Origin of the sequence: Novosphingobium sp. PP1Y (genome assembly GCF_000253255.1) — a bacterium.
GTDB lineage: Bacteria > Pseudomonadota > Alphaproteobacteria > Sphingomonadales > Sphingomonadaceae > Novosphingobium.
This window is the reverse complement of record NC_015580.1, coordinates 3,852,672-3,904,958: the sequence shown is the minus strand read 5'-3', so window position 1 is coordinate 3,904,958 and position 52,287 is coordinate 3,852,672. Positions and strand designations below refer to the sequence as shown.

Sequence of the window (52,287 nt, the reverse complement as noted above, 5' to 3'; positions counted from 1 at the left end):
TCACTTCCTCAGTTCGACCCAGACCGGTGCATGGTCGCTGGCCTTTTCCCGGCCGCGATGCGCCTTGTCGACGCCGCAGGCGAACAGTCGATCGGCCAGCTCGGGCGAAAGCAGGGCATGGTCGATGCGAAAGCCATGGTCGCGCTGCCAGGCCCCTGCCTGGTAATCCCAGTAGGTCCAGACGCCGCCGCGCGGATTGTGGGTGGCGATCGCATCGGTCCAGCCGTCGCCGAGCAGGCGGAAGTAGGCATCGCGCGATTCCGGCTGCATCAGGGCGTCGGCGGCCATGGCCGATGGCGACCAGACGTCGCGGTCATGCGGGATGACGTTGAAGTCTCCAGTGACGATGGCGGGAACTTCCTCGGCCCTGATCGCGGTCATGCGCTCACGCAGGCGCTTCATCCAGCGCAGCTTGTAATCGAACTTGGGTCCGGGCACCGGATTGCCGTTGGGCAAGTAGATGCACACGACCCTGACGCCGAAGACATCGGCTTCCAGATAGCGTGAGTGATCGTCCTCGGGCTCCCCGTCGAGGCCTCGCTGGACTTCGACCGGCGCTTCGCCATCGGCAAGGATGGCGACGCCGTTGAAGCTCTTCTGGCCATGCCAGATGCCCTTGTAGCCCAGCTTCTCGAACTCGGCGATCGGGAAGCCCTCGTCCTGAGACTTGATTTCCTGCAGGCAGGCGACGGCCGGGCGCGTCTCCTCGAGCCATTCGAGCAGACGGGGCAGGCGCGCCTTGACGCCGTTGATATTGAAGGTTGCGATTTTCATGGCGCCTTCTCGGCAGTCAGGCGCCGGTTCGTCAAGCTCAGATGCTGAAGCTGGACCCGCATCCGCACCCGGCGGCGGCATTGGGATTTTCCACCCGGAAAGCTGCCCCGCCCAGAGATTCCACGTAATCCACGATGCAGCCGCTGACGAGATCGAGGCTGACAGGGTCGACCACCAGTTTCACGCCGTCGGTTTCGGTCACCGAATCCTCGCTTTCGGGGGCGTCGGCAAGGCCGAACTTGTACTGGAACCCGGAGCAGCCTCCTCCCTCTACCGAGAGGCGCAGGATCGCGGCCTTGCCCTGTTTGGCGGCAATGGTGGCCACGCGCGCGGCGGCGGAAGGGCTGAGAGTGAGGTTCTGCTGGTCCATATCCCGGATGTAGGCTTCCCTGCCCCGTGCGGCAAGGCGTCGAGGCAGGAGCGACGTAGTGCCGAAAGACAGGGAACGGTGTCTGACCGGCCGATTTCTTCGGCGATCAGGCCATCTGGATATATTCGCGCATTGCTGCGGCTTCCGACTCGACCTTGTCGATGCGGTATTTCACGAGGTCGCCGATCGATACCATGCCGACCATGCGCGCTCCGTCCATGACCGGGAGGTGGCGGATGCGCCGCCGGGTCATCATGGCCAGCGCGGTCATCACCGAGGTCTCGGATTCCACGGTCACGGCCGGCGCCGTCATGACTTCGCTTACCGGTTTGTCGAGAACGCCGGGGCCGAATTCGCGCAAGCGGTAGATCACGTCGCGTTCGGAGAACATGCCGGCAAGGCCTTCGCCATCCAGAACCGGCAAGGCGCCGATGCGACGTTCGGCCAATATTTCCACGGCCTCGCGAACCGTGGTGCTGACCTTGCAGGTAAGAACAGTATCGCGGCCTTCGATAATGCGCCCGATCGTCATCGTCGTATTCTCCCTGTTTTGCTTTGCAGGCGCAGAATATCACAGGTTTCGGGGACTAGCCACTTCGACTGACAGATGGCGCTGACTGTCACGAGGGCCTTGCGACAGCGGCCCGCAAGGCGCAAATGAGACGCAATGATACCACGCTCCCCCCTCGAAGATCCGGTCAATGCAACCCATGCCTGGAACCGGTTCAGGCGTATCATGCGCTGGATGATGACGATCACGGTCGGCCTCGTCCTGGCCTCGGTGATCCTGCTCTACCGGTCGAACGGCATGGTTTCGGTGCATCTCTACATCGCGACCGCGCTTGGCATCGGCTTCACGATGCTGTTGGCATCGGCGCTGATGGGGCTTGTGTTCCTCTCAAGCGGCACCGGCCACGACGAATCGATTATCGATCCGCTCGATGACGATACCGAGCTCTGACCCGGCCGTTCAGTTAGCCGCAGGGCGCAGGCGATAGTCCTCGACCGGCGCGCCGCCGATCAGGTGCTCCTGGATGATCCGTTCCAGGACGTCCTCGTTGCAGGAATGATACCAGACGCCGTCCGGCCATACGACCGCGATGGGGCCGGATGAGCAGATGCGCAGGCAGTCTGCCTTGGTGCGCGCAACGCCGCCGCCGCTGTCCGTTTTCGGGCCGTCAAGGCCGAGCTGCTTGAGCCGCTTTTTCAGGTACTTCCAGCTGGCTTGCCCCTTTTCAGGACTGCAGCATTCACCTTTCTGCGGCTCGGCACAGATGAAGATGTGGCGTTCGATGGAAGCGCCGCCTGCCTTGGCGAGGGCTTCTTGGGCCTTGTCGAGTTCGTGGCGGTGCTTGCTCATGCCCGCCAAGTAGGAACCGAAAGGGCGCAGGTCCAGTGCGCGCGAAGCCGCAGCGAACCTTTGGCCTCAGCCTTTCTTGCCGACGATCCGCGAGATTTCTGCCGCAACCATGCGCTCCACCAGCGGGGGCAGGTTCTTCTCGAGCCATTCGGCAAGTGCGGGACGCAGCAGCTCGCGGGTAAGCGATTCCAGCGAGGTTTCGCCCGAGCGCACGATCTGCGGGGGCGCGCTGGGCTCGGACAGCATGGCCAGGGCCGCAAGGGACTCGCGCATCGATGCGCGGACATTGTCCTGGATCAGCGAAGGTTCTTCGTCATCCTTGTCCATATCGGGCTCCAGCTCGGCGGTTTCCTGCAGTTCGAGCACGTCTTCGAGGCCCTCGTCCTCTTCTTCCTCAAGCTCGATGACGCCGGCAGTGGCGCGACGCGTGCGCTCGACCTTGGCGCCCGCGCGATTGTCGCGCGCGATTACCTGCTTGATCGACTGCAGGATCTCGTCGACCGAGGGTTCACCGTTCTGACGCATCGTATAGGCCCCTTCGCATACCTTGTGACAAGGCAGACACATGCGCGGCCGAATCACTTTGGCCCCGATTCGCCGCACATGCTTAATTCTGTGGAATTTCACCGTCCTGCAGCGGCGTGTCAACGGTCCGTGTCGATTGAGCGACCGGCGCGGGATCGTCGTCCCAGTCGAAGACCTTGCCCCTTACCCGCTCATAGTTGAGTTCGGGATCGTAGAGAATGCCGCCATCGAGGTTGAGATCGCGCGCTTCGGCACGGCCCATGGCGGCAAGCAGGGAGAAGCCCGCGACATAAGCATTGCGCTTGGCGGTGACGAACTGGACTTCCGCATTGAGCAGTTCCTGCTCGGCATTGAGGATGTCCAGGATCGTGCGATTGCCCACCGTGTTCTCGGCCCGCACGCCTTCAAGGCTGAGCTTGGCGGCATCGACCGCGACCTGGGTCGAACGGATCAGATCGTTGGACGCGACCCATGACGTATAGGCCGAGCGAACCTGCGCGATAACCTGGCGCTCGATGCCGATCTCGTTCTCCAGCGCGGAGGAAGCCGATGCCTGTGCCTGCCGCCGGCGCGCCGCGGGGAGGCCGCCCTGGAACAGGGGAATCGAGATCGAGGCACCGGCCTGTGCCGATGTATCGGTCTGCGGCACGGATTCGGTGCCGATACCGCCGAGGGTGCCAAGGTAATTGTTGTAGCTGCCCGAGGAAAAGAGGCTGACCTGGGGCAGGCGGCCCGCCCCGGCTACGTCGATGTCCTTTTCGGCGGCCCTGGTCCGCTCACGCGCGGCGATCAGGTCGGGATTGTTTTCGAGGGCCTGGTCGACGGCTTCCTGCGCCGTGTTCGGCAGGTTCGGAAGCGGCGGCGGGGCCTCGAGCGCCTCCGGAGCCTTGCCGATGAGCTGGATGTAGGTCTCGCGCGCGGCGGCCAGGTTCGCCTCGGCCGCGCGGGCATCGCTTTGTGCCAGCGCCAGACGCGACTGCGACTGGGCAACGTCGGTGCGAGTGACATCGCCGATTTCGAAACGGTCGCTCGTCGCCTGGAGGTTGACCTTGAGGACATCGACCTGGTTGCGGTTGAGCCCGACGATGGCCTCGTTGCGGATCACGTCCATGTAGGCCGCCACGACCGAGGAAAAGACCGAGCTTTCCGTACCGCGCAAGTCGGCCTGCCCGGCTTCGACGCGTATCTTCGCGGCCTTGATCTGATTCTTGACTGCGCCGCCCGAATAGATCGGGACACTGAGGTCCGCTCCTGCGTTGACCAACCGCTCGGGGGCGGTGAAGGAAGTTGCGCTTTGCTTGACGAATTCGGTGTAGCGCCCGCTCGTGCTTACGCTCGGCAGGCCGGAGGCCTTCGCGATGGGCACGTTTTCGTCCACGCCGCGCTGCTGGGCTCGCGCGGCCTGCAGCGTCGGGTTGGTCTGATAGGCAAGGACGAGGGCCTCGCGCAGCGTGTCGGCGCGCGCGCACGGAGCCTGCATCGCGGCGATGCAGGCCATTCCCGACAGTAGCCCGGCACGCCCCCACACGAACCGGGTCATGGTCAGAAGCTCCAGCGTTTCGGAGCCGCCAGTTCGGGGAGCGCAGGAATGCCGATTTCAGCGAGCGGGAGCAGCGACACGACGCCAGCGGCCTTGCGGCCCGACGCGAGGCGCGAGACGCCGCGCACCATGAGGCCGGTGACGATGCGGCCGTCTTCGGCAAGCTGGGCGGCGATGCCGGCAGGCAGTTCCTCGATCGCACCGTCGATCACGACCAGCGTATAACCGCCCTCACCCGCCATCGCGCCGGCTTCGGCCGGGTCGACGGCGTCGAGCGAACCGACCAGCGGACGCAGCAGCGCGGCAAGGTAGCCGGCACCGTCGCCGATGAGCAGCGCCTTGTCCTGGGCGGTGGGTTCGGCCTCGGCCAGCATCTTCGCTTGCACCAGCGGCGCGGCGAGCGAGCGGCCATTGCCGAGCGGGATCGCACGGTCGATATAGGCGGCATCGCGCATGGTATCGGGAACGAAGTCCTCGCGGGCGATGCCGGCCATTGCCGCAAGCACCCAGGGCTCGTTGACCCCGCTGGTGCGCAGCTGGCTGGTGATCATGGCGCGACGGGCCGCGCTCACGGAATTCTGGGCGGATGGGGCGGACCGATCCTCGGTCAAGGTCATTTCGTGCTGTTCCCTCGATACTTGCAGGGCCGATGCGTGCCATTTGCATGGGTTGCAAATTCGGCATTTGTGGGGCGCCTTCTAGGACAACGCGCCTGCGAGGCCAAGCGCTTTGACAATACGCTCGTCGAGTTGTCGTAGCGCTTTGACGATCACCCCGTCCCGCCGTATGGGGACCGGCAAATCCACGATTTCCGCGAACCGGGAGCGCAATTCCATGGCCGATATGGTGACAATCCGCGAAGACGACCTGATCGACAGTGTCGCCGATGCCCTTCAGTACATCAGCTACTACCACCCGATGGACTACATCCGCGCGTTGGGCGACGCCTACGAGGCCGAGCAGGGCGCAGCGGCGAAGGACGCCATCGCGCAGATCCTGACCAACAGCCGCATGTGCGCCGAAGGCCATCGTCCGATCTGCCAGGACACCGGCATCGTCAACGTCTTCATCGAGTGGGGCCAGAATTGCCGTCTCGAATCCGACCGCAGCCTGCAGGAAGTGGTCGATGAAGGCGTGCGCCGCGCTTACGGCAACAAGGAAAACAAGCTGCGTGCCTCGGTCCTGGCCGACCCGGCCTTCACCCGCCGCAATACCAAGGACAACACCCCGTCGGTCCTGTCCGTCTCGATGGTTCCGGGAAGCAAGGTTTCGGTAGACGTCGCGGCCAAGGGCGGCGGTTCGGAAGCCAAGTCGAAGTTCAAGATGATGAATCCCAGCGATTCGATCGTCGACTGGGTGCTGGAAATGCTGCCGCAGATGGGTGCCGGCTGGTGCCCGCCGGGCATGCTCGGCATCGGCATCGGCGGCACCGCCGAACACTGCGTGAAGCTGGCCAAGCAGAGCCTGATGGAACCGATCGACATGGCCCAGCTCAAGGCTCGCGGCCCGCAGAACGACATCGAGAAGCTGCGCATCGAGATCTTCGATGCAGTCAATGCCATGGGCATCGGCGCGCAGGGCCTTGGCGGCCTCGCCACCGTGCTCGACGTCAAGATCCTCGACTGGCCGTGCCATGCCGCGAACAAGCCGATCGCGATGATCCCCAACTGCGCGGCGACCCGCCATGCGCACTTCACGCTCGACGGTTCGGGCCCGAGCTTCCTCGAGACTCCCAAGCTCGACGAGTGGCCGCAGGTCGAATGGGCACCGAGCAACGAGGCCAAGCGCGTCAATCTCGACACCCTTACCGCCGAGGACGTGCAGAGCTGGAAGCAGGGTGACCGCCTCCTGCTCAACGGCAAGATGCTCACCGGACGCGATGCCGCGCACAAGCGCATCCAGGACATGCTCGCCAAGGGCGAGGAACTGCCCGTCGATTTCAAGGGCCGCGTGATCTACTACGTCGGCCCGGTCGATCCGGTGCGTGACGAAGTTGTCGGTCCGGCCGGCCCGACCACCGCGACGCGCATGGACAAGTTCATGGACATGATGCTCGACCAGGGCCTGCTGGCCTGCGTCGGCAAGGCGGAGCGGGGTCCGGCGGCGACCGATTCCATCGCGCAGCACAAGTCGGCCTACCTCATGGCGGTGGGCGGCGCGGCCTACCTCGTTGCCCGCGCGATCAAGGAAGCCAGGGTCGTCGGTTTCGAAGACCTGGGCATGGAAGCGATCTACGAGTTCACCGTCGAGGACATGCCGGTCACCGTGGCCGTCGATTCCGAAGGCAAGAACGTCCACCAGCTCGCCCCTCTGGTCTGGAAGGAAAAGATCGCCAAGGAGCATCTGCTCGCCGACTGATCCCGGCGGGCAAGGCCGTGGGCATCCGGAGCATCGACGAACGACGCACCGGATTCGATCGGGGAACTGGCGCGGAAGGGAACTTTCGCGCTATTCCAACCGTGCATGACGGATCTTTCCAACGAACCCAGGGTTCCGGCGCGGCTGGTGCTGCTCTCGCTCGCGGCCCTTTGGGCGTGCTATTTCACGGTCGCGACGCTGCGCGGCGTGGTGATCGGCTTCGACTTCGTCTGGCCGATCATCTCGCGCCGGCTGACGATCTGCATCCTGTCCATGCTGGTCATGGTGGCGGTCTGGCCGCTGCTGCAGATGCTCGACCGCAAGTCGGCCGGGGTGCGTCTGGCTGTGGTGCTGATGGGCGCCCTGCCCCTGTCGCTGGTCCTCAGCCTGATCAACAATACGATCTTCTCCGACATCGAATATGACGAGGACCAGGGCGGCAAGCACGAGACCTCGGTGACGACGGACAAGGGTAACGTGCGCATCTCGCGCGACGAGGCCGGAAACATCCTGGTCGACCTGCCCAATTTGCGCGAAACGGGAGGGCCCCTGGACGATGGTACCGGGGCTGCGAGGGAAGAGGCGGTCCCGGATGTTCAGGCACGCCCCACCCGGCGCAAGGACGGCGAATCCGCCATCACCATTCATACCGAAATACCCAAGGATGCCGCGTTCAAGCGCTGGGCGTCCATCGCCGACACCGCATTCGGCCGCTACTTCCTCGTCCTTGCCTGGGCGGCGCTCTACTTCGCACTGGCCAAGGCGGAGGAAGCGCGTGCGGCTGAGCGGCGCGAAGGCGAATATCGCCGTGCGGCCGAAGCGGCGGAGTTGCGCTCGCTGCGCTACCAGGTCAATCCGCACTTCCTGTTCAACACGCTCAACTCGCTATCCGCGCTGGTGATGACCGGAAAGCAGGACGATGCCGAAACGATGATCCAGACGCTTTCCACCTTCTATCGGCGGACCCTGTCGGGCGATCCGACCGGCGATCTGCCGCTCACGGAAGAGATCGAGCTGCAGCAGCTGTACTTCGCCATCGAGGCGGTGCGTTTCCCCAATCGTTTGCTGACGAAGATCGATATTGACGATGCCGTCGTCGATGCGAAGGTGCCGGGCATGATCCTCCAGCCGCTGGTCGAAAACTCGGTCAAGTACGCGGTCGCCGCCACCCAGAGGCCGGTGACGATCGCCATTGCTGCGCATCGCGAAGGGAATGAACTGGTGATTTCGGTAAGCGACGACGGCCCCGGTGTCGAAGCGGGCAAGGCGCAAGGCTGCGGTATCGGTCTGGGCAATGTCCGTGACCGGCTGCGCGCGCGCTATGGCAGTGCGGGCAGCATCGATTTTGGAAAGACCGCCGATGGCGGCTTCGCCACGGTCCTGAGAATGCCGCTGGAGCATGGCCGTGGCTGAACTGGACGCAGGAAGCGGCGCTGCGCAAGGTCCCCTGAAGACGCTGATCGTCGACGACGAGCCGCTCGCGGTCGAGCGCATGCAGGTGATCTGCGCGCGCATGGAAGGGATCACCGTGACCGGTACCGCAAGCGACGGAGAAGCCGCGCTGCGTCTGATCGATGCGCTGAGGCCCGATCTTGTGCTGCTCGACCTGACGATGCCGGAAACCGATGGCCTTACCGTTGCCCGCAGGCTTTCCGGCAAGGCCGAGGCGCCTGCGGTGATCTTCGTGACGGCGCACGACGAATTCGCGGTCGAGGCCTTCGATCTCGATGCGGTCGACTACGTGCTCAAGCCCGTCGCCCCCGATCGGCTGCAGCGCGCTATCGGCCGGGTCATGGCAAGGCGCGGTGAACGCAGTGTCCCGCCTAGCGAGTGGCTGGAGGAATTCTGGGTGCCGCACCGCTCCGAACTGGTCCGGATCCCGGCAAGCGACGTGCAGCGTATCGATGCCGAACGCGACTACGTGCGCCTGCACGTGCCGGGGCAGAGCTACCTGCTGCTCCAGACCATCACCAGCCTTGAGCAGAAGCTCGATCCCGAGCATTTCATCCGCATCCACCGCAGCTGCATCCTGCGCCGCGATTTCGTGGCCGGACTCAAGCACGAAGGGCTGGGCGTTTGGGCCGCCGAGACGGGTGATGGAGAGGCCCTGCGGATCGGCCGGACCTACCTGCCTGCCGTGAAGAAGATGGCCGGCCGCTGAGACTCGCGCCTCCAACTTCCCGCATTGTCCGGAGGTGCAAAGAAAACGGCGGGCCGTGAAGCCCGCCGCAGGTATTTTTCCGGGTCTTATTTTTTTGGGACCTCGTTGGTTCGCAAGGCATCCGCCTCAGCCGCCGAGCTGCGCTTCCTGAGCGGCTGCGATCTTGCTCGCCATCAGCGTCTTCGCGCTCTCCAGGGCCTGGCGATAGCACTGGGTCTTCTCGCGTGAGTGGATGCGCGAACCGGTATCGTAGCGATCGTATTCGCAGGCGCTGCGGGCGGCACGGTCGATGCGGCGCTCAAGGGTCTGCTGGCCTTCGACAGAAGCCAGATCGAGATCGGAATAGCGGACCTCGACATCCTTGGCGTAAGTCGGGGCTGCGGTCATGGCCAGGCCAAGAAGTGCGGCGGCGGCGAGCGGGGCAGTCGTGAACATCGTGTTTCCTCCTCGGGTCTGAGCCGGGGCGGAAGGTGTTCCGGGCGGCTCGATGTGATCGTTCTGCCGCCGATTCCCTGCGCCTTCACGCGCACGTCGACCGCGGGTCGTTCGATCTCGACGAAGGGGGTGCCGTGGGGACGAACGACATATGCACTCGACGAACGGCGAGCATCTGCCCGGACGAAACCGTCCAATCTGCCGGTAAACTGTCGGAAGGCGCGCGATTCGGCCCCGCGATTCGCGCATGTGCTGGCAAGTTGGCTGCGCGCGATGTAGGGTGCGAAGGCAATGGTGGGCCTGATCATCGTCTTCTGTCTGGGCGTTCTCAACTTCGCTGCGCACAAGGCCGTTCTGGAAAGCGGGCACCCGATGCTTGCGCAGGTGCCCTGGTTCTTTCAGCCGTTGGGGGGGCGTCTCAGCCTGATCGTCGAATTCGCGATGTTGCTCGGCGCGATGGTCATGGCTGCGGCGGGATCGTCCGGATGGGCCTGGGTCTACGCTGTCTATACCGTGCTCAACGGCTTTTCCGCATGGCTCATCTACAGCGGCAAGCTGTGACGGGAACCGCAGGGCCGCGGCCCGGTTTTTCGATACATGGGAAACGCGAAGAAAACTTGGCTCGTCTGCAACGCGGCGAGCGGCAGCAACGACGATGAAGCCGTAGCCGAACTGGTCAGCGCGCTGGACAAGGCTGGCATGTCGCCGGCCCGGCGTATTCGTTTTCCGGACGAAAGCGCGCCCAGCCCAGAGCAGCTTGACGCGCAAGGCGTCGAGCTGCTGGTCGTGTTCGGAGGCGACGGGACCACCCATAGCGTCGTGACCGAGGCCTACGGCTGGGGCGGCGCACTGCTGGTCCTGCCGGGCGGAACGATGAACCTGCTCTCCAAGCGCCTGCACGGTGATGTTCCCGCGGCCCAGATCGTCGACAGGCTGGCGAAGGGCAACGCCCGCCGCGTCCGCCCGCGTGTAATCCGCTCGCGTCATGGCGAAGGGCTGACGGGAGTGCTGGCCGGTCCGGGCGCCATCTGGAACGAGGTGCGCGAGGCGATGCGCTCTTCCAACATCCTCGAAGTGGTGACGACGACCCGTGAGGCCATCGCCCATTCCACAAGCGCGCCCAAGGTGGTCTGCGAAGGTGTCGACTGCGGACGCAAGGAGGGCTATGCGGCGATCACCGTGAACCCGCATGACACCGGCCTCGAAGTAAAAGGCTATTATGCCGAGACGCTTGGCGACTTTGCCGGGCAGGGTATCGCGCTGCTCAACCGAAACTATCGCGATGGCCCGCATGACCAGTTGGGCATGCACGAAACCATCCGGCTCGTCTGCCCCGAGGGAGAACCCATGGGCCTGTTGATCGACGGCGAACCTTTCGACGGGGGAGCCGAGGACCAGTTCACTCTGGCAAATTGCGAAGTAGACCTGTTGGCGACTGCCGATGCACGGTAAGGTCTCGAATATGTATTCCGGGCCGATCAAGCTCTTCCATCTCAGCGACATCCATTTCGGGTTGGAAGATCGCGAGGCCCTCGCCTGGGTGGAGCAGTGCATTGCGCGAGAGAAGCCGCATGCGGTCGCAATCACCGGCGACCTGACGATGCGCGCGCGGCATCGTGAATTCGCTGCCGCGACCGACTGGATTTCCGCGCTCGACGTGCCGGTGACGGTCGAAGTGGGCAATCACGACATGCCCTATTTCAACCTGCTTGAGCGTTTCACCACGCCCTACAAGCGGTTTCACAAGATCGAACGCGTGGTTGAGGCGCAGCTGGACCTGCCCGATCTCGCCATCGTGCCGCTCAAGACGGCGACCCGGGCGCAGTGGCGCTTTCCCTGGTCGAACGGCTGGGTGACGCCCAGGGCACTGGAAGAGACTCTGGCCGCGATCGACGCGCATCCTCCTGGGACCCGCATTCTGGTCACGGCGCACCACCCGCTCACCGAGCGCGGACCCGGCGGCAAGCTCCTCACGATTGACGGAACGCGGGCGATGGAAGCGCTGGCCGAGCGCAAGGTCGCTGCGATCCTGACCGGGCACATCCACGATCCGTTCGATCTTCTCGAGCAGACCGCGCGCGGGCCGCTGCGCATGATCGGTGCCGGCACCCTTTCGCGCCGCATCCGTTCGACGCCGCCGAGCTTCAACGAGATCCTGATCGACGGGGACGAGATCCGGGTCACGGCCCGCAATCTCGAGCAGGTCCCCACGCCCGACATGCAGATTCGCGAAGTGCCGGAGAACGCAATGCCGCCGCGCGAAAGCGACGAACCGGTGGCGCCGGTCCGCGCCGTCCCTCCTGTCGATCCGCCGGTGCACTGAAGGTCGGCAGGGCGTTCCTTCCGGGATGGTGCCTGCGATCCGAGATGCAGAAAAGGCCGCACCGTCTCATGACGATGCGGCCTTCTTCATGGATCGACCGCCGCACGGCGGGGGGTGTTCGGTGCGGCGGAAGGCTCCTCCCTCTGCGATTTTCTCAGTAGTCGTGGTCGACCGAGCCAATGCCGTTGATCTGGCTGCGCAGGGTCGCCGGCTTGCGGACCAGGCTGACGTTGCCTGCACCATTGATCACGATATCGACGAGATTGCGGGCGCCGACGGTCACGTCGCCAACGCCGTCGATCCGCACCACGGCATCTTCGGCGTCGACTTGGCCGACGTCGATCGAGCCTGCGCCTGCCGAGGTGATGAACAGCTTGCGAACCCGGCCCTTGGCATCGAGATCGACTGCACCCTCAGAGCGCAGCGTGAACTTCTCCTGGTCGAGACCGGCGAGAGTCACGTCGCCCGGCGCGTCGAGGTCGAGACCGTTGATCTCGGGCGCGGTGATCCGGACCTTGATGCCGCGGCTGGAGCGATACTTGCCCTCGATGCCGAGGCGACCGTTCACCCAGGTCAGGCGGTCGACGATCTTCTGCGGGCCGGTGACGATCATCTCGGACGTATCACCGCGGGTGAAGCTGAGCTGGACCGGGATCTCCATGGCCAATTTCGCACCGGGCTCGACGGTGAACTTGCGGGTCCTGTCGGGCCCCTGGTCCTTGTCGTCCTCGCCGATGGTCCAGCTCCAGCCATGGCCTTCGGCAAAGTCCCGATGCAGCTTTTCGCCGCCGATAACCCATGCCGAGCCGAATGCGACGATCGAAAGGATCACGCCGCTGGCGAATACGATGAGCAGTTTCCTGAGCATCTCAGTCTCTCCTTCCTACGTCTTTTCAGTCTTCTGCGTGGATGGCGGGCTCGATCACCCGGTAGTGCAGGCGGCCGAACCACATCAGCGCGTTGACGATCCAGATGCTGATCAGCGTCAGCAGCGCGCCGGCTGCGACCGAGGCGCTCATCATGCCCAGCCCTGCGAGGATCGCGACCAGCCAGCCACCGGGAAAGCCGTTGAAAGGCCCGACGATCAGCACGAAGCCGCCGGAAACGAAGATCGCCAGGACCGCCACGAACAGGCCGAAGACGACGCCGATGATCGGCAGGACGATCGGCAGCAGTATCAGGATGTCGATCGTGGCAAGGCCCATGAAGGCCAGGATTGCGGACCAGGCCGAAGACGGCGAGCGGGCGCTTTCCCAGTTGCGGAAACCGGCCTCGAAGCGCAGTTCGCGGGCGAGGCGGACGGGATTGCCGAGGGCGGCGGCGACTTCTTCCTCGCTGCGCCCGTCTGCGGCGCCGGCGTCGAAATGCTCTTCGTAGTCGGCGACGATCTCGGCGATGTCGTCCTGAGGCATGCCCTTGAGGCCGGCCTTCAGGCGCTTGATGAACTCGTTACGCTTCATGGCTGGTCTCCCCTTCCTTCATCGGCGCTTCACTGCCGAGGATGAGGCCGTTCACGGCGGTGGTGAAGGTGCGCCAGTCGCCAACCTGTTCGGCCAGGCGTTCGCGACCGGTATCGGTGATGCGGTAGTACTTGCGCGGCGGACCCGAGGGCGATTCCTCGAGGTAGGTGGTCACGAGACCTTCCGACTGCATGCGGCGCATGAGCGGATAGATCGTGCCTTCGCCCATATCGACCGCGTCGGCCATGCGGCTCGCGATCTCGTAGGCGTAGCTGTCACCGCGCGACAGCAGCGCCAGGACGCATAGCCCCAGCACCCCTTTCTTCAACTGGATTTCGATTTCGGACATCGAATCATCTCCTGCGGATGCCCAGTGTATATTGCATGCTACTGTGTGATGCAAGGTACCATGTTAAAGGTAGTACATGTGCATTGATTGGTACCTCTCTATAAGAAGGTATCGGGTAATGTTCTGCGTGGGAAAAATCGCGTGTTCGCTGCAGCTTGGAAGGCCCCGGCATCGCGGGCGGCGCAACTTAAGCGTTAATTTACCATGTTGCGCCAGAAGGGAGGTCAATTCGACTTGCTGGGGATTTCCGCATGGACAGTTTGCGCGGTCAGTTTTCTGGAGAGGACCAGCCCGAGGAGGGCTCCTTCCACGAACAGGACAGCGGCCGGGAGCCGCCCGCCATCATCGGCAAGGATGAGCGGCGCATGCAGGTGCGCGCCTACAATTTCTGGGCGAGTCTGCTGGATAACCGCCAGTTTCCTGACATTGCCGACCTCGATCCGGAAAGCCTCGGCGATTTCGGGCCCTATAGCGTGCTGCTGGACTTCACCCATGGCGCTGACGATCCGGCGATCGTCTATCTGGGAGCGGAACTGGCCGACGAATGCGGTACGACCGGTGCGATTCGCGCACTGAGCCAGGTCCCCACACGCTCGCTGCTGTCGCGTATCACCGATCACTACATGCAGATCATCGCCAACCAGGCGCCGATCGGATTCGAGGCGGAGTTCGTCAACCAGCGCGGCGCAACGATACTCTATCGCGGGATTCTCCTGCCCTTCTCGCGCAACGACGACCAGATCGATCACATCTACGGTGTCATCAACTGGAAGGAGCTGGCCGACCAGACCAGCACCGACGCGCTGATGAAGCAGATCGACGAAGCGGTCGAGACGCGCCCCGCCATGCTGCGCAGCACGATGCCGCTGACCGGCTGGGCCGACGGCCCGCTCGATCTCGGCATGGTCGAACCTGTCGAGGGACCGGCCGGGATGGACCTGTCGCTCGAAGGGTACGAAATCGACGACGACGACTATTTCGAAGATGCGCTGATGCCGGCTGTCCACCGCGAGATGGAACTGGGCGACTGGCTCGCCTCGGCCCGCGAACAGGCGATGCTCGCGCGCAGCAGCGAGGAACGCTCGCGCCATGCGCTCTACGAGGCGATCGGCCTCGCCTACGACTTCGCCCTTGCTGCCGAGAGCGCGCCCGACGATTTCGCCGAACTGGTGGAAGATGCCGGTCTCAAGGTGCAGGACCGCGCGCCGTTGATCCCGCTGGTCAAGCTCGTCTTCGGTACCGACTACGACAAGACCCGCCTCACCGAATTTGCGACCGTCATCGCCCACGGACGCCGTCTCGGCCTCGAATGCGGGGCGCTTGGGGTGTTCCTGTCCGATGCACCGGGCGGCCTCAAGGCTCTCGTCAAGGAAGAGCGCCGCCTGCGCCGTGAGGAAAGCGGAAAGGGCAGCGGGCCGCTTTCGCGTCACGAGACCCTGATCGAGGGACTGCGTGGTCTCGACCCCAAGCCGATCGAGGACGTCGCTCGCAAAAGCGAGTTCACCGTCCTCGTCGCGCGGCGCCTGGATTCGGGCGAAGTGGTGCTGCTGGGCGAGGTCTGCGACGACGAGGCGCTGTTGGACCGCGCGGCCCGGCAGATCCTCGGATAGGAACCGACCGGGGGGCGTTCGACCGGCATTCCTCAGGCGGCGCCCTTGGAAACGGCATCGGCGCCCGCTAGGCTGGCGGGCCAGCGCGCGACAACTGGCCATCCCCGGCGCTTCAGCGGGGGTTAAGGCCGCAAGGGTTCCAAGAGAGACGATGCCGTTTCAGCGAATTGCCGCCCCCCTGATGAGGTTCCTGGCCTTCCTCGCCCTGCTCGGCTGGGCGGCCGCGCCGGCTGCGGCGCAATCGATCCTGCGCGATGCGGAGACCGAGGCCCTGCTCAAGGACATGTCGGCGCCGCTGGTCAAGGCATCGGGTCTCGATCCGGCCAATGTCGACATCGTCCTCGTCAACGACCCTTCCGTGAATGCCTTCGTTGCAGGCGGCCAGGCCGTCTATGTCAACAGCGGCCTGATCAACGAGGCGGATACCGCAGGCGAAGTGCAAGGCGTGATCGCCCACGAACTGGGTCACGTCACCGGCGGGCATGCGGTGCTCAATCTGGGTGCCAGCAGCGCGACCAATATTTCGCTGCTTTCGCTCCTGCTCGGTGCGGCTGCGGCGGCAGCCGGTGGCGGTGAAGCGGCGATGGGCGTGATCATGGCCGGCCAGCAGGCCGCCATGGGCAAGTACCTTGCCTATAACCGTTCGCAGGAGGCTTCGGCCGATGCCGCCGGGGCGCAGTACCTTTCCGCAGCTGGGATCAGCGGCCGTGGCTCGGTCGAATTCTTCAAGAAGCTGCAGAACCTCGAGTTCCGCTATGGCTATCGCCCCAAGGACGGCGACGAGTTCTACAGCACCCACCCGCTCACCGGCGACCGCATCCAGACGCTGCAGGATACCTATGAGAAGGACCCGGCCTGGAACAAGCCAGACGATCCCAAGCTGCAGCAGCGCTTCATGCGGATGAAGGCGAAGCTGTTCGGCTACCTTGCCGAACCCAAGGACGTCCTGCGGCAGTACCCGCTGACCGATAATTCGATTCCCGCCCACTATGCCCGCGCCTACGCCTATCACAAGGACGCGCAGTTCGATCTTGCCACGGCCGAGACCGATGCGCTGATCGAGGCCGATCCCGAGGACCCTTACTTCCTGGAGCTGGAAGGTCAGATCCTGCTGGAATCGGGCCGTCCGCAAGAAGCGCTGGCGCCGCTGCGCAAGGCGACCGAACTGACCGGAAACCAGCCGTTGATCGCGACCCTCTTCGGCCATGCCCTGATCGCGACCGAGGACCCGTCGAACTTCAAGGAGGCCGAACGGGTGCTGCGCAATGCGGTGGCCCGCGACCGCGAGAATCCGTTCACCTGGTACCAGCTCGGCGTGATCTATGCGGCCAAGGGCGACATGCCGCGCGCAAGGCTGGCCAGCGCGGAGCAGCAGGTGCTCTCCGGCAACATGAATGCCGCCCTGATGAGCGCGCAGGCGGCCGAGGCAGGCCTGCCGACGGGCACGCCGGACTGGATCCGCGCGCAGGATATCGAGATGCAGGCACGCGCCGAACTGGAACGCGAGAAGAAGCGTCGCTAGGACAGCGCGCAGAAAGCGGCGGCGCGCTTTGCCGCAACGAGGCAGGATCTACGAATGGCTACAGGCATGAAGTACGCATTTTTCGCTGTGCTGATCGCGGTTCTCGGTGTCGGCGGCTGGTTCGGCGGGCGCATGGCGATCGAAAGCGTGGTGCACGACTATATCCTCGATCATCCCGAAATCCTGCCGCAGGCGATGGAGAATCTCCAGAACCGGCAGAGCAGCAAGCAGCTCGCCGGCGTGCGTCAGGCAGTGGAAACGCCCTTCCCCGGCGCGGTGCTGGGCAACCCCGAGGGCAAGGTCACGCTTGTCGAATTCAGCGACTATGCCTGCGGATACTGCCGCGCGAGCCTGCCTGACGTGATCGAGCTGGTGAAAAAGAACCCCGACCTGCGCATCGTCATCCGCGAACTGCCGATCATCAGCCCGCACAGCCCGGAAGCGGCGAGGATGGCCCTTGCCGCAGCGGAGCAGGGCAAGTTTGCCGAGTTCCACGATGCGATGTTCGCGGCCGGGCAGCTCGACCCGCAGACCATCGAGGCGACCGCCAAGGCCGTCGGCCTTGACATGGAGCGCGCCCGCAAGGTGGCCGAGAGCAAGGATGTGGCGGCGGAAATCCAGCGCAATTACGAAACCGCCGGCAATCTCGGCTTCGGGGGAACGCCAAGCTGGATCGCGGGCGATCGCCTGATTTCGGGCGCGGTGGGCATCGATCAGCTCTCCAGCGCGGTCGCCGACGCTCGGGGGAGTTGATAAAGGGAACATCCTGTCGCAGGGGATTGTTCAGCTTTGCGCGGATCTGGGCTAGGAAGCGGTCATGAGCGTCCTGCCTATCCAGCCCATTCCGTTCTTTGCCGACAAGGACAAGGCCTTCTGGCGCCTCCAGGCGCTCGGCTGGGGCGGGGCCATGCTGCTGCGCACGATGTCGGCGATCGCCAACGACCAGCGCCTCTCGTTCCTTGTCCTGGTCCTGATCGCCACGATCACCGGCTTCTCGATCTCGCTGGTGCTCTCGGTCATCTATCGCACATTGATCACCCGCCGGGCGCTGGTGACCTGGGGCATGACCGCGCTGATCCTGCCTTTCGCGGTGGGCCTCAACGCCTTCATCGATGCCTGGGTCATCTCGCTGTACCGTTCGGACAGCGATGCGACCTTTACCCAGCTGTTCCTTGGCGTGTTCTACCTCGATGCCACCCTGCTCGGGGCCTGGTCAGCGCTCTATTACGCCATCAACTTCTATCTGCAGATCGAGGAGCAGAACGACCAGCTGATCCGGCTGGAGAATCAGGCGACCCAGGCGCAGCTGGCGATGCTGCGCTACCAGCTCAACCCGCATTTCCTGTTCAATACGCTCAATTCGATCTCGACCCTGGTGCTGCTCAAGCAGACCGAGCCGGCCAATGCCATGCTCTCGCGGCTCTCGTCGTTCCTGCGCTATACGCTCGTCAACAAGCCCTCTGCGCGGGTGACGGTTGCGCAGGAAGTGGAGACGCTCAAGCTCTACCTCGATATCGAGCGCATGCGCTTCGAAGAGCGCCTGCGGACCACCTTCCACATCGATCCGGCGACCGAATCCTGCCTGCTGCCTTCATTGCTGCTGCAGCCGCTGGTCGAGAACGCCATCAAGTATGCCGTGACCCCGCAGGAAAGCGGCGCGGAAATCACCATTTCGGCGCAACTCGTCGGCTCCATGCTTCGCATTACCGTTTCGGACACCGGCCCCGGCTTGCAAAGCCCCACCACCGACAACAGGTTGTCGGGCATGTCATACGATGGAGGTGAGCCCGTCTCCACGGGCGTTGGTCTGTCCAATATCCGTGATCGCCTGTCCCAGGCCTATGGCGAACATCACCGATTCGAGACTGTCGAGCCGATCGAAGGCGGCTTTGCCGTCCTGATCGAAATTCCTGTCGAGCGCCGCGAAGCAGCAGAGGACGTCCCGGAAGCCCCTCGGCTTGCCGCAATGGCTGCACAATGAAACAATTTTGGGTCTCATGCGTTATGGGGCCCGGAGAACGAACAAGATGACCATCCGCACCATCCTCGTCGATGATGAGAAACTCGCGATTCAGGGCCTTCAGCTGCGCCTTGAAAAGTATCCGGACGTCGAGATCATCGATACCTGCTCGAACGGACGCGAAGCGATCCGCAAGATCAAGACCGAAAAGCCCGACCTCGTGTTCCTCGACATCCAGATGCCCGGCTTCGACGGGTTCTCGGTGGTCAAGGGCGTCATGGAGATCGAGCCGCCGCTCTTCGTCTTCGTCACCGCCTACCAGGAACATGCCGTGCGCGCCTTCGAGGCGAATGCGGTGAACTACCTGATGAAGCCGGTCGAGGAATCGAAGCTGGACGATACCCTTGCGCGCGTGCGCCAGCGCATCGCCGAGAAGCGCTCAGCCGACGAGGCGGAGAAGCTCAAGAACGTGCTGGCCGAAGTTGCCCCCGACGCGGTCGAGGCCATGCCCGAGGAAACCGATCCCAATGCCGATCGCTATGAAAAGCTGATCAACATCAAGGATCGCGGCCAGATCTTCCGCATCGACGTTGACAGCATCGAGCATATCGAGGCGGCTGGCGACTACATGTGCATCCGCACGGCAGACAACTCGCTGATCCTGCGCGAAACGATGAAGGACCTCGAGCGCCGGCTCGACCCGCGCGTGTTCCAGCGCGTCCACCGCTCGACCATCGTCAACCTGAACCAGGTCCGCCAGGTCAAGCCGCATACCAACGGCGAATGTTTCCTCGTGCTCGATTCAGGCGCGCAGGTCAAAGTCAGCCGTTCGTACCGCGACGTGATTGCGCGTTTCGTTCACTGATAAAGGCGCCGCCGACGGCGCACGAACAGGAAAGGCCAGGGGCTCTCGCTCCTGGCCTTCGTCGTTTGCGGACCTGAAGTCGGACGCCAGCTTACTTCGTCGCGTACTGTCCGGCCTGGGCCTTGAAGTTCTCGCGCGCGAAAGTCTTGGCTGCGGACTGCGTGTCGAAGACTTCGTCCTGCAGGGTCGACTTGACGATCGGATAGCCGCGCGAATTGTAGTGCGTGTCGCGCACGGTCAGCCGGTATTTGCCATCCTCGCCTTTCTGGATGAGGTAGGGTTTTTCGACGCTGTCGTTCATGGCATTTCTCCGGGTCTGAGGGGAGTGAGGTGTCTTGGTTTCGCTATCGCCCCGCAGAAACCATGCGCGGTCTGCTGGCAGGAAAGCGCCGTCCCCAGCACAGGCAGGGCCTGAATCAGGGCGGACGAGGCTGCGGCCGGGATGCTCCGGTGCGAACTCAAATGATCGATTTTCATCTCGATGCTCCGGCAACGTAAGCGGGAGCGCGGATGGTCTCTCAGCCACGAGCGCCTACGAATTCGGATGCTCGTGATCCTTGCGCTATGGTCCCATGCGGCCGCGATTGCAAATCGCGCATCGATGGTGGTTCTCGACACGGGCCCGCGGCCTTGGCATGGACGGCGCCATGAACGATTTCACGCTGACCGGTTTCGACCTTGCCGCCTTCGTTGATGCAACGCTTGCCGAAGACCTCGGCGTGGGCCTGCCCGGGGGCGGGCATGACGTGACATCGGAAAGCGTGATCGACGCCGATGCGCGTTTTGCCGGCACCATGGATTCGCGCGACGCCATCACTGTCGCGGGCCTGCCGGTCGCCGCGGCTTTCTTCCGCAAGCTCGACCCTGCGATGGAAATAGAGATCCTCGTCGAGGAGGGCGCCCGCGTCGGGCCCGGGTCGGACCTCATGCGCCTCTCGGGCAATGCCCGCGCCATGCTCACGGCGGAGCGCAGTGCGCTCAACACCGTGCAGCACCTGTCCGGGATCGCAACGATGACGCGCGAGTATGTCGATGCCATGGGCGGACACGGCATCCTTCTCGATACGCGCAAGACGATCCCGGGCCTGCGTCACCTCGAAAAGTACGCAACCCGCACCGGTGGCGCGCAGAACCACCGCATGGGCCTGTGGGATGCAGCGATGATCAAGGACAACCACGTCCTCGTCGCCGGCGGCGTCGGTCCGGCCGTGGGGCGTGCCAAGGCGGCGGGCGTGGCCCAGATCATCTGCGAAGTCGATCGGCTCGACCAGATCGAGCCTGCCATCGAAGCGGGCGCGCATCACCTCCTGCTCGACAACATGGGGCCTGACATGCTGCGCGAGGCGGTCGCCTTGGTCGCCGGACGCGTGCCGACCGAGGCTTCGGGCGGCGTCAATCTCAGGACCATCGGCGCGATTGCCGCCTCGGGCGTCACTTATGTCTCGGTGGGCCGTCTCACCCAGAGCGCACCGGCTGCCGACATCGGCCTCGACTTCACGCCGCTGTGAGGCCCCTGCTCGCGGCTCGGGCCGGTCTGGTCCTTGCGGCGCTTATGCCGGCGCCTGCGCTCACCCAGGCCTATCAGTGCGCCGTACCGCGCAGCATTGCCCCGGTGGGGCCGCAGGCGCCCGACGGGCCGGTCCGCAAGGTCGCCGTCGCGGGCTATACCCTAGCGGCAAGCTGGTCTCCCGATTACTGCAAGATGAGCGGCGAGATGGATTCGATGCAGTGTTCGCGCCGCAACGGACGTTTCGGCTTCGTCCTGCACGGCCTCTGGCCCGAAGCGCGCAAGGGCCCTGCGCCGCAGTGGTGTGCAATCCGGCCACTGCCCTCGCCCGACCTGCTCCGCCGCCATATGTGCATGACGCCCTCTGCCCGCCTCCTCGCCCATGAATGGGCCAAGCACGGCAGTTGCATGACGAAGCGGCCGGAGACCTACTTCAAGGTCAGCGCGATTCTCTGGCGCTCGATCCGCTGGCCCGATGCCGATCGTCTCTCGCGCGAGGAAGACCTGACGGTGGGCGATCTGCGCCGTGCCTTTCTCGCCGGTAATCCGGACTGGACGGCGGATCAGGTCGGCGTGGACGTCAGCCGCGGCGGCTGGCTGCGCGCGATCGAGCTTTGCTACGGCAAGGATTTCATGCCCCGGGCCTGCGACCGCAGGCAGTGGGGGGCCGCCGATTCCGCCCCGCTGAAGATCTGGCGGGGCCTGTAGGGCGACAAGGGCTACCTGCGGTCCCTGAAGAAAGCCCTGAGCATTTCCGCAGCTTCGGCTTCCCCCATGCCCGAATAGACTTCCGGACGGTGCAGGCACTGGTCGTGTTCGAAGACGCGCGCGCCATGTTCGACCGCGCCGCCTTTGGGATCGGGCGCGGCGTAATAGAGCCGGGCGATGCGGGCGTGGGAGATTGCCCCGGCGCACATCGCGCAGGGCTCCAGCGTCACCCATAGCTCGCACCCTTCGAGTCGCTCATTGCCGAGAATCCGGGCGGCGGCGCGAATCGCTTCGATTTCTGCGTGGCTGGTCGGGTCGTGGCGTTCGCGCGGGCCGTTGCGGCCGGTGGCGATGACCTTTCCGTCCCTGACGATCACCGCGCCGATAGGCACTTCGCCCGAATCCGCGGCTTCCCGGGCTTGCGTCAGCGCCAGTTGCATGTATTCGGGGAGCGGCCAGCGAGTCATGAGGACGCGCTAGCCTGCGAAAAACCGCGGCGCAACTTGACGTTCACCTGGTGACTCGGTAAGGGCGCGCCTTCCCGTACAAACGGCCAAGATTTTTTTCGAGCGAGAGTAGACATGTCCCGCATCTGCGAACTGACCGGCAAGGGTCGTCAGGTCGGCTGCAACGTCAGCCACGCCAACAACAAGACCAAGCGCGTGTTCCTGCCCAACCTTCAGAACGTCACGCTGATGTCGGAAGGTCTGGAGCGTAGCTTCAAGTTCCGCGTTTCGACGCACGGCCTTCGCTCGGTTGAGCACAACGGCGGCCTCGACAACTGGCTGCTGAAGACTTCCGACACGAAGCTCAGCCCGCGCGCCGTCAAGGTGAAGCGTGAGCTGAAGAAGAAGCAGGCCGCCTGATTTCCGGCTTCCTTCGGGGAGCCTGACAAGGCACTGGTTCTAAAAAGGCGTGCGAGGGTTCCTCACGCGCCTTTTCGCGTGCCTGCCTGCTTCCCGGTACTTTTCCTGTGCGGTTCTCAGGGCAGGTCGCGTGGATCGACGGAGAGTTTCCAGAGCAGCGTGCGCTGGAAATCCGAAAAATTGTCGTCCGAGATCAGCCAGACGGTCAGGCGATCCTTGCCCTGCGGCACGGCGGCAAGGCCTTCGAAATTGTCGACCGGCAAGCTCGAGGCGATTCGGGCCACTTCCCTTGCGTGCCAGATCGCGCCGGGACGAATCTCGGCCGGGTCGGCGATGGCGATGCGCCCGGCGAATCGCTGCGGCATCGGCCAGACCAGCCGTCGCATCAGGATCAGCAGGCGGCCGTCGGGCAATTGCGTCATGTCGGTGGGACTGAAGCCCTTCGGCCCATCGAAGGTGAAATGCCACGATTTCGGCCGCGTCGCGGGATCGCCCTCGAACACGACCGCGTCGTGTCTGCGATCCTCCAGCCGGCCCTTGAAAGCCTCGCGCAGCAGGACGAATCGCCCGTCGGCAAGGCGGGTCATGGCTTCCGGGCCCGAGTTCACGCCCCAGTGGCGAATCGCGCCGGGCCGGACCTTGGCTTCCACGTTCAGTTCGGGGCCGAGCCGAACGATGGAATTGGAGCCCTCCATGCCCAGCCAGATCGTCCCGGTACGCGGATCGCGCGTCGCCGATTCGACATCGCGATCGGCCTTGTCGTTCCAGCGGCTGATATCCAGGCTGCCGCTCGCCAGTGCGCCGGGTTTTTGGCCCGGCAAGGTGAAGCGCAAGTATCCGCCCGAATCGCTGACGGCGAGGAGCTGTCCGTCCGGCATCGCAAGCAGCGTCGAATAGCCGCCGAACCCGCGCGACCTGCTGGCCATGTGCCACGCGCCTTCCAGTCGGAATGCGCCGAGGTGATAGTGCTGGTCTGTTCCGGGGCGCGGCGTGAGGGCGACGTAGTCGAACGTCATTTCTGACAGGCGCGGCGCTCTGGGTGAGCGCAGCCAGGTGACGGCTGCAAGCAGGATCAGAAGCAGAAGGGCGATGCTGCGGTGCACAAGGGCTGGATAGTCAATCGCGCGCCCACGGCAAGGCCACTTCGTCGATCAGTTCATCGGCCCGGTGAAAAGCAGGGGATCGAGCCTGTCGGACTGCCACTTGATGCTCCAGTGCAGGTGCGGGCCGGTAGCGCGGCCGGACATGCCGATCTTGCCGATCACCTGCCCCTGCTTCACGTGATCGCCTTCCTTCACAAGGATTTGCGAGCAGTGCAGGAAGGCGCTGTTGAGGCCCATGCCGTGGTCCAGCATCAGCAGGTTTCCTTCCAGCGTGAAGGGTTTTTCCGCCGCTAGGATGACGACGCCGTCCGCCGGAGCGACGAAGGGGGTGCCGCTTGTGCCGGAAGTTATGTCGATACCCGAATGGTAGCTGCCCGGTTCGCCGCGATAGATGCGCTGCGAGCCGAAGCGGCCCGAAATGCGGCCCTTCACCGGCCAGATGAAGCGCTGGCGCCACCCTTGCGCGCCGGTCTCGATCGCCCGCGCTGCATTGATGCGGTCAAGCTCGGGCTGCCGGATCTTCATGAAGGCCTCGGAAGGCCCGCCTGCGCGGCGCGGAATGTTGATTCGCTCGATGTGCCAGTCGCGCGGGGAGACGGTGAGCGTCTGGCGATAGGTCGTGCCGTCCTTCATCCGTGCGGTGAGGATCTCCTCCGGCGCGGCATCGCGGTCGAACGCGGCGAACCAGGCGCCGTCCGGCGCGATTCGAACCGCTTCGCCGTCAAGCCTGAGGTCGGTGGTTCCCGCCGGGGCGACGCCGCGAATCCATCCGCCCTGGGTCATCTCGCCGGAGAAGGCAATTTCGGCCGGGCGCGGCGCTGCAGCCGGAGAGACCGGGGCAGTGGTCGAAGCATGGGCGGAACCGGCAGGTTCGACCATGGCGTTACCGGCAAGGATCAGGCCGCCAGCAGCGGCAAGGCCGCCAAGCTTCAGCCAGGCGAAACGCGTATGGAGGCCCTTCATGCCTTCCCGAGGAGACGCCGGGTGGCAATTTCCGCGGTGGCATAGGGTTCCTGCCGCTCTACGCTCCAGTAGCGCAGGGCTTCGAGCGAGATCTTCTCACCGGTTACGGCGCAGGTGACGAAGTGGCCGGAGCTGATCATGCGGAACCCGTTGGGTCCGTAGCTGAGGGTTGCGGGACGTTCGGCAGATGACATGAGCATGGGTGATTTCTAGCAGAGCCTCGTGGTCAAAACAAATCGCCTTGTCGCGGCCGCTCCGGTTTCGTTCTTTCCGGTCCGGTCGCCGGCTTGCGCGGGGCGGCCACAGCGGGCGCGGGCTTGGGCGCAGGAGGCACCGAATCGCCTGAACCGGTGGTGACCGGCAGGTCCCCGTCACGGAATTCGAGAACCAGCGCCGCTTCCCGGGCTGCCAGTTCGCGGCTGGTCACGGCCCTGCCCTCGGTCGTCTTCACCAGGGCATAGCCGCGCTGCAGCGGCAGGCGCGGATCGAGCTGGGGCAGGACGCGCGAAACCGGGGCAAGGCTGTCGCGCGCCATCGACCAGCGGCGGGTGAGCAGGCGCGGCGTCAGGCCGGTGCGCGTTAGCCTCTCGCTGCTCGCCTGGGCGCGGTGGCGCAGCAGCGCGAGCGGCCTGCCGACCGAGCCCAGGCGCTTTTCGGCGTTCGAAGCGCGGTCCTGCAGGCCGCGGCGCAGGCGATCGGTCAATTCGTCCAGCTTCTGCGTCTTCGCGGCGAGAATCGCATCCGGCTTCGGCAGGCGCTGGACGCGCGCTTCCAGCCTTTCGCGTCCCAGCGTGACCGGCCGGAGGGCGCAGCGGCGCTTGCGCAGGGCCAGCTCGTCGAGCGTCGCCATCAGCTCTGCGCGCACCGGCACCGCGATTTCGGCGGCGGCGGTGGGCGTCGGCGCACGGCGATCGGCGGCATAGTCGCACAGGGTTGTGTCGGTCTCGTGTCCGACTGCGGAGATCACCGGGATCGAGCACTCCGCCACGGCGCGCACGACTGGTTCCTCGTTGAAGGCCCAAAGGTCCTCGATGGAGCCGCCGCCGCGTGCAACGATGACGAGATCGGGCCGCGGCACCGGGCCATCGGCGGGCATTTGCGAGAAGCCGCGCACGGCATTGGCGACCTGCGCAGCCGCGCCCTCCCCCTGCACCAGCACCGGCCAGACGAGCACGTGGCTCGGGAAGCGGTCTGCCAGGCGATGAAGGATGTCGCGGATCACCGCGCCGGTGGGTGACGTCACGACGCCAATGACCTTCGGCAGGAACGGCAGCTGCCGCTTGCGCTCGGGCGCGAAGAGGCCCTCCTCGGCCAGTCTGGCGCGCAGCTTTTCGAGCAGGGCGAGCAGCGCGCCTTCGCCTGCGATCTCCATCGAATCGATGACGATCTGGTACTTGGAGCGGCCGGGATATGTCGTCAGCTTGCCGGTTGCGATGACTTCGACGCCGTCTTCGGGACGAAAGGCGAGGCGCTGCGCATTGCCGCGCCACATCACGCCGTCGATCACCGCCTTGTCGTCCTTGAGTGCGCAATAGAGGTGGCCGGAGGCCGCGCGCTTCACGCCGGAAAGCTCACCGCGCAGGCGCACGAAGCCGAAACGGTCCTCGACCGTGCGCTTGAGCAGTGCAGAAATCTCGCTGATGGACAGCGGCGCGGCGTTGTCCCCGGCCGATTGCTTCGCTACCAGCCCACCCCTACGACCATCTCCATATTCGTCGTCATCGTAAGACTCATCGAAAGGCCGCGGCATGAATATCCTTCTTCTGGGCTCGGGTGGACGCGAACATGCGCTGGCCTGGAAGCTGGCGCAATCCCCGCGCTGCTCCACGCTTTATGCAGCTCCCGGAAATCCGGGGATTGCCGAGGCGGGAACCTGCGTGTCGCTCGATGCCACCGATCATGGGGCGGTTATCGCCTTTTGCAACGAGAAGGAAATCGGTCTCGTCGTGATCGGTCCGGAAGCGCCGCTGGTCGATGGACTTGCCGATTCCCTGCGGGCCGAGGGCATTCCCGTGTTCGGCCCGAGCAAGGCGGCGGCCCAGCTCGAAGGGTCCAAGGGTTTCACCAAGGACCTGTGCGAGCGCGCCGGAATCCCGACCGGTGGCTACGTGCGCGTCTCCAGCGAAGCGGACGGTCTGGCTGCGCTTGAGAAGTTCGGCGCGCCTGTCGTGATCAAGGCCGATGGCCTTGCCGCAGGCAAGGGCGTTACCGTCGCCATGACGATGGAGGAGGCGCAGGAAGCGGTGCGCGACATCTTCGCCGGCCGCTTCGGCGAAGCGGGCGCGGAAGCCGTGATCGAGGAATTCCTGGAAGGCGAGGAAGCCAGCTTCTTCGCCTTGACCGATGGCAGCACCATCGTCCCCTTCGCCTCGGCGCAGGACCACAAGCGCGTCGGTGACGGCGATACCGGCCCGAACACCGGCGGCATGGGCGCCTACAGCCCGGCGCCGGTGCTGACTCCGGCGCTGGAGGCAGAGGCAATGACGCGTATCATCGCGCCGACCGTCCGCACTCTCGCCGACGAGGGCATGCCCTATTCGGGCGTGCTGTTCCTCGGCCTGATGCTGACAGAGGATGGGCCGAAGCTGATCGAGTACAATTGCCGCTTCGGCGATCCCGAGTGCCAGGTGATGATGCTGCGTCTGGAAAGCGATCTCGTCGATATCCTCCAGGCCTGCGCCGAGAACCGCCTGGGCTCGATCCAGCCGCCGCGCTTTGCGAAGGATGCCGCGTTGACTGTCGTCATGGCGGCCAAGGGTTATCCCGGCACGCCGGAGAAGGGCGGCAGCATCGCAGGGCTTGCCGCCGCGGAAGCCGATGGTGCCAAGGTATTCCATGCGGGTACGGCACTCGTGGACGGACAGCTCGTCGCCAATGGCGGACGCGTGCTCAACGTCACCGCCCGTGGAGTCTCGGTCGGCGATGCGCAGGCGAAGGCTTATGCCGCCGTCGACGCGATCGACTTCCCGACCGGCTTCTGTCGCCGCGACATCGGTTGGCGCGAAGTGGCGCGTGAACAGAGCCAGGACTGACCGGAAGGCGGCGATGCTGGAACGTGCCGGTGCCATTCTCAAGCTGGCGGTTGCCCTCGCGATCCTGATCGCGGGCTGCGGCGTCGGATTTTACTACGGCATTTTCCTGCCGAACCATGCCGAGGTGCTGGAAGCGCGGCGCCAGGCAGAGGTCGAGGCGGAAGCCGAAGCGCGCCGCGCGGCGCAGCAGAAGCAGGCTGCCGAGGCGGCGCAGCGTCAGCAGGCCGCGCGGGTTGAGTACGAGGATTGCGTCAATTTCGCGCAGCTCAATTACAAGAACCGCTGGGCCAAGAGCTGCCGCGCCATGCACGAGAGTGATGTGGCGGAGTTCCAGGACTGCCTGGACAACTTCTTCAGCACCGAGGAATCGTGCCGTCGGCGTCATCCGATCCGGCCCGAGCGCGGCTGTGCCCTGCCCTCGCAGATGGCCACCGCCCTTTCCGATGACCGCGACCGCGCCAAGGACCAGTGCCTTGGCAAGCTGCAGGCAAGCCAATCGGGCGGGCTTGGCGTTTCGGAGGATCCGGGTTCGTTCTGAGCCTGTCGAAGTCCGCTGATCCTGAACTTGCCGAAGGATGAAGGTTCAGCTGGCCTCTTCGCCTTCCAGCAGCAGCTTGACCACCAGGGCAAGGCGCTTGGCGTCCTCTCTTGCGAGATGTTCCTTGGGCAGGCGCAGCTTGGCTTCCTCCAGCGCGGCAACGACCTGGGGCCGCGTGAAATTGTGCCGCACCAGGAACTCGCCGAGGAAGTGCACGGCGAAAGGCACAGGTGCCTTGAGGCCGTGTGCCAGCAGTTCGAGCCAGTAGGCATCGAGATCGGCGTCGGCATAGACTTCGCAATCGCCGACGAACCGGGCCATTTCCTCAAGGACCTGCGCGGCGGGAAGACCTTCCTTGCGCAGCATCTCGCGGCTGATTCCGTGGAGTTTCTCGGCCTCCTCGGACCAGTCCCAGTGGCGCCAGGCTTCCAGCGGGCGGATCAGCCAGGCGCGACTTTCTCCGTCGATCCGCGCGATTGCGACTTCGATAGGATAGGATTGGCCGTACTCGGGCAGGCAACTCGCCTCGAAATCGATCAGTGCCGGACAGCTCAATCCGCGGGTGCTCCTCAGGTGAGTTTTTCTGCCATCAGTGCCTGCAGGCTCCGCTCGGGACGGGCTCCATAGTGCGAGATCACCTCGCAAGCGCAAATCGCGCCAAGTTTCAGGCTTTGTTCGAGATTCATGCCACGAACGTGCGCAAAGAGGAAGCCCGCAGCGAAAAGGTCGCCCGCGCCGGTGGTGTCGACGACGCGCTCGATCGGCTCGGCCGATACCTCGGCGCGTTCGCCGCCCGACAGCGCCACTGCGCCCTCGGGACCGCGCGTGACCACCAGGACCGGGATCTTCGGCGCGAGCATGGCCAGGCCCGTCTCGAAATCGTCGTTCTGCACAAGAGCGGCCATTTCATGCTCGTTGCAGAACAGCACGTCGATCTGGCCGTCATCGATGAGGGCGATGAAATCGTCGCGGTGGCGGTCGATCACGAAAGTCTCGGACGGGGTGAAGGCCACCTTGCGGCCCGCGGTGCGGGCAGCGGCGATGGCCTTGCGCATCGCGGCGCGCGGCTCTTCGGGATCCCACAGGTAGCCTTCGAGATAGAGCACGGCGGCCTTGGCGATGGTCGCTTCGTCGAGCGCTTCGGCGGGCAGGTAGTGCGAGGCGCCGAGGAAGGTGTTCATCGTGCGCTGGCCGTCGGGAGAGACGAAGATCAGGCAGCGCGCCGTCGGCGGATCTCCGGCGCGCGCGGGGGTTTCGAACTCGATGCCGCCGGCGCGGATGTCATGGGTGAAGACCTCGCCGAGCTGGTCCTGCGCGACCTGGCCGATGAATCCGCACTTTGCGCCGAGCGAGGCAAGCCCGGCCAGCGTGTTGGCGGCCGAACCGCCGGATATTTCGCGCGCGGGGCCCATGGCGGCGTAAAGATCGCGGGCCTGGTCGGTGTCGATCAGCATCATCCCGCCCCGGGCAAGGCCGAGCTGTTCGATCAGGCTGTCCTCGCAATTGGCGATGACGTCGATGATAGCATTGCCGATGGCGATGACGTCCAGTGTGGGCGCCACGGGGTTGGATGCCATGTAGGGAAGGTCCTTGACTGATCGGATTGGGAAAAGACGATGCGGCCTGCCTACCGCGCGCCCTGTCGCTCCGCAAGCGCGCGGGCGAATTGCCCCCGTTGACAGCGAAGCGACGGCGCGCGATGCGCAGGCCAGCCATGATCATGACATCGTCCGGGGCTTCCCTGCATCGTCTTCGCGGACCCATCGCCGCCTGCATCCTTGCCATGCTCGTCGCCGCTTGCGGCGTGAGCCCGGGCGGGGTCTCGAGCGCGTCCGGCAATGGCGGCGCATCGCGGGTGCCTCCCGTGCGCCAGCCTTCGCGCACGTCGCCGCGCGATCCCAAGTTCCTCAACCTTCCCGGGCTTGAAGGCGTGATCGGGGCAAACCAGAAGCAGCTGGTGCGCCAGTTCGGTAACCCGCGGCTCGACGTGTGGGAAGGCGATGCGCGCAAGTTGCAGTTTACCGGAACCGCCTGCGTGCTTGACGTTTTTCTCTATCCCACAACCTCCTCGCGCGAACCGGTGGCAACCTATCTCGATGCGCGGCGCGCCTCGGATGGGCAGGACGTCGACCGCGCCGCCTGCGTGGCCGCGCTTCGCCAGCCCTGAAATGCTTGCCCCGGGCTCGGGGAAGTTCCGAATTGTCAAAGTTAACCGACGGTGTTTATCATGCCGCCCGATGGCGAAGGGCAGTGTCTTTCTCGTTTCATGCGAACTCGCCGGCGATAGTCCGCCGCTGCGCCGTGAAGGCTACGCCGGCGCCCATGTAACCTGCCTGGTTTCAAGCGAAGACATTCGCGAAGCCATTTGGCTCGCCACCGAAGCCCTCGACGAGGATGAATACGAAATCGTCGATATCTACAGCGCCGTTCGCTTCGATGCGCAGGACTGGCGGGACGACGATGAAATGATCTCGCTGGCCGAGCAGACGCGCAGCGATACCGAGACCCGCTATTCCACGTTCAACACCTGGGGGCATTGAGCCCCCTTCCCGGTTCAGACGGTGAAGCTCTCGCCGCAGCCGCAGCTGCCCTTGGCGTTTGGATTGTCGAACACGAAGCCGGCGGTAAAGTCGTCTTCCTGCCACGACATCGTCGAGCCGATCAGATAGAGCACCGAGGCGCCGTCGATATAGAAGGTGCCGCCCGGCGTCTCGATCTTTTCATCGAGCGCGTTTTCCGCGCTGACGTAGTCGACCGAATAGGCAAGGCCCGAGCAGCCGCGCCGCGGGGTCGACAGCTTGACGCCGATCGCATCCTCTGGCGCGTCGGCCATGAGCTTGGCAATGCGCGCTTCGGCGGAAGGCGTCAGGATGACCGCGGCGGGACGCTGACGAGTCGTTGCTGTAGTCGTCATGGCAGCTTCTTTTCCCAGAATTGCGCCGTTCCCGCTTCGGGGTCGAGCGCGTAGTTTTCATAGCCGAGCGAGGCGTAGAGCGCCTTGGCCGGCGCATTGCCGCCCAGCACTTCGAGTGTGACCTTGCAGGCTCCGCGGGCGGCGGCTTCGGCTTCCAGGGCCTGCATCAATGCGCGGCCGATGCCTTTGCCCCTGTGCGCGGAGGATACCACAAGATCGTGGATGTTGACGAGCGGGCGTGCCGCGAAGGTCGAAAAGCCGGTAAAGCAGTTCGCCATTCCGACCGGTTCCGTCCCGTCGAATGCGAGCAGGGTGAATGCGCCGGGGAAGGCATCGAGCGCGGGCACCAGCCTTGCGCGCACGGCTTCGTCCAGCCCCTTGCCGCCGCCCATCGGGTCGCGGGCATAGCTGTCGAGCAGCGCAACCAGCGCCGCGCCGTCGCCTTCGTAGCCGTAATCGGCAAGGCGGATGGTCAGCCCTTCGGCAGATTGGGAAGCGGCGAGGGTTTCGGTCACAGCATGCCCAGTTCGAGCTTCGCCTCGTCCGACATCTTCGCCATGTCCCACGGCGGATCCCAGACGAGATTCACTTCGCAGTCGCGTACGCCCGGTACCGCGGCCACGCGCATTTCCACTTCGCCCGGCATCGATTCGGCGACCGGACAATGCGGTGTCGTCAGCGTCATCGTCACCGCCACAGCGGATTCGGGTGAGACATCGACTCCGTAGATGAGGCCGAGGTCATAGATGTTCACCGGGATTTCCGGATCGAAGATTTCCTTCAGCGCCGCGATCACGCCGTCGTAGATCTCGCCGCCCGGTTCGCCGGGGCTTGTATCCTGCGGCTTTTCGGCGAGGAAACCTTCCAGGTAGTCGCGCTTGCGTTCGAGCTTGTCGACTGCGCTCTCGGCCGCGGGAGGCGCGGCGTCTTCCACCCGTGCGCGCGGCGGCGGCGTTGCCGAATCGACTTCCTCGACTTCAAACTTGCGGGATTCGTCGCTCATCCGAATATTCTCCTCGTGCGCTCGATTCCTTTCAGGAGCGCCTCGATATCGCTTTCGTCGTTGTAGATGCCGAAGCTGGCCCGGGCCGTGGCGGGAACGCCAAGGTGATCCATCAGCGGCTGCGCGCAGTGGTGGCCGGCGCGAATGGCAACGCCCTCTTCGTCGAGGATCGTGCCCAGATCGTGCGGGTGCACGCCGTCGAGCGCAAAGCTGACGATGCCCACCGAATCGGCGGGGCCGAACAGGGTGACGTCGTTGCGCTGACCCAGTTCCTCGCGCAGGCGAGTGGCGAGTTCGCGCTCATGCGCTTCGGCGACATCGAGTCCGACCTGCTCGAGCCAGTCGATCGCGGCGGCAAGGCCGATCGATTCGACGATCGCGGGCGTGCCGGCCTCGAAGCGCTGCGGCGCCGGGGCCCAGGTCGTCTTCTCGAAAGTGACGCGATCGATCATCGATCCGCCGCCGTGCCACGGGGGCATGTTCTCGAGAATCCCGGAGCGGGCCCACAGGACGCCGACACCGGTTGGACCATAGAGCTTGTGTGCCGAGAAAACGTAGAAGTCGCAGCCAAGCGCGGCCATGTCGAGCTTGATGCGCGGGGCCGCCTGGCAGCCGTCGATCAGCACCTTCGCGCCGACTTTGTGCGCCAGTTCAACAAGATGTTCCACGTGGAGCACGGAGCCGAGCACATTGGAAACATGCGCCAGTGCCACCAGCTTGTGGGCGGGCGTCAGCATCCGCTCGGCGGCTTCGAGGTCGATCCGGCCGTCCGCAGTCAGCGGGCAGACGTCGATTTCGACGCCGGTACGCTCGCGCAGCAGCTGCCAGGGGACGATGTTCGAGTGATGCTCGAGTGTCGAAAGCAGGATTCGGTCCCCTGCCCCGAGGTTCTCGACGCCCCAGGTGTTGGCGACGAGATTGATCGCCTCGGTCGCGCCGCGCACGAAGACGATTTCCTCTTCGCGTCCGCCGATGAAGGACGCGACCCGGCGGCGCGCGGCCTCGAAGGCCAGCGTCATTTCCGCCGAGCGGGCATAGACGCCGCGATGCACGGTCGCGTAGTCGCGGCCCATGGCATCGACGGTGGCGTCGATCACCGCCTGCGGCTTTTGCGCCGTGGCCGCGGTATCGAGATAGTGCCAGCCACCGGCCATGCCGGGGAACTGGTCCCGCACCGAGATCCGTGTAGCCGCCTGGGTGCTCACAGGATGGCCTCCAGCCGGGCCAGCGCGGCCTCGCTCAGCGCTTCCTCGTCCGGTGCGCCGGTGAAAGCTTCGGCGACAAAAGCCTGCAACATCAGTCGTTTGGCTTGTGGCGGGGTAAGTCCACGCGAAGCGAGGTAGAACAGGCCCTGCGCGTCGAGTTCGCCGACCGCACAGCCGTGTGCCGCCTTGACGTCATCGGCGTAGATTTCCAGCTCGGGCCGCGCATTGGCCGTCGCGGTGCGGTCGATCAGCATGGCGCGCACCGATTGCTCGGCGTCGGTACCGTCCGCGCCGCGCGCCACGGCAATGCGGCCAAGATAGGTGCCGGTCGAATGCCCGGCGAGAGCCGAGCGGATCACTTGCATCGATGTCGCGTTCTGCTCGCAGTGGGTCACCTCGGTGACGATCTCGAGCGTTTCGCTGCCCGTCGCCAGTTGCGCCGCGCCAAGCAGGAAGTCCGCGCCTTCGGCCAGTTCGACATCGACGGCAATGCGGCCGTAGGCGGGGCCGGCGGTCAGGATGCGCAAGTCGAGCTTCGCGCCCTTCTCGACGCGGATCGCCAGGTGGCGCGCAACCGCGCCCTCACCCAGTTCGACGATCTGGCGCGAATCCTCCTGGCCTGCCGCGACGACGATGTCCTCGCGCGCGATCGGCCAGACGCCGGCCAGCGCGTCGAAGTCGGCATAGCGGAAAGACTCGTCCTTCCGGGTGGGAAGAGTCGCGGCGAGAGTCATGCAGCCACCGCTTCGTAGCCCTCGGCCTCGAGCTGATGGGCCAGTTCGGGGCCGCCCGACTTGACGATGCGGCCATTGGCGAGGACGTGGACGAAGTCCGGCTTCACGTAATCGAGCAGCCGCTGGTAGTGGGTGATCAGCAGCACCGCCTTGTCTGCGCTGCGCATGATTGAGTTGATCCCTTCACCGCAGACCCGCAGCGCGTCGATGTCGAGGCCGGAGTCGGTCTCGTCGAGGATCGCCAGCTTGGGATCGAGAATGCCCATCTGCACCATTTCGGCGCGTTTCTTCTCGCCGCCGGAAAAGCCGACGTTCACCGGGCGCTTGAGCATGTCCATGTCGAGCCGCAGCAATCCGGCCTTTTCCTTGGCCAGCTTGAGGAATTCGCCGCCCGACAGCGGTTCCTCGCCCCTGCCCTTGCGCTGGGCATTGGCCGCCTCGCGCAGGAACTGGACGAAGGAGACGCCCGGAATCTCGACCGGATACTGGAAGCCGAGGAACAGGCCGGCCGCGGCGCGTTCGTGGGGTTCCAGCTCGAACAGGTCCTGGCCGTCGAAAGTCACCGAGCCGCCGGTCACTTCGTAACCGGGGCGTCCGCCCAGCGTGTAGCCGAGAGTCGACTTGCCGGCGCCATTGGGCCCCATGATGGCATGGATCTCGCCGGGATTGATCTCGAGCGAGAGGCCTTTGAGGATCGGCTTGTCTGCTACGGTGGCCTGGAGGTTATCGATCTTGAGCATGGTCATCCTTCGGCGCTCTCCATCCTGGGAGCGAACTGACTGCGCGCGCTGCGCTTGTCGAACGGCTTGTTGATTTCAGAGACGATGGTTTTCATCACGCTTTCGCGGTCGCCAAGCACGGCTTCCTCGCTGAAGCGCAGGACCCGGATGCCGACATCGGACAGTTTCTTGTCCTGCAGCGTTTCGACTTCCGGATTGGCATTCGCCGGGGAGATCGAAACGACGATCCAGCGCGATGGGCAGGCGAAATCGACGATTGCCGAGCCGACGACGGCCTGGCGCGTGAACTTGACGCCACCCAGTTTCGAGCCGGAAAGTTCGGCCCAGAGCGCCTCCTGCGCCTCGGTGGGATTGCGGCGCTGATCGCGCGCGCGTTCCTTGAGGCGCTCGAGACGGGCGCCGGTGACGTTGAAGCTGCTGCGGGCATCGGCTTTGGGCGCGTCGGCCTTGCTGACGCCGAGAGTCTTGCGTTCGGTCATTAGCCTACGCTTCCTTCCAGAGAGATGCCGAGAAGCTTCTGCGCCTCGACCGCGAATTCCATCGGCAGTTGCTGCAAGACTTCCTTGGCGAAACCGTTGACGATCAGCGCCACCGCTTCCTCGGTGTCGAGGCCGCGCTGCATGGCGTAGAACAGCTGGTCGTCGCTGATCTTGCTGGTGGTCGCCTCGTGCTCGATCTGCGCCGAGGGGTTCTTCACTTCTATATAGGGCACGGTGTGGGCGCCGCACTCCTTGCCCAGCAGCAGTGAATCGCACTGGGTGAAGTTGCGCACGCCATCGGCACCCGCCGCCACGCGGACGAGGCCGCGATAGGTGTTGTTCGACTTGCCCGCCGAAATGCCCTTGGAGATGATCGTCGAGCGGCTGCCCTTGCCGTTGTGGATCATCTTGGTGCCGGTATCGGCCTGCTGGTAATTGTTGGTGACCGCGACCGAATAGAACTCGCCCACCGAATCCTCGCCGTTGAGGACGCAGCTCGGGTACTTCCAGGTGATCGCCGAACCGGTTTCGACCTGGGTCCACGAAATCTTCGAGCGTGCGCCTTGGCACAGGCCGCGCTTGGTCACGAAGTTGTAGATGCCGCCCTTCCCCTGGGCATCGCCCGGGTACCAGTTCTGCACCGTCGAGTACTTGATCTCGGCATCCTCGAGCGCGACCAGCTCGACCACGGCGGCGTGCAGCTGGTTCTCATCGCGCATCGGCGCGGTGCAGCCTTCGAGGTACGAGACGTAGCTGCCCTTCTCGGCAATGATCAGGGTACGCTCGAACTGGCCGGTATTCTCGGCATTGATGCGGAAATAGGTCGACAGCTCCATCGGGCAGCGCACGCCTTCGGGAATGTAGACGAAGGTTCCGTCGGAGAAGACCGCGCAGTTCAGGGCAGCGAAGTAGTTGTCATGCTGGGGCACGACCTTGCCCAGCCACTTCCTGACCAGCTCGGGATATTCGCGGATCGCCTCGGAGATCGAGCGGAAGATGACGCCGGCCTGCTCCAGTTCCTTGCGGAAGGTTGTGGCGACAGAGACAGAGTCGAACACGGCATCGACCGCGACCTTGCGCGCGCCCTCGACGCCGGCGAGGACCTTCTGTTCCTCGAGCGGGATGCCCAGCTTCTCGTAGACCTTGAGAATGTCGGGATCGACCTCGTCGAGCGACTTGGGGCCGTCCTTCTTCTTGGGCGCGGCCCAATAGTAGGCTTCCTGGTAGTCGATCGGCGGCACGTCGAGCTTGGCCCAGTCGGGCGGAGTCATCTCGAGCCAGCGGCGATAGGCTTTCAGGCGCCACTCGAGCATCCATTCCGGCTCCTCCTTCTTGGCGGAGATGAATCGGACGGTATCTTCGGAGAGCCCCTTGGGCCCGAATTCCTGCTCGATGTCGGCAACCCAGCCGTGCTCGTAGTCGGCCACGCGTGCGGCCGCTTCGCGCGCGGCCTGATCGCGCAGTTCAGGTTGGATCGTTTCCTCGGTCATTCCACTTCCTCGACGAGCTGGACCAGCGAAACCTGCGCCAGTGCCCCGCGCAACGCCGCATTCACTTGCGGCCAGTGCGGTTGCATGTTGCAGGTCCCCTCCAGCGTACAGTCGTGTTTTCCTTGTTCGAGGCAGGCGGTGAGCGCGATCGGCCCCTCGACTGCCTCGACGATGTCGGCAATGGAGATTGTCGCAGGCGGTCTTGCCAGCTTCAGTCCCCCACCGACGCCGCGCGAGCTGCGCATCAGCCCCGCGCCGGTGAGTTTGCTAACGAGCTTCTGCACCGTGGGTCCGGGAAGCCCGGTTTCCTCGGCGAGTTGGCCGGCCGACACGCGCGCACCGCCACAATGCCGCGCTGCAGCGGACATGATGACGACGGCGTAATCTGCCATGCTCGAAAGGCGCATTCGGTGTTGTCTTCCGGACCCGGGTTTCAAATCGGAGTAAATCTTTCCAATTTCACCTAGTGCAGGGTCCGGCGAGTTTCAATGGTCGAATGTGAGAGCGCCTGCATCCGGTTTTCCGGGATCTGCGGCCATGCGGCGCGCCGGCATCCGGACAGCGGGATGAAAAAAAGGCGGTTCCCTGTCGAGACAGGAAACCGCCATCAGGTAATAAAGAACTCGTGCGCATCCCGCTACGAGCCCTTCGGGTCGCAGCTCTCCTGTATGCTGCGACCGCGCTAATTTATTGTAGAATTGCGACACGTGTGCCTAACAGGCTGCAGACAACAATCGATTTTTCATGCCGCTGTGCGGCAAAGAAGCATTTGAGATCGTTCTCTTCCAAGCTTATGCGGAGGCCCGTGATTTACGCCCTTCTTCGTCCCGCCCTGTTCCGAATCGATGCCGAGAAGGCGCACGGCCTTGCGCTCAAGGCGCTGAAACATGCGCCGGCCAGGAAGGCGCCGGGTTCAGCAGCTGGCCTTGCGACGCGAGTCGCGGGGATCGACTTTGCCAATCCGGTCGGCATGGCTGCCGGTTTTGACAAGGACGGCGAAGTGCCCGACGCCCTGCTCGGTCTCGGCTTCGGGTTTGCCGAAGTCGGCTCGATCACGCCTTTGCCGCAGAGCGGCAATCCCAAACCGCGCCTTTTCCGCTTGGTCGAGGACTGCGCGGTGATCAATCGCATGGGATTCAACAATGGCGGCGCCCAGGCGGCGGTCGAACGGCTCGAAGCGCGGCTGGGCAGGCCCGGAGTCGTCGGCATCAACATTGGCGCAAACAAGGATTCGGTCGACCGCGTGGCCGACTATGCGACGATGGCCCGGCTCATGGCGCCGCTCGCCAGCTACCTGGCGGTCAACATTTCCAGTCCGAACACCCCGGGCTTGCGCGCTTTGCAGGACGAATCGTCCCTGACCGGGTTGCTCGATGCCGTGATCGAGGCGCGCGGCGCGGTTTGCGGCGAGGATGGACCGCCGATCTTCCTCAAGGTTGCGCCCGACCTCGAACCGGCGGACGTCGATGCGATCTCCCGCATTGCCATCGACCGCAAGCTGGGCGCGCTCATCGTCTCGAACACGACGATCTCGCGGCCCCCCCTCTCCTCTCCGCAGGCCGGGGAAAGCGGCGGCCTTTCGGGTGCGCCGCTGCGCGACCTGGCCCAGCAGCGCCTGCGCGATTTCCGTAAGGCGACAGGTGGAGCGATGCCGCTGGTCGGTGTCGGCGGCATCGCCACGGCCGAAGACGCCTGGGCGCGCATTCGTGCCGGAGCCAGCCTCGTGCAGCTGTACAGCGCGATGGTCTACGAAGGACCGGGAATCGCCAAGGCGATCGCCAAGGGACTGGAGCAGCTGATGAAGCGCGACGGGTTCGCGACCGTCGCCGAGGCCGTGGGAACCGAATAACCCGGACGACCGGACCGCGTCCCTTTCGGCGCGGGCAGTCCGAAACTTGCCCCCGGCAAGTGAACCTGCGGCACTCTAGCGGGTCTTGACGGCGTGAAGGCCAGCCTTGCCGGTCCTCACCTGCCCGCCTAGACCGGCACCTGACGAGTTATACCGGAGCGGATGTCACACATGGATCTTGCCGATTTCGACAAGAGTACGAACATCGTTTCTCTGTTCCTGGCGCGCGCGGACGCCCTGGGCGATGCCCCGATGCTGTGGAGCAAGCGCGGCGGCGAATGGGTTTCGCTAAGCTGGGCGCAAGTAGCGCGCGATGTCTGCCTGATCGCGCAATCGCTGCGGCAGATGGGCCTCAAGGCGGGAGACCGGGTGGTCATCGTCTCGGAAAACCGGCCCGAATGGTGCATCGCCGACCTTGGCGTCATGGCCGCCGGCTGCGTTACCGTGCCGACCTACACGACAAATACCGTGCGCGATCACATCCATATCCTCGAAAATTCGGGTGCCAGGGCTGCGATCGTCTCGACCGAGAAGCTGGCGCGCCAGCTTCTGCCGGCCATCGTCCAGACCGACCTGTGCCGCCATGTCGTGGGGATGGAGCGGGTCCCGGGGATGCAGGGCGGCGTTTACGAGACCTACGATTGGGACGCGCTCCTCACCGGCGATCCGGTGGCGGCGCGCGCCGAAGCTGAGGCGCGGCTGGTGGACGTCAACCGGCAGGACCTGGCCTGCATCATCTACACCAGCGGCACCGGCGGAGCGCCGCGCGGGGTGCGCCAGCATCACGGCATGTTGCTGACCAACATCGCCGGCGCGGCGGAGATCATCCGCGACGATTTCGGCTGGGATGCCGGAGAGACCTTCCTGTCCTTCCTCCCGCTCAGCCATGCCTATGAGCACACCGGCGGGCAGTTCTTCCCGATCGGCCTGGGCGGACAGATCTACTACGCCGAGGGCCTCGACAAGCTGGCGTCCAATATCGAGGAAGTGCGCCCGACGATCATGGTCGTCGTGCCGCGCCTCTTCGAAGTCCTGCGCACGCGCATCATGAAACAGATCGAAAAGCAGGGTGCCCTGCCCGCGCGGCTGATGCATCTGGCGCTGGCCGTGGCGGCGCGCAAGGCGGCCGGGCAACAGCGCTTGACCGACTATCCGCTGGACCTGCTGCTCGAACATACCCTGCGGCCCAAGATCCGCGCGCGCTTCGGCGGGCGCAACAAGGCGCTGGTTTCCGGCGGCGCGCCGCTCAATCCCGAAATCGGCGTATTTTTCGATGCGATGGGCCTGACCCTGCTGCAGGGCTATGGCCAGACCGAGGCCGGTCCGGTGATCAGCTGCAACCGGCCCGCGGCGGGGCTGGCGATGGACACCGTGGGCCCACCCTTGCGCGGGGTCGAGGTCCGGATTGCCGAGGATGGCGAGATCCTGACCCGCGGCGAGCTGGTCATGCATGGCTACTGGCAGAACGAGGCGGCCTCGGCCAATGTCCTGATCGAAGGCTGGCTGCATACCGGCGACATCGGCCATTTCGACGATGCCGGGCGGATCAGGATCACCGACCGCAAGAAGGACATGATCGTCAACGACAAGGGCGACAATATCTCGCCCCAGAAGGTCGAATCGATGCTGACCCTGCAGCCGGAAATCGCGCAGGCCATGGTCAGCGGCGACCGGCGGCCCTATGTCGTCGCGCTCATCGTACCCGATGCGGACTGGGCGCTGGAGTGGAGCCGTCTCAACGACATTCCCTTCGACATCAGGGCCCTTCAGGACCTGCCGGTGTTCCGCAACGCGATCCGCGGCGCCATCGACCGGGTCAATGCCGATCTCTCTGTCATCGAGAAGGTCCGCCAGTTCGTCTTCGCCGACGAACCATTCTCGATCGAGAACGAGATGATGACGCCCAGCCTGAAGATCCGTCGCCACAAGGTGCGCGAGGCCTACGGCGAGCGGATCGACGCTCTCTACCGCAACTGAGGCAGCGTCGGCCTGCGATACCGGGGATGGCCAGTGCCGGCGATCACGGCACGAGCGTGGTGAACAGGTAAGTCGCGAAGATCACGAGGTGGACCACGCCCTGCACCAGGGTGGTGCGGCCAGTGCTCAGCGTCAGCGTCGCCACGACCAGCGTAAGTCCGAGCAGGACGATCGATTTCATCGAAAGCCCCAGCTCGAGATCGAGTCCCATGCCGAGCGAGGTCAGGGCGACGGCAGGGATGGTCAGGCCGATGGTCGCCAGGGCCGACCCGATCGCGAGGTTGAGGCTCGTCTGGACGCGGTTCGCCTTGGCCGCGCTGATGGCTGCGAAGCTTTCCGGAGCAAGGACGAGGGCGGCGATGATGATGCCGACCATTGCGTGCGGTGCGCCCATGGCCGAGACGCCAGCCTCTATCGATGGCGAGAGCGCCTTGGCGAGCATGACGACGCCGATCAGCGCCAGGGGCAGGAGTGCACCTGCGGCCAGCGCCTTGTTGCGCGGGACCTCGACATGGTGGTCGATGCCATCCGGATCTTCGAAAAGGAAGTGGTCGCGATGCCGGATGGTCTGCGCGACGACGAACGTGGCGTAAAGGATCAGCGAGATCGCGGCGACGAAGGCAAGCTGCTTGGCATTGTAGAACGGGCCGGGCTCGCTCGTGGTGAAATTGGGCAGGACCAGCGTCAGGATCGAGAGGGTCGCCACCATCGCCAGCCCGTGGTTGACGCCCGACTGGGTATAGCCCTGCTCGTGATGGCGGCGGCCGCCCATCAGCAGGCAAACGCCGACGATGCCGTTGATCGTGATCATCATCGCGGCGAATACGGTATCCCGCGCCAGCGACTGCGCCCCTGCGCCTTCACTCAGCATGATCGATACGATCAGCGAGGTCTCGATCACGGTCACCGCAAAGGCCAGGATCAGGGTCCCGAACGGCTCTCCCACACGGTGGGCGATGGCTTCGGCGTGATAGACCGCGGACATGATCGCGCCGCCCAGCACTATGGCGAGACCTGCGGTCAGCGCGATGCCCGAGGGCTTGCCCAGGGCGATGGCGGCAAGTGCAAGCAGTGGCACTGCGATCGACCACGGCGCGAGGCCGAAGGTGGGAAATCCCGGTGAAGTCTTTGGTGAGGCATCGGTTTGGGCGTCGGTCATGGCGCCGTTATAGGTGAACCGCTCCGGATAGCCATTGCAGCGATGTGGAAGACGGGAGACCGGCCAGGTCATCGGCCGGACGTGCGGTAACGGCAAAAATCGTGCTAGGCTGCGCGCATGGCAGTTTGAAACACAAGGCAACCGGGGAGATCGAACGCTGGCCTGCAGACCGCAACGCTTAACCACCCTCTTTTATCTGATTATCGCAGCTCTGGCCGCGGCCCTGGCGCCAGGTGCCGCTTCGGCGCAAGAAGAACAGGACCGGCTCGTCGTCGCCACGCGCGAAGCGCCGCCTTTCGCCATGAAGGACCCCGACGGCGACTGGAGCGGCCTCGCGATTGACTTGTGGCGGCGCATCGCTGCCGAGCGCGGCTACGACTACCGTTTCGTCGAATCCGACCTTTCCGGCATGATCGATGGCGTCGCCGATGGCCGCTACGATGCCAGCGTCGGGGCCCTGACGATCACGTCCGGGCGCGAAACCAAGGTCGATTTCACCCATCCCTTCTATCCGACCGGTTTCGGGATCGCGGTCCACAAGTCGCCGCGCACGTGGCTTTCGCTGATGCGTAATTTCTTCACGGTCGATTTCCTCAAGGCCGTACTGGCACTTTGCGCCCTGCTGCTGATCGTGGGCTTCCTGTTCTGGCTGGTCGAGCGGCGTCACAATCCCGAGGAATTCGGCGAGGGCGCCGAGGGGATCGGTTCGGGCTTCTGGTTCTCGGCAGTGACGATGACGACGGTTGGCTATGGCGACAAGGCGCCGCGCACACCGGCGGGCAAGGCTATCGCCCTGGTCTGGATGTTCGCTGCGATCCTGATCATTTCGACCTTCACCGGCATGATCGCCTCGTCGCTGACGGCGGGGCGGCTCTCCGGCGCGGTAACCGGGCCGGACGACCTGCCCGGCGTCAACGTGGGTTCGATCCGCCATTCTGCGACCGACGAATGGCTGACGGGGGAAGGAATCGGCTTCACCGGCTATCCCGATGTCGCAGCGGGTCTTGCCGCACTGAGCGCGGGCAAGATCGACGCCTTCGTCTATGACGAGCCGCTGCTGCGCTACATGGTGCGCAAGGGTGACGATGAGGAACTGGGGATGCTGCCCGGAACTTTCGGGCGTCAGGATTACGGTATTGCGCTGCGACAGGGCAGTGCCTTGCGCGAGCCGGTCGACATATCCCTGCTGGCGCAAGTGGAAGGACCGGAGTGGCGCGACGAGATCCGCAAGACGCTTGGCAAGCGCAACTGACCGTCAGCCGGGGGTGACGGCGTCACCCCCCCATGGCTTTCAGGCGGCTTCCTTCTCGATGAACTCGGGATAGAAGCTGGGTTCGCGGTCCGACCAGCCCGGCGCAGTGGCGGCGGCTTCGCTGATCGAATGGAGCAGCATCTTGCGGCGGTCGGGGCGGATCTGCGGCAGGGCCGCTGCACCGCAGAACGCGCCGGGCAGCCAGGGCCGGGCCCAGGCGCCGAGCAGGCGCTCGTAGAGAAAGCGATAGGCCGAAAACGTGGTGATTCGTTCCTGGGCCAGGTCGAAAGCCGACATGCGCACGAGCTTGCCCATGAAGGTTTCCAGATCCTCGAACCGGCTGTCGTCCGGGCGCATCGCGCGCAGGGCCTTGAGGTCCTGGTAAGCGACGTACTGGCGGCGGATCGAGCTGAACTCGTCGGCGTCGCGCGCCCAGAGCTTGAAAGCGTCCTGGCGGCCAAGCCCGACATCGAGGCTGCGCCGGATGTAGCGCTGTTCGCTTGCAGAAAAGCTGGCGAACTCCCGCAGTTCGCTGATCGTCAGAGTGGCCGTGCCTGCGTAAGACATGATCGTCGTCCCGATGACGCGAAGTAATCCCCCTCGCGTCAACGAGTTAACCATCAAGTGTTTACCAATGCGTTAACTATGCAATCGTTGGCTAACGGAGGCCGGCGCAAGACGTTTGTGCAAGGTTTCCGCAGGGACTCGCGGGATTCAGATGAGTCCCGCCAGCGGGCTCGACGGATCGGCGTAGCGGCGGGTGGCCATGCGTCCGGCAAGATAGGCGTCGCGGCCGGCCTCGACGGCGAGTCGCATCGCGCGTGCCATGCGAATCGGGTCGCGCGCTTCGGCGATCGCGGTGTTCATCAGCACGCCTTCGCAGCCCAGTTCCATCGCCACCGAAGCGTCCGATGCCGTGCCCACGCCGGCATCGACGAGGACCGGGACGCTGGCGCCTTCGACGATCAGGCGGATCGTGACCTTGTTCTGGATGCCCAGCCCCGAACCGATCGGCGCGCCCAGCGGCATGATCGCCACGGCGCCCGCTTCCTCCAGCTGCTTGGCCGCGATCGGGTCGTCGGCGCAGTAGACCATCGGCTTGAAGCCCTCTGCGGCAAGCACTTCGGTTGCCTTGAGCGTTTCGCGCATGTCCGGATAGAGCGTGCGCGCTTCGCCCAGCACTTCCAGCTTCACCAGGTCCCAGCCGCCCGCTTCGCGTGCCAGGCGCAGGGTGCGGATCGCCTCTTCGGCGTTGAAGCAGCCAGCGGTGTTGGGCAGGTAGGTGATCTTCTTCGGGTCGATGAAGTCGGTCAGCATCGGCGCCTTGGGGTCGGAGATGTTGACCCGGCGCACCGCCACCGTGACGATTTCCGCGCCCGAGGCTTCGACCGCCGCGGCGTTCTGCTCGAAGTCCTTGTACTTGCCGGTGCCCACGATCAGGCGCGAGCGGAATGTGCGGCCGGCAACGGTCCAGGTGTCTGCGGAGGTATCGGTCAAGGTTCGCTTCCTTTCGGGGAGGCGCGGTAAGCGGGAAGGGCGGGGGTTACAAGGCTTGCAGGTATCAGGCGAGCCGACATCGCATCGGCGTCAGCCGCCGCCGACGAAGTGGACGATCTCCAGCACGTCGCCATCGCCCAGCGGCACGTCGGCAAGAGTCGAACGCGGCGCGATTTCGCCGTTGTGCTCCACCGCGACTTTCTTCGGGTCCAGGCCAAGGCTGGTGACTAGATCGGCGATGCTCGAGCCGGAAGCGGCCCGGCGCGGTTCGCCGTTGACGGTGAGCGAGAGTTCTGCGGCCATGACCCCGCAGATAGCGTGCCTTCCTGTCAGCGCAAGGCCAAGGCGGATCAGGAGTGGACGTGGCTGCGCAAGTTGGTGATGTGGGCAAGGGCCACGAGGCTGACGCCCAGCACGGTCAGCACGGCTTCGGGCAGGCCGTGGCCCACCGCAATCGCCATGGCCATCAGCGCCAGTCCGAGCCCGCCGACGATCAGCGGCCCGACGCGGCCGTGACGAATCACGCCGAAACCGAGCGAGACGAGCCCGACGACAAGTGCCAGGGCGAGGCCGACCCGGTGGATCGCGGGAGAAAGCAGGACTTCGCCGCCCAGGCCGAGAATGCCGACGAGAACCACGCCAAGGATGCAATGCACGGCGCACAGCCCGCTCAGGACGATGCCTGCACGGTCAAGCCGGTTGCGAATCGATAACAGGGCGCTGCGCATGGCCATGCAGATATGTAATGTTGTAACATCAATCAAGGGGCAATGCGCCGATTCACGCAGCCTCTTGCGCAAGTCGCCGCAAAACCGCAGGGAGTTGCGCCATGAGAGTTGCAGACGGTCGCCCGATAATAGGCACATCAGACGATATCACGCCGATGGTTCGGTGGCTGCTTTGCGTGGCAGCCCTCGTCATCCTTATCGTCGCGGTCGGCGGGATCACGCGATTGACCGAATCCGGTCTGTCGATCACCCAGTGGAAGCCGATCACCGGGGCCATCCCACCCCTGACCGAGGCGCAGTGGCAGGCGGAATTCGCCGGCTACAAGCAGATTCCCCAGTATGTCGACGTGAACGGGCCGGCCGGCATGACGCTGGCGCAGTACAAGTTCATCTATTTCTGGGAATGGGTGCACCGCCTGCTGGCGCGTCTGATCGGTCTGGCCTTCGCACTGCCGCTCGCATGGTTCTGGCTCAAGCGCACGATCCCGCTGGGGTACAAGCCGCGGCTTCTCGCGCTGCTTGCCCTGGGCGGACTGCAGGGTGCGGTCGGCTGGTGGATGGTGTCGTCCGGCCTCTCTCCCGAAGCGCTCGACCGGGTGAGCCACTTCCGCCTTGCCGCGCACCTTCTTACCGCGCTGGTCACGCTGGGCGGCCTGATCTGGACCGCGCTCGACCTTGCGCAGCTGCGTCTCGGCCAGCCACCGGCCCGCGTGACCCGTTTCGGCGGTATCGTGCTGGCCATGCTGGCCTTCCAGTTGTTCATGGGCGCGATGGTCGCCGGTCTTCGCGCGGGCTACGTGGCCGGGGCCGGCTGGTTCAATCCCGGGGCCTGGCCGCTGATGCAGGGCAGCCTCTTCCCCGACGGCGTCGAATGGGGGCTGGGGCCGCTCCACGTCCTGTTCAGCGATCCGTACATGACCCATTTCATCCATCGCTGGTGGGCCTGGGCCGTTGTCGCCGCGCTCGTCGTCCTGTCCCGCCATATGCGCGCCTTGCGCGCACGCGGGACTTCAGTGGCCATCCACTGCGCCTTTGGAACACAGATCCTGCTCGGTATCTTCACCGTGTGGTCGGGCGTCACCCTGTGGATCGCCGTGGCGCACCAGCTCTGCGCCGCCCTGCTCGTGGCCGTGACGGTCTGGGGCGTCCACATTCTGGGGCGGCGCGACATGGTTGGCCTCGGCGTCTGACGGCCATGGCGGGCGACCCGGTCCCGGCGCTGGTCTGGTGCCCGTTCCCCGATGAGGAAGCGGCGCTTGCCGCCATTCACCAGCTGCTGGACGAGCGGCTGATCGCCTGCGGCAATGTGCTGGGGCCGATGACTTGCGTCTTCGTGTGGAACGGCCAGAAGGACGCCGGTCGCGAGACCGGGGCGCTGCTCAAGACCAATTCCGACCTGCTCGATGCGGCGGTAAACCGCCTTGCCGAGATCCATCCCTATGAGGAGCCGGCCGTGGTCGGCTGGCGCTGCGATGCGGCAGCTGCAGGCACCGCCGGATGGCTTGCGGCGATTGCCGGAAATGCCTGACGGTATCATGTTACCTCTCTGCAATCCCGCAGTCAGCTTGACTTAGAGCCGGTTTTCGACGATTCGGCCGCCTTCCCGCGCACCGGGAGATTCGCGCTCATGCGATTCTTGCGGTGCTCGCTCGAAACTATAGGGATAGACCAGCCATGAAGGCGCTCACGAAGGTCACCCGGTCGATCAAGCCGGCCGAGGTGGAAAAGAAGTGGCATCTGATCGATGCCGAAGGTCTGGTGGTTGGCCGTCTCGCGGTCATCATCGCCGACCTCCTGCGCGGCAAGCACAAGCCGAGCTTCACCCCGCACGTCGATTGCGGCGATCATGTCGTCGTCATCAACGCCGACAAGGTCCGCTTCACCGGCAACAAGCTGAAGCAGCAGACCTACTACAAGCACACCGGTTATGCCGGCGGCATCAAGGAAGTCACCGCGGACAAGGTTCTCGCCGGTCGCTTCCCCGAGCGCGTGCTCGAGAAGGCCGTTGAGCGCATGATCCCCCGTGGTCCGCTCGGCCGTGACCAGATGCGCGCCCTGCACGTCTATGCCGGCAGCGAGCACCCGCACGGTGGTACCCAGCCCGAAGCGCTCGACGTCGCTTCCATGAACCGCAAGAACAAGGTGGGCGCGTAATGTCCGATACCGATACCGTCCAGAGCCTGTCCGACCTCAAGGACCTTGGCGAAGTCGCCGCTGCTGACGAAACCGTCGCGGCTGCCCCCGTCTCGAACGCGCCGCTGCGCGAGCAGGAGCTCGACGCACAGGGCCGCGCCTATGCCACCGGCCGCCGCAAGGACGCCGTCGCCCGCGTCTGGCTGAAGCCCGGCACCGGCAAGGTCACCGTCAACGGCCGTGACCAGGAAGTCTACTTCGCCCGTCCGACCCTGCGTCTGGTCATCAACCAGCCGTTCCAGATCTCGGACCGCGAAGGCCAGTACGACGTCGTCGCCACCGTCAAGGGCGGCGGTCTTTCGGGCCAGGCCGGTGCTGTGAAGCACGGCATCTCGCAGGCGCTCTCGAAGTACGAGCCGGCCCTGCGCGCCACGGTCAAGGCTGCCGGCTTCCTGACCCGCGACAGCCGCGTCGTCGAGCGTAAGAAGTACGGCCGCGCCAAGGCACGCCGCAGCTTCCAGTTCTCGAAGCGCTAAGCGTCAGACTGGCTTCACAGCCATTCGAATTCAGGAAAAGGGGAGCGGAAACGCTCCCCTTTTTCGTGTCCGGAGTTCGTCGCGTCCTGCCATCCCGGCGCTGGAAGCCAAGTTGCAGAGCCGGGCAGGGCGACACCCGCCGCGCGCGGCACCGGGCGCATCAGTTGCCTCACTTGCTGCGCAGTACGCCTTCGCCGGGCTTGGGCATCGGCGCCAGATAGCGCAGGATCACGAAGGAAATCGCCAGGACCGAGGCTGCGCCATGAAGAGCGAAGGGAAGGCCGCGCCAGTCGGCCGCGGCGCCCCACACCCATGAGCCGATCGCCATGCCGCCGAAAGTCACTGCCTGATAGATCGACAGGCAGCGGCCAAGGATCTCGTCGGGCGAGCGCATCTGGACGGCCGTGTTGAGGGTGGTGAGGATCAGTACCCAGGCCATGCCGGAAACGAAGGCAGCGGGCAGGGCGTAGCGAATGCCGTGGGTGGCGGCGAGAATCGACAGCGAGGCCACGAAGATCGCGGAGCCTGAAAGGATGATGCCTTCCAGTCCGATCCGGCGGATGATCGTGCGCACGAACGGGGCGGCGCAGATCGAGCCGATGCCGAAGAGGCCCAGCATCAGGCCGAAGTCGAACTCGTCGCCCTTGATGTGGTCGCTCACCACCGTCGGTAGGAGCGCCTGGTAGGCGGCAAGGCAGAAGCCGAGCGCGAAGCCGCGGATGAGAATGCGCCGCAACTGATGCGATGTTGCGCAGTAGCGCAGGCCGACGCCGACCGCGGGCAGGATCGGTCGCCGGTCGATCTGGCGGGGCGGCGGACGCCACCAGAGCAATACGGCAATCAGGCCGATGTAGCTGATCGCATTGACCAGGAATGCGAAAGACACATCCCACAGCGAGATGAGGATGCCGCCAAGGGCAGGGCCGACCGATCGGGCGATGTTGAAGGAGATCGAATTGAGGGCGATCGCCTGCGGCAGTTCCTTGGGATCGACTTGCTGGCGCACCGATGCCTGCCATGCCGGAGAATTGAGTGCCGTGCCGATCCCGACGGTCAGCGTGAAGGCGAGCAACAGCATCGGATTGATCAGGCCGGCATAAGCCAGCGCGGCGAGCACGCTGGAGACCAGCAGCATCCCGACTTGCGCGACCAGCATGACCAGTCGCCGGTCGAAGTTGTCGGCAATGGCCCCGGCAAAGACGCCGATCAGCAGGATCGGAACGGTCGCTGATGCCTGCACCAGTGCGACCAGCTGGTGCGACGGCGTCAGCTCGGTCATCAGCCAGGCGGCGCCCACCGACTGCAGGGTCGAACCGATGTTTGAAAACAGGTTGGCGATCCAGATCGCCCGGAAGATCGGATAGCGAAACGGCGAAAACGTGCCGCCTTCGGCGCCCTTGCCGGATCGCCCGCGGACGGCGTCGATTGCGCCCTGTTGCTCGCTGCTGCCTTTTACCACGACCTTCGGGGTATTCCGGCGCCGCGTCTTGGGCAAGTATCAAGCGCGCCGCTAGTCTCCCTGCGGAGATATCGCATGACTAGAGGATGTAGCGCATGCGGATCGAGACATGGGCATCTGCGCCCTCGACCGGAAATGCCGCCTTGGCAAAGCTCGGCGGTCCCATCCGCACCGGTGCATCGCGGGAAAAGCCGAAGCCCTCGCGCGGGATCATCAGGCTCTTGTCCAGCTTGCCGTTGCCGTTCTCGTCATGGACGAGGGCGATGGCATAGCGGCCGTCGGGTACCGCGCCGAAATCGATGCGCACATTGGTGCCTGCGGGAACGATGCGGGTGAAGGCGTTGGGGTCCTTGGCGCAGTCCGGAAAGGCATCGGGGCGTGTAGTCAGGCAGGCCAGCACCTGCCCCTTGGTCGAGCGCAAGTCGGTGACCGTGGCCGATACGTCCGCCTTTTCCAGCCCGCTCACGGGCGCGGCCGCAGTTGCCAGCGGCAGGCACAGAGCCAGGATCAGGGCACCGAGAGGCCCTTGTCGGTTCCGCACAGATGATCCCAGAATCGGAAGTAAAGCCCGTAGTTGCATCGATAGAACTCGTGATGGCGGTTGTGATGACTGGCCGTTATCAGCCAGTGCCCTGCGCGCGAATGAACGAGCCACCGCGGGAAAATCTCCCAACCCATGTGATTGGTGATTCCCATGACGGTCATGATCAGCAGGACGAGTCCCAGCACGCCGACGTGAATCGGCACGAAGAAGACGAGGGCGGGGATGACGATGGCACCGGTCAGCGCTTCAACGGGATGAAAACTCATCGCCGCCCAGGCCGTCGGCGGCCGGCTGGCGTGGTGCACGGCATGGGCGATCCGGAACGGAACGGGCCGATGCATCCAGCGGTGGGTCCAGTAGAACCAGGTGTCATGGAGGAAGAGGTAGGCCAGCAGCGATAGCGGCATCCACCATAGCGGATAGGCCTGCGGATCGTTGTAGATCCGCGTCCAGCCCCGTTCCTGCCAGCCCCAGGCGACGATCCCGGCGGGTATCCCGTAGATGGCCGCCGAAAGCAGCGACCAGCCGATCTCCCGGCCGATCTGTCCGCTCAGGCCCTGGTATAGGCCCGGGCGGACCCGGCGGGTGATCAGGGCGAACAGGCCCGAGGTCATCAGGTAGCGCACGCCGACGATTGCCGTCATGACGGCAGCGGAGGCGATCACCGCCCAAGGACCCGGACCCAAGCTCGCTGGCATTGCCGCGCCTTATGCCTGTTGGGCGATGGCGTTACTAGCCCGCGCGGCGAACCTTGCCCTTGTGCGCGCCGACGCTGTTCGGCCCGCGGGGACGGAAACGGCGCTTGCGCTCGCCGCCTTCCTCGCTGACGTGTTCGGCGCGACGGTCGGAACGCTGGCCGTCGTGACGGGGCCGTTCACCCTGCGGCCGTTCACCGTGCACACGATCGCCCCGAGGGCGTTCGCGCCGGCGTTCTTCGCCGCTGCGACCATTGCCGCCACGGCTCTGCTGTCCGCGCCGATTGCCGGAACCTTGCGGTTCGGCCGGTGCCTTGCGCGCGGGGGCAGGCAGGCGGGCGGCCTGCTTCTGGAAGTCCTCGGGAAGCGGCAGAGGCGCCAGCTTGATGCGGGTGAGGCGCTCGATGTCGCGGATATAGGGCTTTTCGTCCGGCGCTACGAAGCTGATCGCAACGCCGTCCGCGCCGGCACGTGCAGTGCGGCCGATGCGGTGGACGTACTGTTCCGGCACGTTGGGGATCTCGAAGTTGTAGACGTGGCTCACGCCCGAAACGTCGATCCCGCGCGCGGCGATGTCGGTGGCAACGAGGACGCGCACGGTTCCCTGGCGGAAGCCGCCAAGCGCGGCAGTGCGCTGCGCCTGGCTCTTGTTGCCGTGAATCGCAGCGGCCGGGATGCCCGCGGCGGTCAGGTGGCGCACGACGCGGTCGGCGCCGTGCTTGGTGCGGGTGAAGACAAGGGCGCGGTCGATGGCGCCGTGTTCGGCCTTCTCGGCCGCGTCAGGCGCCAGCCCTTCGCGCAGGCGCAGGGTCAGCAGAGCCTGCTTCTCCGCCTGGTTGATGAACGTCGCATACTGTTCGACGCGCTCGGCCGTGGTCGACTGCGGCGCGACTTCGACCTTCACCGGGTTGTTGATGAACTGCTTGCCCAGTTCGGCGATCGCCTGCGGCATGGTGGCCGAGAAGAACAGGCTCTGGCGCTGCTTGGGCAGCAGTGCGGCGACGCGCTTCAGGGGCACGATGAAGCCCAGGTCCATCATCTGGTCGGCTTCGTCGAGCACGAAGATCTCGACATGGCGCAGCGTCAGCGCGCGGTTGTCGATCAGGTCGAGCAGGCGGCCCGGCGTGGCGACGAGAATGTCGCAGCCGCGTTCCAGCGCACGGGCCTGCTTGCCCACCGGCACGCCGCCGAAGATGCACTGCACCGAAAGATTCAGGAACTTCGCATAGCCGCGCATGTTGTCGGCGATCTGTGCCGCCAGTTCACGCGTGGGCGAAAGGACCAGCATGCGGCAGCCGGCATTGTTGCGCGGCTTGGGATCGGCGGCCAGGCGGTGCAGCGAGGGCAGTGAGAACGCGGCAGTCTTGCCGGTGCCGGTCTGGGCGATGCCCAGCAGGTCGCGTCCTTCCAGCAGCGAAGGAATCGCCTTGCGCTGGATCGGCGAGGGATCGGTGTAACCTTTGGCCTCGAGCGCGCGGAGAATGGGCTCGGCAAGGCCAAGTTCGGAGAAATAGGACATACGTCACTTTCAATAAGTGCGGAGCGCGCGAGCACCGTTGCCCGC

63 protein-coding genes are annotated in these 52,287 nt (G+C 65.0%); 26 read left to right on the top strand and 37 right to left on the bottom strand.

Annotation, left to right across the window (positions count from 1 at the left end; genetic code table 11):
* The 3 genes from xth to PP1Y_RS24445 all read right to left on the bottom strand — a co-directional run bounded on the left by xth (position 1) and on the right by PP1Y_RS24445 (position 1,676).
* The gene (xth, locus tag PP1Y_RS24455) at positions 1-774 is read right to left on the bottom strand and encodes an exodeoxyribonuclease III (protein ID WP_041559166.1); all 774 of its coding nucleotides are present in this window, start codon (positions 772-774) and stop codon (positions 1-3) included.
* A gap of 37 nt (positions 775-811) precedes the next feature.
* On the bottom strand, positions 812-1,144 hold the full coding sequence (erpA, locus tag PP1Y_RS24450; RefSeq protein WP_013834555.1) for an iron-sulfur cluster insertion protein ErpA: 333 nt from the start codon (positions 1,142-1,144) through the stop codon (positions 812-814).
* A 106-nt stretch (positions 1,145-1,250) separates the two neighbouring features.
* Positions 1,251-1,676: a CBS domain-containing protein gene (locus PP1Y_RS24445; protein WP_013834554.1), complete on the bottom strand. Its 426-nt coding sequence runs from the start codon at positions 1,674-1,676 to the stop codon at positions 1,251-1,253.
* A gap of 135 nt (positions 1,677-1,811) precedes the next feature.
* Between PP1Y_RS24445 and PP1Y_RS24440 the strand changes: the two genes are divergently transcribed.
* Positions 1,812-2,105 (top strand): hypothetical protein, encoded by a 294-nt coding sequence (locus PP1Y_RS24440; protein WP_013834553.1) that lies wholly within the window; start codon positions 1,812-1,814, stop codon positions 2,103-2,105.
* A 9-nt stretch (positions 2,106-2,114) separates the two neighbouring features.
* Here PP1Y_RS24440 and PP1Y_RS24435 read toward each other — a convergent pair whose 3' ends face one another.
* The 4 genes from PP1Y_RS24435 to PP1Y_RS24420 form a co-directional block, all read right to left on the bottom strand.
* Entirely contained in the window at positions 2,115-2,504 is a 390-nt protein-coding gene (locus tag PP1Y_RS24435) for a ferredoxin (RefSeq protein WP_013834552.1), read from the bottom strand.
* Positions 2,505-2,570: 66 nt separating this feature from the next.
* Entirely contained in the window at positions 2,571-3,029 is a 459-nt protein-coding gene (locus PP1Y_RS24430; RefSeq protein ID WP_013834551.1) for a DUF2497 domain-containing protein, read from the bottom strand.
* An 82-nt stretch (positions 3,030-3,111) separates the two neighbouring features.
* The gene (locus tag PP1Y_RS24425; protein WP_013834550.1) at positions 3,112-4,569 is read right to left on the bottom strand and encodes a TolC family outer membrane protein; all 1,458 of its coding nucleotides are present in this window, start codon (positions 4,567-4,569) and stop codon (positions 3,112-3,114) included.
* A gap of 2 nt (positions 4,570-4,571) precedes the next feature.
* Complete coding sequence (locus PP1Y_RS24420) at positions 4,572-5,186, bottom strand: protein-L-isoaspartate O-methyltransferase (RefSeq protein ID WP_013834549.1); 615 nt, start codon at positions 5,184-5,186, stop codon at positions 4,572-4,574.
* A 217-nt stretch (positions 5,187-5,403) separates the two neighbouring features.
* Between PP1Y_RS24420 and PP1Y_RS24415 the strand changes: the two genes are divergently transcribed.
* From PP1Y_RS24415 to PP1Y_RS24405, 3 genes are all read left to right on the top strand, one after another.
* Complete coding sequence (locus PP1Y_RS24415; protein WP_173364741.1) at positions 5,404-6,927, top strand: fumarate hydratase; 1,524 nt, start codon at positions 5,404-5,406, stop codon at positions 6,925-6,927.
* A gap of 105 nt (positions 6,928-7,032) precedes the next feature.
* On the top strand, positions 7,033-8,340 hold the full coding sequence (locus tag PP1Y_RS24410) for a sensor histidine kinase (RefSeq protein WP_013834547.1): 1,308 nt from the start codon (positions 7,033-7,035) through the stop codon (positions 8,338-8,340).
* Positions 8,327-9,088: a LytTR family DNA-binding domain-containing protein gene (locus PP1Y_RS24405; RefSeq protein WP_013834546.1), complete on the top strand. Its 762-nt coding sequence runs from the start codon at positions 8,327-8,329 to the stop codon at positions 9,086-9,088. Before PP1Y_RS24410 ends, PP1Y_RS24405 begins: the two co-directional genes overlap by 14 nt.
* A 126-nt stretch (positions 9,089-9,214) precedes the next feature.
* Here PP1Y_RS24405 and PP1Y_RS24400 read toward each other — a convergent pair whose 3' ends face one another.
* Complete coding sequence (locus PP1Y_RS24400; protein WP_041559165.1) at positions 9,215-9,523, bottom strand: UrcA family protein; 309 nt, start codon at positions 9,521-9,523, stop codon at positions 9,215-9,217.
* 291 nt (positions 9,524-9,814) lie between these two features.
* Between PP1Y_RS24400 and PP1Y_RS24395 the strand changes: the two genes are divergently transcribed.
* Genes PP1Y_RS24395 through PP1Y_RS24385 form a run of 3 tightly spaced genes read left to right on the top strand, consistent with a single transcriptional unit; the run spans position 9,815 to position 11,846 of the window.
* Complete coding sequence (locus PP1Y_RS24395) at positions 9,815-10,084, top strand: hypothetical protein (protein WP_013834545.1); 270 nt, start codon at positions 9,815-9,817, stop codon at positions 10,082-10,084.
* Between the two features lie 36 nt (positions 10,085-10,120).
* Positions 10,121-10,975, top strand: coding sequence for a diacylglycerol kinase family protein (locus PP1Y_RS24390; protein ID WP_013834544.1), 855 nt, complete (start codon positions 10,121-10,123; stop codon positions 10,973-10,975).
* 10 nt (positions 10,976-10,985) lie between these two features.
* Positions 10,986-11,846 carry a metallophosphoesterase gene (locus PP1Y_RS24385; RefSeq protein WP_013834543.1) on the top strand — a complete coding sequence of 287 codons (861 nt, stop codon included), beginning with the start codon at positions 10,986-10,988 and terminating at the stop codon, positions 11,844-11,846.
* A 154-nt stretch (positions 11,847-12,000) separates the two neighbouring features.
* Here PP1Y_RS24385 and PP1Y_RS24380 read toward each other — a convergent pair whose 3' ends face one another.
* From PP1Y_RS24380 to PP1Y_RS24370, 3 genes are read right to left on the bottom strand one after another with little or no spacing between them, the layout of a single operon-like run.
* On the bottom strand, positions 12,001-12,714 hold the full coding sequence (locus PP1Y_RS24380) for a GIN domain-containing protein (protein WP_013834542.1): 714 nt from the start codon (positions 12,712-12,714) through the stop codon (positions 12,001-12,003).
* 25 nt (positions 12,715-12,739) lie between these two features.
* Entirely contained in the window at positions 12,740-13,306 is a 567-nt protein-coding gene (locus PP1Y_RS24375) for a DUF1700 domain-containing protein (protein WP_013834541.1), read from the bottom strand.
* Positions 13,296-13,655: a PadR family transcriptional regulator gene (locus tag PP1Y_RS24370; RefSeq protein WP_013834540.1), complete on the bottom strand. Its 360-nt coding sequence runs from the start codon at positions 13,653-13,655 to the stop codon at positions 13,296-13,298. Before PP1Y_RS24370 ends, PP1Y_RS24375 begins: the two co-directional genes overlap by 11 nt.
* A gap of 251 nt (positions 13,656-13,906) precedes the next feature.
* Here PP1Y_RS24370 and PP1Y_RS24365 point away from each other — a divergent pair, with 251 nt between their 5' ends.
* The 5 genes from PP1Y_RS24365 (at position 13,907) to PP1Y_RS24345 (ending at position 19,612) form a co-directional block, all read left to right on the top strand.
* The gene (locus tag PP1Y_RS24365) at positions 13,907-15,265 is read left to right on the top strand and encodes a hypothetical protein (protein WP_013834539.1); all 1,359 of its coding nucleotides are present in this window, start codon (positions 13,907-13,909) and stop codon (positions 15,263-15,265) included.
* 181 nt (positions 15,266-15,446) lie between these two features.
* A complete protein-coding gene (locus tag PP1Y_RS24360; RefSeq protein ID WP_013834538.1) occupies positions 15,447-16,787 on the top strand; it encodes a M48 family metalloprotease in 1,341 nt (446 codons plus the stop codon).
* Between the two features lie 66 nt (positions 16,788-16,853).
* Positions 16,854-17,540 carry a DsbA family protein gene (locus tag PP1Y_RS24355; RefSeq protein WP_007012576.1) on the top strand — a complete coding sequence of 229 codons (687 nt, stop codon included), beginning with the start codon at positions 16,854-16,856 and terminating at the stop codon, positions 17,538-17,540.
* Positions 17,541-17,604: 64 nt separating this feature from the next.
* The gene (locus tag PP1Y_RS24350) at positions 17,605-18,768 is read left to right on the top strand and encodes a sensor histidine kinase (protein WP_007012575.1); all 1,164 of its coding nucleotides are present in this window, start codon (positions 17,605-17,607) and stop codon (positions 18,766-18,768) included.
* A gap of 46 nt (positions 18,769-18,814) precedes the next feature.
* A complete protein-coding gene (locus tag PP1Y_RS24345) occupies positions 18,815-19,612 on the top strand; it encodes a LytTR family DNA-binding domain-containing protein (RefSeq protein WP_013834537.1) in 798 nt (265 codons plus the stop codon).
* A 91-nt stretch (positions 19,613-19,703) separates the two neighbouring features.
* Here the strand turns inward: PP1Y_RS24345 and PP1Y_RS24340 are convergent, their stop codons facing one another.
* Positions 19,704-19,913 (bottom strand): hypothetical protein, encoded by a 210-nt coding sequence (locus PP1Y_RS24340; RefSeq protein WP_007012573.1) that lies wholly within the window; start codon positions 19,911-19,913, stop codon positions 19,704-19,706.
* 346 nt (positions 19,914-20,259) lie between these two features.
* Here PP1Y_RS24340 and nadC point away from each other — a divergent pair, with 346 nt between their 5' ends.
* Both nadC and PP1Y_RS24330 read left to right on the top strand, forming a co-directional pair.
* Entirely contained in the window at positions 20,260-21,120 is an 861-nt protein-coding gene (gene nadC, locus PP1Y_RS24335) for a carboxylating nicotinate-nucleotide diphosphorylase (protein WP_013834535.1), read from the top strand.
* 44 nt (positions 21,121-21,164) lie between these two features.
* On the top strand, positions 21,165-21,827 hold the full coding sequence (locus PP1Y_RS24330; RefSeq protein ID WP_041559163.1) for a ribonuclease T: 663 nt from the start codon (positions 21,165-21,167) through the stop codon (positions 21,825-21,827).
* 11 nt (positions 21,828-21,838) lie between these two features.
* Here the strand turns inward: PP1Y_RS24330 and PP1Y_RS24325 are convergent, their stop codons facing one another.
* Complete coding sequence (locus PP1Y_RS24325) at positions 21,839-22,294, bottom strand: nucleoside deaminase (protein ID WP_013834534.1); 456 nt, start codon at positions 22,292-22,294, stop codon at positions 21,839-21,841.
* Positions 22,295-22,408: 114 nt separating this feature from the next.
* Between PP1Y_RS24325 and rpmB the strand changes: the two genes are divergently transcribed.
* A complete protein-coding gene (rpmB, locus tag PP1Y_RS24320; protein ID WP_007012569.1) occupies positions 22,409-22,693 on the top strand; it encodes a 50S ribosomal protein L28 in 285 nt (94 codons plus the stop codon).
* 116 nt (positions 22,694-22,809) lie between these two features.
* Here the strand turns inward: rpmB and PP1Y_RS24315 are convergent, their stop codons facing one another.
* From PP1Y_RS24315 to xseA, 4 genes are read right to left on the bottom strand one after another with little or no spacing between them, the layout of a single operon-like run.
* Entirely contained in the window at positions 22,810-23,796 is a 987-nt protein-coding gene (locus tag PP1Y_RS24315; RefSeq protein ID WP_041559162.1) for an esterase-like activity of phytase family protein, read from the bottom strand.
* 48 nt (positions 23,797-23,844) lie between these two features.
* Positions 23,845-24,759, bottom strand: a complete 915-nt coding sequence (locus PP1Y_RS24310) for a M23 family metallopeptidase (protein ID WP_041559161.1) — start codon at positions 24,757-24,759, stop codon at positions 23,845-23,847.
* Positions 24,756-24,959, bottom strand: coding sequence for a DUF2093 domain-containing protein (locus PP1Y_RS24305; RefSeq protein WP_038576060.1), 204 nt, complete (start codon positions 24,957-24,959; stop codon positions 24,756-24,758). Before PP1Y_RS24305 ends, PP1Y_RS24310 begins: the two co-directional genes overlap by 4 nt.
* Positions 24,960-24,985: 26 nt before the next feature.
* Positions 24,986-26,509 carry an exodeoxyribonuclease VII large subunit gene (gene xseA / locus PP1Y_RS24300; protein ID WP_013834529.1) on the bottom strand — a complete coding sequence of 508 codons (1,524 nt, stop codon included), beginning with the start codon at positions 26,507-26,509 and terminating at the stop codon, positions 24,986-24,988.
* Here xseA and purD point away from each other — a divergent pair.
* Both purD and PP1Y_RS24290 read left to right on the top strand, forming a co-directional pair.
* Positions 26,508-27,791, top strand: coding sequence for a phosphoribosylamine--glycine ligase (gene purD, locus PP1Y_RS24295; protein WP_013834528.1), 1,284 nt, complete (start codon positions 26,508-26,510; stop codon positions 27,789-27,791). The genes xseA and purD overlap by 2 nt on opposite strands.
* A gap of 13 nt (positions 27,792-27,804) precedes the next feature.
* Positions 27,805-28,329, top strand: coding sequence for a hypothetical protein (locus PP1Y_RS24290; protein WP_041559160.1), 525 nt, complete (start codon positions 27,805-27,807; stop codon positions 28,327-28,329).
* A 45-nt stretch (positions 28,330-28,374) separates the two neighbouring features.
* On the opposite strand, the gene PP1Y_RS24285 is transcribed toward PP1Y_RS24290, so the two are convergent.
* Both PP1Y_RS24285 and PP1Y_RS24280 read right to left on the bottom strand, forming a co-directional pair.
* On the bottom strand, positions 28,375-28,884 hold the full coding sequence (locus PP1Y_RS24285) for an exonuclease domain-containing protein (protein ID WP_013834527.1): 510 nt from the start codon (positions 28,882-28,884) through the stop codon (positions 28,375-28,377).
* Between the two features lie 14 nt (positions 28,885-28,898).
* On the bottom strand, positions 28,899-29,906 hold the full coding sequence (locus tag PP1Y_RS24280; RefSeq protein WP_007012561.1) for an adenosine kinase: 1,008 nt from the start codon (positions 29,904-29,906) through the stop codon (positions 28,899-28,901).
* A gap of 137 nt (positions 29,907-30,043) precedes the next feature.
* Here PP1Y_RS24280 and PP1Y_RS24275 point away from each other — a divergent pair, with 137 nt between their 5' ends.
* The gene (locus tag PP1Y_RS24275) at positions 30,044-30,496 is read left to right on the top strand and encodes a hypothetical protein (protein ID WP_086000041.1); all 453 of its coding nucleotides are present in this window, start codon (positions 30,044-30,046) and stop codon (positions 30,494-30,496) included.
* Between the two features lie 70 nt (positions 30,497-30,566).
* The gene (locus PP1Y_RS24270) at positions 30,567-30,869 is read left to right on the top strand and encodes a hypothetical protein (protein ID WP_007012559.1); all 303 of its coding nucleotides are present in this window, start codon (positions 30,567-30,569) and stop codon (positions 30,867-30,869) included.
* Positions 30,870-30,883: 14 nt separating this feature from the next.
* Here PP1Y_RS24270 and PP1Y_RS24265 read toward each other — a convergent pair whose 3' ends face one another.
* From PP1Y_RS24265 to PP1Y_RS24225, 9 genes are read right to left on the bottom strand one after another with little or no spacing between them, the layout of a single operon-like run.
* Positions 30,884-31,243, bottom strand: a complete 360-nt coding sequence (locus tag PP1Y_RS24265) for an iron-sulfur cluster assembly accessory protein (RefSeq protein ID WP_007012558.1) — start codon at positions 31,241-31,243, stop codon at positions 30,884-30,886.
* A complete protein-coding gene (locus PP1Y_RS24260; RefSeq protein WP_013834525.1) occupies positions 31,240-31,758 on the bottom strand; it encodes a GNAT family N-acetyltransferase in 519 nt (172 codons plus the stop codon). The genes PP1Y_RS24265 and PP1Y_RS24260 overlap by 4 nt, the downstream gene beginning before the upstream one ends.
* The gene (locus PP1Y_RS24255) at positions 31,755-32,246 is read right to left on the bottom strand and encodes an SUF system Fe-S cluster assembly protein (protein ID WP_013834524.1); all 492 of its coding nucleotides are present in this window, start codon (positions 32,244-32,246) and stop codon (positions 31,755-31,757) included. The genes PP1Y_RS24260 and PP1Y_RS24255 overlap by 4 nt, the downstream gene beginning before the upstream one ends.
* Entirely contained in the window at positions 32,243-33,400 is a 1,158-nt protein-coding gene (locus PP1Y_RS24250) for a cysteine desulfurase (protein WP_013834523.1), read from the bottom strand. Before PP1Y_RS24250 ends, PP1Y_RS24255 begins: the two co-directional genes overlap by 4 nt.
* A 47-nt stretch (positions 33,401-33,447) precedes the next feature.
* Complete coding sequence (locus tag PP1Y_RS24245; RefSeq protein WP_013834522.1) at positions 33,448-34,185, bottom strand: SufD family Fe-S cluster assembly protein; 738 nt, start codon at positions 34,183-34,185, stop codon at positions 33,448-33,450.
* Entirely contained in the window at positions 34,182-34,925 is a 744-nt protein-coding gene (gene sufC, locus PP1Y_RS24240) for a Fe-S cluster assembly ATPase SufC (RefSeq protein ID WP_013834521.1), read from the bottom strand. The genes PP1Y_RS24245 and sufC overlap by 4 nt, the downstream gene beginning before the upstream one ends.
* 2 nt (positions 34,926-34,927) lie before the next feature.
* Entirely contained in the window at positions 34,928-35,404 is a 477-nt protein-coding gene (locus PP1Y_RS24235; RefSeq protein WP_013834520.1) for an endonuclease domain-containing protein, read from the bottom strand.
* Positions 35,404-36,894 carry a Fe-S cluster assembly protein SufB gene (sufB, locus tag PP1Y_RS24230; RefSeq protein WP_013834519.1) on the bottom strand — a complete coding sequence of 497 codons (1,491 nt, stop codon included), beginning with the start codon at positions 36,892-36,894 and terminating at the stop codon, positions 35,404-35,406. Before sufB ends, PP1Y_RS24235 begins: the two co-directional genes overlap by 1 nt.
* Entirely contained in the window at positions 36,891-37,301 is a 411-nt protein-coding gene (locus tag PP1Y_RS24225) for an SUF system Fe-S cluster assembly regulator (RefSeq protein WP_013834518.1), read from the bottom strand. Before PP1Y_RS24225 ends, sufB begins: the two co-directional genes overlap by 4 nt.
* Positions 37,302-37,687: 386 nt before the next feature.
* Here PP1Y_RS24225 and PP1Y_RS24220 point away from each other — a divergent pair, with 386 nt between their 5' ends.
* Positions 37,688-38,743, top strand: a complete 1,056-nt coding sequence (locus tag PP1Y_RS24220; RefSeq protein WP_013834516.1) for a quinone-dependent dihydroorotate dehydrogenase — start codon at positions 37,688-37,690, stop codon at positions 38,741-38,743.
* 171 nt (positions 38,744-38,914) lie between these two features.
* Positions 38,915-40,720, top strand: a complete 1,806-nt coding sequence (locus PP1Y_RS24215) for a long-chain fatty acid--CoA ligase (RefSeq protein WP_013834515.1) — start codon at positions 38,915-38,917, stop codon at positions 40,718-40,720.
* Positions 40,721-40,763: 43 nt separating this feature from the next.
* On the opposite strand, the gene PP1Y_RS24210 is transcribed toward PP1Y_RS24215, so the two are convergent.
* On the bottom strand, positions 40,764-41,879 hold the full coding sequence (locus PP1Y_RS24210; RefSeq protein ID WP_013834514.1) for a calcium:proton antiporter: 1,116 nt from the start codon (positions 41,877-41,879) through the stop codon (positions 40,764-40,766).
* Between the two features lie 301 nt (positions 41,880-42,180).
* On the opposite strand from PP1Y_RS24210, the gene PP1Y_RS24205 reads away from it, so the two are divergent.
* Positions 42,181-43,131: a transporter substrate-binding domain-containing protein gene (locus tag PP1Y_RS24205; protein ID WP_041559158.1), complete on the top strand. Its 951-nt coding sequence runs from the start codon at positions 42,181-42,183 to the stop codon at positions 43,129-43,131.
* A 39-nt stretch (positions 43,132-43,170) separates the two neighbouring features.
* On the opposite strand, the gene PP1Y_RS24200 is transcribed toward PP1Y_RS24205, so the two are convergent.
* From PP1Y_RS24200 to PP1Y_RS24185, 4 genes are all read right to left on the bottom strand, one after another.
* Positions 43,171-43,698 (bottom strand): hypothetical protein, encoded by a 528-nt coding sequence (locus PP1Y_RS24200; protein WP_007012545.1) that lies wholly within the window; start codon positions 43,696-43,698, stop codon positions 43,171-43,173.
* Positions 43,699-43,845: 147 nt separating this feature from the next.
* On the bottom strand, positions 43,846-44,628 hold the full coding sequence (locus PP1Y_RS24195) for a bifunctional sulfur carrier protein/thiazole synthase protein (RefSeq protein WP_007012544.1): 783 nt from the start codon (positions 44,626-44,628) through the stop codon (positions 43,846-43,848).
* Positions 44,629-44,718: 90 nt separating this feature from the next.
* A complete protein-coding gene (thiS, locus tag PP1Y_RS24190; RefSeq protein ID WP_007012543.1) occupies positions 44,719-44,931 on the bottom strand; it encodes a sulfur carrier protein ThiS in 213 nt (70 codons plus the stop codon).
* A 47-nt stretch (positions 44,932-44,978) separates the two neighbouring features.
* Positions 44,979-45,356, bottom strand: a complete 378-nt coding sequence (locus tag PP1Y_RS24185) for a MerC domain-containing protein (RefSeq protein ID WP_013834512.1) — start codon at positions 45,354-45,356, stop codon at positions 44,979-44,981.
* A 101-nt stretch (positions 45,357-45,457) separates the two neighbouring features.
* Here PP1Y_RS24185 and PP1Y_RS24180 point away from each other — a divergent pair, with 101 nt between their 5' ends.
* From PP1Y_RS24180 to rpsI, 4 genes are all read left to right on the top strand, one after another.
* A complete protein-coding gene (locus PP1Y_RS24180; protein ID WP_013834511.1) occupies positions 45,458-46,546 on the top strand; it encodes a COX15/CtaA family protein in 1,089 nt (362 codons plus the stop codon).
* A 5-nt stretch (positions 46,547-46,551) separates the two neighbouring features.
* On the top strand, positions 46,552-46,884 hold the full coding sequence (gene cutA, locus PP1Y_RS24175) for a divalent-cation tolerance protein CutA (RefSeq protein WP_013834510.1): 333 nt from the start codon (positions 46,552-46,554) through the stop codon (positions 46,882-46,884).
* A 146-nt stretch (positions 46,885-47,030) separates the two neighbouring features.
* Positions 47,031-47,510, top strand: coding sequence for a 50S ribosomal protein L13 (gene rplM, locus PP1Y_RS24170; RefSeq protein WP_007012539.1), 480 nt, complete (start codon positions 47,031-47,033; stop codon positions 47,508-47,510).
* Complete coding sequence (gene rpsI, locus PP1Y_RS24165) at positions 47,510-48,025, top strand: 30S ribosomal protein S9 (protein ID WP_013834509.1); 516 nt, start codon at positions 47,510-47,512, stop codon at positions 48,023-48,025. Before rplM ends, rpsI begins: the two co-directional genes overlap by 1 nt.
* Before the next feature lie 169 nt (positions 48,026-48,194).
* Here the strand turns inward: rpsI and PP1Y_RS24160 are convergent, their stop codons facing one another.
* The 4 genes from PP1Y_RS24160 to PP1Y_RS24145 all read right to left on the bottom strand — a co-directional run bounded on the left by PP1Y_RS24160 (position 48,195) and on the right by PP1Y_RS24145 (position 52,242).
* Positions 48,195-49,484: an MFS transporter gene (locus PP1Y_RS24160; RefSeq protein WP_013834508.1), complete on the bottom strand. Its 1,290-nt coding sequence runs from the start codon at positions 49,482-49,484 to the stop codon at positions 48,195-48,197.
* A 79-nt stretch (positions 49,485-49,563) separates the two neighbouring features.
* A complete protein-coding gene (locus PP1Y_RS24155; RefSeq protein WP_013834507.1) occupies positions 49,564-49,950 on the bottom strand; it encodes a DUF2141 domain-containing protein in 387 nt (128 codons plus the stop codon).
* Between the two features lie 41 nt (positions 49,951-49,991).
* Entirely contained in the window at positions 49,992-50,726 is a 735-nt protein-coding gene (locus tag PP1Y_RS24150; protein WP_013834506.1) for a sterol desaturase family protein, read from the bottom strand.
* A gap of 34 nt (positions 50,727-50,760) precedes the next feature.
* Positions 50,761-52,242, bottom strand: a complete 1,482-nt coding sequence (locus tag PP1Y_RS24145) for a DEAD/DEAH box helicase (RefSeq protein ID WP_013834505.1) — start codon at positions 52,240-52,242, stop codon at positions 50,761-50,763.
* Positions 52,243-52,287 lie beyond the last annotated feature (45 nt).

Excerpts from the sequence above, each read along its gene's own strand:
- xth (WP_041559166.1), bottom strand. The coding sequence starts at position 774 with ATGAAAATCGCAACCTTCAATATCAACGGCGTCAAGGCGCGCCTGCCC.
- erpA (WP_013834555.1), bottom strand. The coding sequence starts at position 1,144 with ATGGACCAGCAGAACCTCACTCTCAGCCCTTCCGCCGCCGCGCGCGTG.
- PP1Y_RS24445 (WP_013834554.1), bottom strand. The coding sequence starts at position 1,676 with ATGACGATCGGGCGCATTATCGAAGGCCGCGATACTGTTCTTACCTGC.
- PP1Y_RS24440 (WP_013834553.1), top strand. The coding sequence starts at position 1,812 with ATGATACCACGCTCCCCCCTCGAAGATCCGGTCAATGCAACCCATGCC.
- PP1Y_RS24435 (WP_013834552.1), bottom strand. The coding sequence starts at position 2,504 with ATGAGCAAGCACCGCCACGAACTCGACAAGGCCCAAGAAGCCCTCGCC.
- PP1Y_RS24430 (WP_013834551.1), bottom strand. The coding sequence starts at position 3,029 with ATGCGTCAGAACGGTGAACCCTCGGTCGACGAGATCCTGCAGTCGATC.
- PP1Y_RS24425 (WP_013834550.1), bottom strand. The coding sequence starts at position 4,569 with ATGACCCGGTTCGTGTGGGGGCGTGCCGGGCTACTGTCGGGAATGGCC.
- PP1Y_RS24420 (WP_013834549.1), bottom strand. The coding sequence starts at position 5,186 with ATGACCTTGACCGAGGATCGGTCCGCCCCATCCGCCCAGAATTCCGTG.
- PP1Y_RS24415 (WP_173364741.1), top strand. The coding sequence starts at position 5,404 with ATGGCCGATATGGTGACAATCCGCGAAGACGACCTGATCGACAGTGTC.
- PP1Y_RS24410 (WP_013834547.1), top strand. The coding sequence starts at position 7,033 with ATGACGGATCTTTCCAACGAACCCAGGGTTCCGGCGCGGCTGGTGCTG.
- PP1Y_RS24405 (WP_013834546.1), top strand. The coding sequence starts at position 8,327 with ATGGCCGTGGCTGAACTGGACGCAGGAAGCGGCGCTGCGCAAGGTCCC.
- PP1Y_RS24400 (WP_041559165.1), bottom strand. The coding sequence starts at position 9,523 with ATGTTCACGACTGCCCCGCTCGCCGCCGCCGCACTTCTTGGCCTGGCC.
- PP1Y_RS24395 (WP_013834545.1), top strand. The coding sequence starts at position 9,815 with ATGGTGGGCCTGATCATCGTCTTCTGTCTGGGCGTTCTCAACTTCGCT.
- PP1Y_RS24390 (WP_013834544.1), top strand. The coding sequence starts at position 10,121 with ATGGGAAACGCGAAGAAAACTTGGCTCGTCTGCAACGCGGCGAGCGGC.
- PP1Y_RS24385 (WP_013834543.1), top strand. The coding sequence starts at position 10,986 with ATGTATTCCGGGCCGATCAAGCTCTTCCATCTCAGCGACATCCATTTC.
- PP1Y_RS24380 (WP_013834542.1), bottom strand. The coding sequence starts at position 12,714 with ATGCTCAGGAAACTGCTCATCGTATTCGCCAGCGGCGTGATCCTTTCG.
- PP1Y_RS24375 (WP_013834541.1), bottom strand. The coding sequence starts at position 13,306 with ATGAAGCGTAACGAGTTCATCAAGCGCCTGAAGGCCGGCCTCAAGGGC.
- PP1Y_RS24370 (WP_013834540.1), bottom strand. The coding sequence starts at position 13,655 with ATGTCCGAAATCGAAATCCAGTTGAAGAAAGGGGTGCTGGGGCTATGC.
- PP1Y_RS24365 (WP_013834539.1), top strand. The coding sequence starts at position 13,907 with ATGGACAGTTTGCGCGGTCAGTTTTCTGGAGAGGACCAGCCCGAGGAG.
- PP1Y_RS24360 (WP_013834538.1), top strand. The coding sequence starts at position 15,447 with ATGAGGTTCCTGGCCTTCCTCGCCCTGCTCGGCTGGGCGGCCGCGCCG.
- PP1Y_RS24355 (WP_007012576.1), top strand. The coding sequence starts at position 16,854 with ATGAAGTACGCATTTTTCGCTGTGCTGATCGCGGTTCTCGGTGTCGGC.
- PP1Y_RS24350 (WP_007012575.1), top strand. The coding sequence starts at position 17,605 with ATGAGCGTCCTGCCTATCCAGCCCATTCCGTTCTTTGCCGACAAGGAC.
- PP1Y_RS24345 (WP_013834537.1), top strand. The coding sequence starts at position 18,815 with ATGACCATCCGCACCATCCTCGTCGATGATGAGAAACTCGCGATTCAG.
- PP1Y_RS24340 (WP_007012573.1), bottom strand. The coding sequence starts at position 19,913 with ATGAACGACAGCGTCGAAAAACCCTACCTCATCCAGAAAGGCGAGGAT.
- nadC (WP_013834535.1), top strand. The coding sequence starts at position 20,260 with ATGAACGATTTCACGCTGACCGGTTTCGACCTTGCCGCCTTCGTTGAT.
- PP1Y_RS24330 (WP_041559163.1), top strand. The coding sequence starts at position 21,165 with ATGCCGGCGCCTGCGCTCACCCAGGCCTATCAGTGCGCCGTACCGCGC.
- PP1Y_RS24325 (WP_013834534.1), bottom strand. The coding sequence starts at position 22,294 with ATGACTCGCTGGCCGCTCCCCGAATACATGCAACTGGCGCTGACGCAA.
- rpmB (WP_007012569.1), top strand. The coding sequence starts at position 22,409 with ATGTCCCGCATCTGCGAACTGACCGGCAAGGGTCGTCAGGTCGGCTGC.
- PP1Y_RS24310 (WP_041559161.1), bottom strand. The coding sequence starts at position 24,759 with ATGAAGGGCCTCCATACGCGTTTCGCCTGGCTGAAGCTTGGCGGCCTT.
- PP1Y_RS24305 (WP_038576060.1), bottom strand. The coding sequence starts at position 24,959 with ATGCTCATGTCATCTGCCGAACGTCCCGCAACCCTCAGCTACGGACCC.
- purD (WP_013834528.1), top strand. The coding sequence starts at position 26,508 with ATGAATATCCTTCTTCTGGGCTCGGGTGGACGCGAACATGCGCTGGCC.
- xseA (WP_013834529.1), bottom strand. The coding sequence starts at position 26,509 with ATGCCGCGGCCTTTCGATGAGTCTTACGATGACGACGAATATGGAGAT.
- PP1Y_RS24290 (WP_041559160.1), top strand. The coding sequence starts at position 27,805 with ATGCTGGAACGTGCCGGTGCCATTCTCAAGCTGGCGGTTGCCCTCGCG.
- PP1Y_RS24280 (WP_007012561.1), bottom strand. The coding sequence starts at position 29,906 with ATGGCATCCAACCCCGTGGCGCCCACACTGGACGTCATCGCCATCGGC.
- PP1Y_RS24275 (WP_086000041.1), top strand. The coding sequence starts at position 30,044 with ATGATCATGACATCGTCCGGGGCTTCCCTGCATCGTCTTCGCGGACCC.
- PP1Y_RS24270 (WP_007012559.1), top strand. The coding sequence starts at position 30,567 with ATGGCGAAGGGCAGTGTCTTTCTCGTTTCATGCGAACTCGCCGGCGAT.
- PP1Y_RS24265 (WP_007012558.1), bottom strand. The coding sequence starts at position 31,243 with ATGACGACTACAGCAACGACTCGTCAGCGTCCCGCCGCGGTCATCCTG.
- PP1Y_RS24255 (WP_013834524.1), bottom strand. The coding sequence starts at position 32,246 with ATGAGCGACGAATCCCGCAAGTTTGAAGTCGAGGAAGTCGATTCGGCA.
- PP1Y_RS24250 (WP_013834523.1), bottom strand. The coding sequence starts at position 33,400 with ATGGCCGGTGGCTGGCACTATCTCGATACCGCGGCCACGGCGCAAAAG.
- PP1Y_RS24245 (WP_013834522.1), bottom strand. The coding sequence starts at position 34,185 with ATGACTCTCGCCGCGACTCTTCCCACCCGGAAGGACGAGTCTTTCCGC.
- sufC (WP_013834521.1), bottom strand. The coding sequence starts at position 34,925 with ATGCTCAAGATCGATAACCTCCAGGCCACCGTAGCAGACAAGCCGATC.
- PP1Y_RS24235 (WP_013834520.1), bottom strand. The coding sequence starts at position 35,404 with ATGACCGAACGCAAGACTCTCGGCGTCAGCAAGGCCGACGCGCCCAAA.
- sufB (WP_013834519.1), bottom strand. The coding sequence starts at position 36,894 with ATGACCGAGGAAACGATCCAACCTGAACTGCGCGATCAGGCCGCGCGC.
- PP1Y_RS24225 (WP_013834518.1), bottom strand. The coding sequence starts at position 37,301 with ATGCGCCTTTCGAGCATGGCAGATTACGCCGTCGTCATCATGTCCGCT.
- PP1Y_RS24220 (WP_013834516.1), top strand. The coding sequence starts at position 37,688 with ATGCGGAGGCCCGTGATTTACGCCCTTCTTCGTCCCGCCCTGTTCCGA.
- PP1Y_RS24215 (WP_013834515.1), top strand. The coding sequence starts at position 38,915 with ATGGATCTTGCCGATTTCGACAAGAGTACGAACATCGTTTCTCTGTTC.
- PP1Y_RS24210 (WP_013834514.1), bottom strand. The coding sequence starts at position 41,879 with ATGACCGACGCCCAAACCGATGCCTCACCAAAGACTTCACCGGGATTT.
- PP1Y_RS24205 (WP_041559158.1), top strand. The coding sequence starts at position 42,181 with ATGAAGGACCCCGACGGCGACTGGAGCGGCCTCGCGATTGACTTGTGG.
- PP1Y_RS24200 (WP_007012545.1), bottom strand. The coding sequence starts at position 43,698 with ATGTCTTACGCAGGCACGGCCACTCTGACGATCAGCGAACTGCGGGAG.
- thiS (WP_007012543.1), bottom strand. The coding sequence starts at position 44,931 with ATGGCCGCAGAACTCTCGCTCACCGTCAACGGCGAACCGCGCCGGGCC.
- PP1Y_RS24185 (WP_013834512.1), bottom strand. The coding sequence starts at position 45,356 with ATGCGCAGCGCCCTGTTATCGATTCGCAACCGGCTTGACCGTGCAGGC.
- PP1Y_RS24180 (WP_013834511.1), top strand. The coding sequence starts at position 45,458 with ATGAGAGTTGCAGACGGTCGCCCGATAATAGGCACATCAGACGATATC.
- cutA (WP_013834510.1), top strand. The coding sequence starts at position 46,552 with ATGGCGGGCGACCCGGTCCCGGCGCTGGTCTGGTGCCCGTTCCCCGAT.
- rplM (WP_007012539.1), top strand. The coding sequence starts at position 47,031 with ATGAAGGCGCTCACGAAGGTCACCCGGTCGATCAAGCCGGCCGAGGTG.
- rpsI (WP_013834509.1), top strand. The coding sequence starts at position 47,510 with ATGTCCGATACCGATACCGTCCAGAGCCTGTCCGACCTCAAGGACCTT.
- PP1Y_RS24150 (WP_013834506.1), bottom strand. The coding sequence starts at position 50,726 with ATGCCAGCGAGCTTGGGTCCGGGTCCTTGGGCGGTGATCGCCTCCGCT.
- PP1Y_RS24145 (WP_013834505.1), bottom strand. The coding sequence starts at position 52,242 with ATGTCCTATTTCTCCGAACTTGGCCTTGCCGAGCCCATTCTCCGCGCG.